The organism is Veillonella denticariosi JCM 15641 (genome assembly GCF_002959855.1).
Classification (GTDB): domain Bacteria; phylum Bacillota; class Negativicutes; order Veillonellales; family Veillonellaceae; genus Veillonella; species Veillonella denticariosi.
This window is the reverse complement of sequence record NZ_PPDB01000001.1, coordinates 230,687-288,357: the sequence shown is the minus strand read 5'-3', so window position 1 is coordinate 288,357 and position 57,671 is coordinate 230,687. Positions and strand designations below refer to the sequence as shown.

Here is a 57,671-nt window from a genome sequence, read left to right as displayed (position 1 = left end):
GCCAATGTCCCGTGTTTCAATTCGCCGCCTGCATAGGCTTCCGCATGAATATAAGAAATTTCTTTTAATTTCAAAGCCCCTTCCATAGCTACCGCATAATCGATGGCACGGCCCAGGAAGAACGCATCGGATTTAAAGCCGTAATGCTTAGCGAATGCTTTCATATCCTCATCCACTTCAAAAATTTCGTGAATCAAGTTCGGTAATTCTTTAATACCGCTTAAAATATCCATCCCTAACCGAGCATCCATTTTACCGTTTAATTGACCGAGATATACCGCAAATAAAAGTCCCGCTACAAGTTGTGTAGTATAGGCTTTTGTGGATGCCACGGAAATTTCAGGCCCCGCCCATGTGTAAACGGTGTTATCCGCTTCACGGGAAATGCTGGAACCCACCACATTTGTGATAGCCAACGATTTTGCACCAAGGCGTTTCGCTTCTTTCAACGCGGCCAATGTATCGGATGTTTCACCGGATTGACTGATTACGATACACAATGTTTTGTCGTCAGTCAACGGATTACTATAGCGGTACTCGGACGCGATTTCAACGCTTACGGGAATCCGCGCCAAGCTTTCAATATATTGTTTCGTCACAAGACCTGCATGGTATGCGGTGCCGCACGCAACGATGAGGATTTTGTTGAAAGACGCCACATCGTCCGCAGTCCAGTTAAGTTCATCAAATACCGCCGTTTTGCCATCCTCGGAAATATGAGTGCCGAACGTATCGCGCACGGCCTTAGGCTGATCGTGAATTTCCTTCAACATGAAGTGTTCATAACCGCCCTTTTCAGCTGCTTCAGCATTCCAGTTAACGTGGAATACCTCTTTGTCGACAGCGTTGCCCTCACGGTCAAATACGGCCACATTATCACGTGTAACGATAGCGAGTTCACCGTCATTCAAGATATATGTATCGCGTGTGTAGTTGATAATAGCCGGAATATCGGAAGCAACGAAATTTTCCCCTTTGCCGAGGCCGATAACCAAAGGATTTTCTTTCTTTGTACAAATGATTTTGTCCGGTTCATCGGCACAGATGATTTCGAGAGCATACGCACCGTCTACACGATTCAACATACGACGAACAGTACCGACAAAATCGCCATCGTACATGTCCTCCAATAAATGTGCAACCACCTCTGTATCCGTTTCAGATTTGAAATGATATCCTTTTGCGATGAGTTCCTCTTTTAAAGGCATATAATTTTCAATAATACCGTTATGTACAACGGCAAATTTACCATCTTCAGATGCATGAGGATGCGCGTTCATATCGGATGGACGACCATGTGTAGCCCAACGAGTATGTCCGATACCTACAGTGCCTTCATTAGGATCCGCTTTCACAATAGTCTCTAAATTGGAGAGACGGCCTACCTTTTTTTGAATTTTAATAACATTTTCAGGACCGATAACAGCGATACCGGCGGAATCATAACCGCGGTATTCCAATTTTGCCATACCGTCCAATAAAAAATCTGATGCTTGATTAAAGCCAATGTATCCAACGATACCGCACATATGTGTTTCCTCCTATAGGGCACAGAGCCCTTATGGTTCATAATTCATTCTGTTAAACATCTCTTTCAAGTAACCTTTGTTCAATCGTCACCGATTGGCTTTGCTTTACTTGTTACGACCTGAGAGGCCGGAAGAGCATCCGCTGATGATTCGATAACCCTTCACCTCGTCGACCCGAACGACTGCCTTCGTCGGGTACCTGCGCTATTCGCCTTTACGAATTACGGGACTCCTTTCTTTAGGATACGGCAGACCTATCGGTATAAATATATACCGAATTATATTATACGTGAAAGTAGGGATGAAGTTCAAGCATCGGTATCATTTCATCGCCCTTTCATCCTTCTCTAATATACTCCTATCATTCTTAATTTTATGCAATTATATTTTATTGCATTTCCTTGATTGAAGTTTGGTGACTACTAATTTATGTAAGTGGTCATATAAAGGAGTCTATTATGGTTAAGAATGCACAAAAAAATACAACAAAAAAGAATAAAGTATCCTATAAAAACAAGCGCAGTTATGCCAAACTGCGTCGCTGGGTGATTCCCGCCGTATTCGGTGCAGCATTATCCGCCTTGGCCTTTGCGCCGACCTTTGCGGAAACAGTTGAACAGAGTCCAACCGTTTCCAACATGGTCACACAACAACAGCAGATGCCAACGACTCAATCCAATGCAGAATCCATTCCGGCAAATACACCTCCAAACGGCAATCCGCCTCCGGGAAATCCACCGGAAGGTATGCCGAATGCACCGCAAGCCGAAGCGAATCCGAGTACTTTCACAGGTACATCCGTAATCACGGAAAATCAGACCGTGTCCCACGAATTCATAACAAGCACGACAGCGGATCAGAATGCCCTCATCGGTAAAAACGGTGCGACCATCAATGTTATAGGTAGCGAATTGGACAAAACCGGCAACACGACGAGCAATGACAACAGTAATTTCCGCGGTCAAAATGCGATTGTCCTAGGCATAGAGGGCAGTCAAATCAACATTAAGGACAGCAATATTACCTCCAATGCAAACGGCTCCAACGCCCTCTTCGCAACCGGCGAAGGCTCCATTATCAACGTGGAAAATGCAAATATCCACACAAAAGGCAATTCGTCACGCGGCCTTGATGCGACCTATAAAGGAACCGTAAACGGCAAAGACCTTACCATCACCACCGAAGGGGATCATTCCGCAACGCTGGCCACAGATCGCGGCGAAGGCACTATCAATGCGGATTCGGCGAAACTCACCACATCAGGCTCAGGCAGTCCTGTAATCTACTCAACAGGCAATATTACGGCGAACAATATAAACGGTGAAGCGAGAAATAGTGAAATCGGTGTCGTGGAAGGGAAAAATTCCATTACCCTCACAAACTCAACGGTAACAGGCTATAAGGATAACGGCTTTATGCTTTACCAAAGTTTCTCCGGTGATGCTGAAAGCGGCATTGCCCGACTCAAGGCGGAAAACAATACCCTTACCACCCTGTCCACCGGCGCATTTCTCTATGTAAACAACACCACTGCCGAAGCGGACTTGGCGAATAATGCGATCTCCATGCCGAATACGACGACCTTGGTGAAAGCCGCAGCCGACACTCGCTGGGGTAAGGCTGGCGAAAACGGCGGACATCTCAAACTCCGAACAAGCAACCAGGCTTTGAACGGTAATATCTTAGCGGATTCCATCAGTTCCGTCGCATTGGACATGACAAACGGATCAAGCCTCGTCGGCGCGATTAATCCCGACAATGCATCTAAAAACATAACCGTAAAACTCAGCAAAGATTCCAGTTGGGTACTCACGGGCGACAGCTATGTAACATCCATTGAAAATGAAGATACCACAGGGGCTAATATAAGCCTTAACGGATACAAACTAGTTGTAGCGGATAAACAGTAATATAAAAACAAAAAGCAACGTCATTTATAAATTGCACCTCCAAAATTGATCATAATCTTTGAAGGTACAGTTCATTTAGTACGTTGCTTTTATTTTTATGCCTTGTCAATAGAAATCAACGCCGCATTTTTTGCATGTATCAATGTAGTATCAAATAACGGTATATCCGTATCATCCTGTTTAACAAGCAGTCCAATTTCAGTACAGCCTAAAATAACACCTTGCACACCAGATTTTACCAAATCACCAATAATATTTAAGTATTGTTGTTTAGATTTATTAGAAATAACACCTAAACACAGTTCATTGTATATAATATCATTCACAAGTTCGACTTGCTCTTCGTTAGGAATAACAACATGAATACCCCTATTTTCTAAGATACATTTATAAAAATCTTGTTGCATCGTGTACTTAGTACCAAGTAGACCTACCTTTGTAATACCTGATTTTTCTAACTCTACTGCAGTCATTTCCGCAATATGAAGAAGAGGAATGTGAATATGTCTTTTTATTTCATCCGCCACTTTATGCATTGTATTCGTGCATATAACAATATAATCGGCACCGGCCTTTTCAAGAGACTGTGCCGCATCGGATAAAATTTCAGCACTTCTGTCCCAATCACCATTCGCCTGGCACTTTTCTATTTCTTCAAAATCAACGCTGTATAAAATACATTTTGCCGAATGTAACCCTCCCAAAACTTGCTTGATTGTTTCATTCAATACCTGGTAGTACGTAATCGTGCTTTCCCAGCTCATTCCTCCAATTAAACCGATTATTTTCATAATATCATCCTTTTAAATTAAAATATCCTAGGATAAAAAGATTATTCAAATTCAAACTTAAATATCAATCATCTATAAGCCCCCTATATATGTACCTGCAGCGACTTTACGCAGGGCGGAGCAAAGGTACATATATAGGGGGCATTCTAGTTTTATATGAAGTTTACGCTAACCCCTGTTCTCTACCGATGATATCGGCAATTTCCTGACATAGGGACTGTAATGCTTCCTGATCGGGGCCTTCCGCCATGACGCGAATCAACGGTTCCGTACCGGATGCGCGTACAAGCACGCGGCCTTCGTCGCCGAGTTCACCCTCAGCTGTTACGATAGCGGCTTTGATGAGATCATTATCTTCCCAGCCGGTCTTTGTGGCAACCCGTACGTTCACAAGTACCTGCGGATATTTCGTCATGATCCCCGCCAATTCGGAAAGCGGTTTTCCCTTTTCTTTCACAAGGGCCGCCACCTGTACCGCCGTCAACATGCCGTCACCGGTCGTATTATGGTCGAGGAAGATAACATGACCTGACTGTTCGCCGCCGATAGATAAATCATGTTCGCGCATATATTCAAGCACATAGCGGTCACCGACAGCAGTGGATACGGTTTTCATACCCAATTCCTCCGCCGCTTTATGAAAGCCGATATTACTCATTACCGTACCTACAACAGTATCATCTTTGAGTTTTCCCTCTTCTTTCAGTTTAAGGGCGCATAACAGCATAATTTGATCGCCGTCCAGCACTTGGCCCTTTTCATCCACCAAAAGGCAACGGTCCGCATCACCGTCATTAGCGATGCCTAAATCGGCGTGATGTTGCTGTACCGCCACCTGCAAACCCTCGATATGAGTGGATCCGCAGTGATGGTTGATATTAAGTCCGTCCGGATTAACATTGATATTGATAACCTTTGCACCGAGGCCCGCTAAAATTTCAGGCCCCACGCTGGATGCGGCGCCGTTCGCACCGTCATACACGATGGTCATACCATCTAAGGACGTATTGATGGTATGACGTACAAAATGAGCATAAAAATGCGCCAAATTGCTATTATGTTCAATGCGGCCTATACCATCACCGGTCGGACGGGGCAATTCATTGTTCGCACTTTGGTATACATAGGTTTCTAATTGATCTTCCACTTCATCAGGTAATTTAAACCCGCTGCCGTCAAAGAATTTGATACCGTTATCCGGATATGGATTGTGAGATGCGGAAATAACAGCCCCGGCGTCAAAGCCTTGTTGTTGCACGAGGTACGCCACGGCAGGAGTCGGTATAACACCGGCGATAACCACATTGCCGCCGACGGAACAAATGCCTGCAGCCAACGAACTTTCCAGCATAGAGCCGGAAATACGCGTATCGCGACCGATCAAAAATGTAGGATGTGCCTTTTCTTTACTGAAATAAGTGCCCGCTGCACGTCCCAAATGATATGCCAACTCAGGTGTCAAAAACTCGTTGACTACTCCGCGCACACCGTCTGTACCAAATAATCGAGCCATAATTTTCCTCCTCCAAGATTTTGTGAAAGCTTTCACAAAACCACCTATAATTGCTGTTGTGTATTATATCACAATATATCACATATAGAATAACTCTAAATCATTGTTTTCCTATGAATACACATTCATCAAGCCAGGTTAATAATTTACCTGCCATCCTAATTGTCAATTGACGGTCTGGCATATTTAGCCATACAGAGAATTGCCGTTTCGGCGCCGTCGAGGGCGGCGCTCATGATACCGCCTGCATAACCGGCGCCTTCCCCCATAGGGTAGAAGCCTCCCACCGTAGGCGATACACGCTCCTCATTGCGCCCTATGCGAAGCGGTGCGGACGTGCGGGTTTCCACCCCCGTCATGCACACCTTCGGATCGTCAAAGCCATGAATACGGCGCCCCCAATACGGCAAAGCCTTCTCAAGAACGGACGTCACATAGTCCGGCAGGCACTCGTGCAAATCGCAGTTCACTACACCTGGTTCATAACTGTATACGCTGTCCGCTACGGTCGGAGCCTGTGAAAGCCCTAAGAATTGCCCCACCGTCTGAGCCGGTGCATGAAAATTGGACCCGCCCAAGTTAAACGCTTTTCGCTCCCATTCACGCTGAAAGGCAACACCGTCAAGGGGATGTGTTCCGAAATCGTCTGGTCCCACATTCACGACGATGGCGCTGTTCGCTACACCGCTGTCGCGGGCGTATAAGCTCATACCATTCGTTACGACGCCGCCCTCTTCGGATGCGGAGGCCACCACCTGACCGCCGGGACACATACAGAAGCTGTATGCGGTGCGGCCTGATTCCTTATCGTGATACACCAGGGAATATTCCGCTGCACCAAGGCCCAAGCTGGCCGGCTCCACACCGTATTGCGACTGATCGATAATCGACTGATCATGCTCGATACGAACACCGATAGCAAAAGGCTTTGCAGTCATTTCAACATGACGTTTATGAAGCATTTCATAGGTATCGCGGGCACTATGTCCGACGCCGGACAGAACAACAGTCGTATCGATGCGTTGATTGTGATTGACTTCAACGCCTACAATACAATTATTTTCAATAAATAAATCCGTTATCTTCGCCCCGAAACGCACCTCACCGCCCCATTCGATGATGCGTTCGCGCATGGCTTTCACCATGGTCCGCAATTTATCGGTCCCTACGTGAGGTTTATGCTTGTACAAAATTTCCTCAGGAGCCCCGAATTCAACAAAATATTTGGAGATTTCATGGAGCCTAGGGTGAGTGATGCGCGTCGTCAACTTGCCATCCGAGAATGTACCGGCACCGCCTTCACCGAATTGCACATTGGATTCCGGTTTAAACAGCCCCTGTTTCCAGAATGTTTCCACGTCCATACTGCGCGTATCCACATCTTGCCCCCGTTCAAAAACGATGGGCCGATACCCTTCACGGGCAAGATAAAAAGCGGCCAGCATTCCTGCGGGCCCGAAGCCCATAACAACGGGACGATGAGCCAGAGGTACGGAACCGATCACAATCGGTTCCGGTTCTTCCGCATGAAACAGGGATACATCCTTCTGTTTCCCCAATTTTCTCATAACCTGCGCCTCGTGCTTCACCTCTATAAACAAAGTGTACACAAATACGATATTCGGTTTCTTACGAGCATCGACGGCACGGCGTACGACATGAATTGTTTGAATCGTACCGCGCAGCGCTGGATATTTCTTTTCTACAACATCTTTGATATCCGACTTGACCGTAACGGCCACGCGGAGATTTATTATTCTGATCATTTATGTACCTATCGTAAATAATCCATGAGAACAACGGTCCTCATGGATTATTTTTAAGTCCCTACATTACGTATTTTCTTTCTTCTGAACATCTATTTTAATACGCACCGTCGAGACATTACTGCTAATACCGTTCGGCAATACTAGATTATATGTGCCCTGTATCGGTGTATTCACACCGGATATATCAATCGGCTCCGTTTGAATTTCATTCACGCTATCCACAATTTCCTCACGTCCCGTAATCGTCAGCTGAGACGGAGATTGTGTAATAGATTTGACCTCATAGCCATCAGCTACGGTTCCCGTGGTCGGTACGTTTATCGGTACAGCCTTATCCTTGCGCAATAAATTCAATTCATATTGTGCCTGCCCCTGTGCCGGATTGACATGCACATCCAATACATTACCGCTGTTATCCCATGCTTCAAGAGCGCCTACGCTGCTGAAATTTTTAGTTTGTCCCGTAAGGTTTACCTTCATGACAACCTTTGCAGCCGCATTGACCTGCTGTTTGCGGCCCGATACGGTCACCTCTTTCGGAACAATCGTCACGGACTTCAACGCCACATCATCGGAGAATTTACCTAGCGGCACAATTTCAACAGGTAATTTTCGTTCCGCATATTCATCAACATTGATAGTGATATTATCCGGTTTAACCTCCACAAGCGTCATACCCGCCGGCGGGGTGAAAGTTATAGTCACATTATTCTGACCCGGCTTTACTCCGGAGGCGTCGATATAAGCCTTGAGAACATCGGCTTTCATCGTAATAATCGTATCTCGAGGTCCGCTCAAGACCACGCGAGCCGATGCCGGTGCATCCTCGATGATATAATTTGATTCTAAATTTTGAACTTGAATCGGCACATTATAGGTAACCTCCATCACAGGGTTTTGATCTCTCATGATGAAGAACCACATGACGATTGCAGCCAAAATGGACAGTAATTTCGCAACCCAGTTGCGTTTCAAATGAATCATCATTTTTTCGCCCTCCATTTCCACATGCTTGTAATGGTTTGACGAGGGCGTTCCATAAAGGTACGCAAAGCCTCTTTAATCTGGTCTTCCGGTAAATGACGATAAATATGTCCGCCATATGTGTACGAAATGGTCCCCGTTTCCTCACTGACGACGACAACGACCGCATCGGTCTGTTCGGATAAGCCGATTGCAGCGCGGTGACGAGTTCCCAGCTCCGTACTCAATGTGCGATCCTCAGTTAACGGCAACAGACATCCGGCCGCACGGATACGCCCGTCCCGAATAATCAAGGCACCATCATGAAGCGGTGTACTGGGAACGAATATATTTTTTATGAGCTCACGACTCAATACGGCGTCTATGAGAATCCCCGTATCGACGAAATCGTTCAAACCCACCTCGCGTTCAAATACGATGAGCGCCCCCGTATGTTCACGGGACATGACGCGAGCCGCCGCCATTACTTCATTGATGGCCATATCCATTTCCTCTTCGTTCACGTTTTGAGCCTTACTGAAAATTCGCCCCCGCCCCAACTGTTCAAGGGCACGACGCAATTCCGGCTGGAATACGACAGGCAACGCGAAGAGAAGTACCGTCATCCCTTGTTGTAAAATCCAGTTAATTACATACAGATTTAACAGATGACTCAATAAATTCAATACCGCCAAGATGACAAGGCCCTTCAGGAGAGATACGGCCCGTGTATCTTTAAGCAGTTTATACATATAGTAAATACCGATAGCAACCGTTAAAATATCGACGATATCAAGGAACCTAAAGGTATGTATAAGTGCGTCAAAATGCATATTCATAACTCCTTATACAAAATAATAAGGTACAGCCTTATCATATGACTGTACCTTATATTTTATCGTATTTTGAAAGCACTGTAAATTTAGAAACGTTCAAATTTAAATATTCTGAGTTTCAATCCATACATCCATCTCGCCGCCGCAGACCATGCCTTCCTTAACGGCCGCATCATCGTCAAGTCGAACTTCGATGCGACGATGAGTTTCCTTTTTCTTCAGGGAATCGACGGCACTGAGGCGAATTTCATTCTCCGCACGACCGCCGCCGATCGTACCGAAGATGGATCCGTCAGGGAATACCACCATCGACGTTCCCGCTTTACGTGGCGTAGAACCGCGAGTAAACAGGATCGTAGCCACCGCTAATGTTTCATTCTGACGAGCACTGAGATATTCAACAAACTCACGATTCATGGTTCACTCTACCTTTCCGCAATGAGCCGCCCTTTTTTCCACGTACTACTGCTAAATATTCACTGACGATGGACAGAGCGATTTCCTCGGGTGTTTGCGCACCTAAATCGAGACCGATAGGAGCGTAAATCATATCGAGTTCCTCCTGCGTCCAGCCCTGTTCCCGCAATACTTCAAACGCATAATGAATGCGTTTCTGACTGCCCATTACGCCCATATAGGCAGGAAGATAATCGCGCAATTGCTCAAGACAGATATTATCGTATTCATGGGCTCTCGTAACGATGATAAAGCCGTTGTATTCATCAAGAGGCAAATCATTCTTAAAATTTTCCAGCGGCAAACACTTACGGATGACGCGTTCATCGAAAAATTCAGGGACCACATATTCGGGACGATCGTCCACAACAGTAACGCGACATCCGATGAATAAAAGCAGGTCTGTAATAGCACGGCTCACATGCCCCGCCCCCAACACGAGAACGGACGGATCATTTTCCACAGGTTGCACGAAGCATTCCATCTCACCGACCATGCAAAGAGCATTCAGTTTTGCCTTGTCTACGGTAAAGCCTTCGATAGCCGTCCCGTAAAGAACACTGCCATCCTCCGCATAAATAGTTTTATCACCTTGTCGCGGTCCTGACAGAACCGTAACCATCAAGGTGGTTTCGGTCGCATGTAACCGATTTTTCATTACGTCATAAATCGTTTCCATCTTGATTCCTTTCATAGTCCCAGGCGGTTACAGCTTCCAGTACGCCTCCACCGACGGCAAGGGATTTATCCGAAATACTATAACAATGAGATTCTTCGCAACGGGCATCGACATCAGCCAACTTGAAATGATCCGATACGATGAGCCCGCTCTTTAAAATTCCCCGGAGAATACCTGTAATCTTTGCACGAACCGGTTCATCGTCAACATAACCGATCACTTCATTAGCCTGTACGGAGTCCCCTATATGACGCTTCGCCGTAAACAAACCAGCTTTCGGAGCATGAATTACCCGTTCATGGGTAAAGCCGCCTACATCGCCGGGAATACCCGTATTCGGCTGAGCCGGTCCGTCATAGATACAGCGTCCCAACCAGTGACCGCGCATCGTTTCAATAACCACATCCACATCATAACCGGCGGTAAATCCGGGACCCACACCGACCACGAGTTCCGCATCGGATTTGTTAGTGCCTAAATTTTTCTTGCTCAAAATAGCATCCACCACGATGGGAGGATGTAGTGTAGCCAGCAAGTCTTCATAAGGAGAGGTCACAACGGGAATCACATCATTCGCCAACATCTCCGGTATTTCCTCAATGGACACATGGCGCGCCACATATCGCTCCAGAATCATCTCACCGCGATGTACTGCATTACCGTAGCAGACCTCGCGACGAATCATCGTAGGAATAGCTATTTCATTAATGACAACGGGATAGCCGGCCCGTTTCAATCTATATACAGCGCCGGAAGCGATATCACCGCCTCCACGCATAAGCACTAATGGTTTCATAATGTCTCGCTTTCACGACCTTGCAAATGCTTAAAATCATCAGGTGTATCGATATCGACCCCGATATCATCACTAATCCAGACCTTCACCACATGATCCTTACCGATACCGCGAATAATGGTTTTTCCGCCTTGATCACCATCAATTTGCTGTAATGCCGAAAACCAATAAGATCCGAACAGTACGGGGTTTCCCGACCGGTATGCCGCCCCGTAATGAGGTACGACAATTGTTTTGGGATCAGCATACTCTTCGAACGCCTCTATAATCTGTCCTACGACAGGCCCCGTCAATAAAGGCTGATCCCCTACGGAACATAGGATGCCGTCAAGGGGTATCGGCGTCAAATCCAATAGATGACGTACCCCCATGGCAATGGATACCCCCTGCCCCTGTTCAGGACGAGTATTTTGAATCGCCTCAAAGCCATAGCGGCTTACGATAGGTGCCAGCTTGTCATGATCATCGCCGGTTATGGCCACAAAGGGCCGCTTGCAATCCGTCAGAGGCAATATATCAACCCCGTCCCAACCTGATCGGAGCGCCTCACAAACCGCATCAATAACGGTCTTATTTCGCCACGGTAGTAACAGCTTATTACATCCCATACGCTTTGATTGACCGCCCGCTAACAAGACAATACCTATATGCAGAGGTTCACGATCTATAGATTCCTTCACCGCTTTAAAAGCGGTCACGCAATCATCTTTCACAGCAGTCATAATTACCTACCGGCATTGAATAATACGACGGATTTCACAACTCGCCTTATATCCGTCGGCCAGGATGATGGCGGAAATATCACTGTCTACGATTTGATCGATAAAGTCGTCGATAATGCGATGTTGCACCGTATCGTAACCGGTACAGAACAAAACTTTCTTGCCTCGACTATACTGGAACAGCCCCTGCTTATGCAGCACGATGTCCGCAAGCATACGCGGCGTCACGATAGCGCCCATATCACGTTTTACGATATCCTGAACGAGCTCGATGTTATGAACATGTTCATCATCGAGACTTGTCCCCAACATCTGTAAATTAACGAGCCCTATGGTGGTCTTTGTCAATGACGGTATAACCGGTTCCGTCGTCTTCGGCGCTTTCAGCCATTTTTCCTTCGCACCGTCCGCCTCTACGACGATTTGCCAATTAGGATGTAACCGTGAAAGTCCATCGATAAAATCGCAATCTAAGGAGTCCACCTTGGTTCCCGTAATGCCCGAAAACCACGCACCGCAATAGCCGCGCAAAATACGTTCCGTACAATATTCATCGGCTTCATTAATATCCGTTGTATAAATCGGTTCATAATGAGCCACCTGTGATTCATAAAGACGCGTCGTGGTGGTAACCACCATCGGTTGACCTTTCAACCTGCCATATTCCACCAGCTTGGATAATACTGTCGTCTTACCGCCGGCCCCTACGAGGGCGACGATCCCCGGCTGTACCAAACGATTCCAATACGATGTTTGTTCATTCATAGAACCAGGCCTCCTTAGAAAGCGAACAGAAACAGCTATGCTTTATATTTCTCGTCCATTCCCATAAATACCTTCTCCGGTGTCATAGGCAATGTGCGTATATCGGCACCGACAGCATTTTTAATGGCATGTTGAATAGCAGGACATCCCGTGTTTATAACGACTTCGCCGATTGATTTTGCACCAAATCCGCCTGTCGGTTCATAGGACTCCACAAAGTCCGTATGAAGTTCCCCTATATCCTGGCGGGTCGGTATTTTATACGTCATGAGATTATTCGTTTCCAAACGACCGTTAGAAGAATACCGCACATCTTCATACAATGCCATGCCTATCGCCTGAACTACACCGCCTTCAACTTGAACGCGCGCCAATTTAGGATTGATAACGGTTCCGCAATCAATACAGGAGTAGAAGTGAAGAGGAATTACTTTACCTGTCTGTTTATCGACCTTCACTTCCGCAATGGATGCCATGAACGGAGGTGGTGATGTATGGCTGCCCCATGTAGCAGAACCGGATAACTGTTCCGCTTTAGGCCCCACCACTAACTTCGGCGCCAATTCATGAATATCCATCTTCTTGGAACCGTCCTTTGTGGTGGCTACAACACCGTCGAAGTCAATATTATCAACATCTGTTTCAAAGAACGTCGCAAACTTTTCAATAATCTTGTTGCGTAACTCTTCCGCTGCCATTTTTGTGGCCGTACCCGTTACATAGGTTGTACTGGATGCATAAGAGCCGGGATCGAACGGTACAATATCCGTATCGGATTCAATAACCGTCATATATTCCATAGGACAACCGATAACTTCACACGCCATCTGGCTCAATACGGTATTAGAACCCGTACCCATATCGGAAGAACCGGTATACAATATATAGTTCCCGTCATCGCCAAGACGAACTTCTACGGAAGCCACATCGATATTGGCAACACCGGATCCCTGTAAAGCTAAAGCCATACCGAGGCCGCCTCGATACCGTTCATCGATATCCCAGGAATGAGGCCGTTCATCCCATCGGGCCATTTCTTTTACTCGATTTACCGTATCCTGGAAAAGACCGGAATCAAGATATTCATCAGGTGCATATACTATGCTCTGTTCGCCTGCGGCAATCAGATTCTTTTGGCGTAATTCCGCCGGATCCATGCCCATTTTATCGGCCAACTGATTGACTGCACATTCCAAAGGCCACAATGCCTCTGTAGCACCATAACCACGGAACGCACCGCCCGGCGTATGGTTTGTGTACACACCTTCGGTACCATAGTGAACCGCCGTCGCTTTATTGTAAAGTGGAACGGATTTATGTTCCCCGGCCGTGGTCGTCGTGAAACAATGTGTCGCATGAGCGCCTGCAGCCGTGATGGAATCCATATCAATAACCTTGATAATACCGTCCTTCGTAGCTCCTACGCGAATCTTCCACTCACGAGCATGACGAGTCGTGGAACACGTCTGTGCCTCTGTACGGTCGTACAGGAGATAACAAGGTTTCTTTAGTTTCCATGTCACAAAGGCGGTCATCAATTCGGTACACGCCGTTTGCTTAGAACCGAAACCGCCGCCGATACGAGGCTTGATAACGCGCACCTTCGATGCAGGAATTCCGAGAGCATGTGCAATGTGACGACGCACATGGAATACAATCTGCGTAGATGATACGATGACAATACGTCCTAATGCGTCAATATAGCCAAAACTGTTAAACGTTTCCATCGACGTCTGACGTGTCGCCTGGTCAAAATAAGTTCCTTCCACCACATAATCGCATTTTACAAGTTCCGCCTCGATATCTCCGACACGTTTATGATAGGATACGCAAATATTGCGTTTATAATCCTGACCTACAGGAATATTATTGTGAATATCATCCTCCGGATGGACGATTGTTTCATGATCTATAGCCGTATGCATGTCGAGAACCGGTGTCTGCACATCATACTCCACCTTGATAAGAGGCATCGCCTTTAATGCTGTCGCTTCATCCTTAGCCACAATAAGGGCCACCTCATCACCGACGTAACGGACTACAGGATCCAAGATGAGTGCATCATATGCAGACGGTTCCGGATACGTCTGACCCGCCAATGTATATCTTGTATTCGGTACATCTTCATAGGTAAAGATGGCTTCCACGCCCGGAATCAGCTTAGCCTTTGATGTATCGATAGACTTTATACGCGCCTGCGCATGAGGGCTGCGAAGAGCCTTAATAATAAGTGCATCCTTCGGCACAAAATCGCGCGTATAGGACGGCTTGCCCGTCAAAATACCTTTTGCATCGACTTTATCGTAAGATTTACCAATGTGCTGCTTCATCATAGACCTCCTTCTAAGAATTTACGAACCCCTCGAAGTTGTGCTTCATAACCGGTACAGCGGCAAAGATTGCCGATGAGATATTCGCGAATTTCATCATCATTAGCCTTTGGATTTCTACGTTTCAAAGCAATCGCACTCATCATCATACCCGTCGTGCAGAAACCACATTGATCCGCCCCTTCACTGGCAAGACAGGATGCCAACAGTTCGGCCTCTTCCTGCAAACCTTCCAATGTGGTAATTTTATGTCCCGATGCACGGAATGTAGGATATGCACAGGACAAGGTGATTTCATCATCCACCCATACGGTACACAGTCCGCAATTCGTCGTATCACAGCCGCAACGTACGCTGAAATAACCTAGATTGCGCAATGTATCTAGCAACATTTCATCAGTCGCTACATTAACAGTAACGTTTTTATTATTGATATTTAGTAACAATTCCATTATTGCAGCACCTCCCCGGACAAACGCTGAACCATAGCTTTCACCATTTCCATACGATATTCCTTGGATGCATGTGAATTCTTCTGGTATACTAATTCTTCCGAGGCGAGCAATGCCGCTTCTTTTACGCCGGCTGCGCCTTTTTCTGAAAGCACCGCACTCGCTTTAGGTGCTAACTGAGGGACGCCCGGTCTCGTGCCGATATACAATTCAACGCCTTTATCATCACGGCGAATGGCTCCCGTCAAGATTGGAAAATCTCCGCGGGAAATACGCAATGCCTCGATGGCAACAGATACCTCTACCTTAGGAATACGAATTTCTACGAGAATATCTCGCTCCCTATAATTCATATAGTCCTGCATAGACATACGTCCACCTTTAAAGGTGACGATATCCGCATGAACCGCCAACAATGCGGGGATAATATCGGAAAATCCAAATTTACTTGCAACAGACCCGCCCATAGTGGCCATATTGCGAAACTGAATTCCAAGAATTTCCTTTACACCTTTTACTACAACACCGCCACAAAATTTTTGTAACGGTTCAAAACGCTCCACATCTCCTTGTGTAGCCATGGCACCGATAACAAATTCGTTATCTTCTTCTTTCACATAGCGTAGTAGGTCAAGACCTGCCATATCAATGACAGCAGGCCACGTACGACGACCTAAACGCAACCAGCAACCGCCCGCCAGCATAGGAGCAGTCTTGTTTTTTACGGCTAATTCATAAGCCTCTTCCACCGTCTTCGGTTGTAAAACCTTCATAAATGCTAACATAACCTGTCCTCTCAATGGTATACTAATACTAAAACTACAAGAAGCGACAGCCTAGCGAGCACGGCAGTCGCCAAACTCGAGGATGACCTATGGAATCATCTCGTCTATATATATTTATTCTATCAAGGATTCGCCACTAAATCTATGATTAACTCTATAAATTTACAAAAAATTTGCAAAGAATTACATATTCCAATCGTAGGAATCGCTCCGTGGCCGCTTCCAGCCGATGCCAAAAATATTCTCTATGAAAGCAATCCATGTCCTTTTACCGCAGCAGATGTTGCGGAGCGTACAAGGGGTCCCAAAGATTTTGAGCCCCATAGTGCCATCGTATGCTTATTCCCCTATTATGTAAACTATACAGGGCCTGCCAATGTATCACGTTATACATGGGCAAAAGACTATCACCTGGTCATAAACGACTATTTGACACGACTTGTCAACGAACTGAGCATATTAGAACCGTCCGCACAGTTTTCTATTCACTGCGATACGTCCCCCTTAGCGGACCGATACATGGCATATCTGGCGGGACTCGGCTTTTACGGCAGGAACAAATGCTTTATCAATCCCACCTGGGGATCCTATATCGTCATCGGCACGGTACTCACCACACTGAAACTGGAACCGGATATGCCCTCAACGGAGTCCTGCATCGGCTGTAATCGATGTATCACGTCCTGTCTTGGGCAATGTTTAGGAAATAATGGGTTCAGCTATGCCACATGTAAAAGCTACTTAACGCAAAAAAAGGGAGATCTTACCGATACAGAACGGGCTATTATCGGCAAAACGCCTCTCATATTCGGTTGTGATGTATGTCAAGAAGTATGTCCGCACAATAAGAATCTCCCCACCACACCGATCGTGGAATTCCAATCTATTGAACCTGTAGTCGATACATCGGAACTCAAATCTTTAACCAACAAGGAGTTCAAAGCAAAATTCGGCCATCGTGCATTCTCATGGCGCGGAAAGAAAATTCTTATTCGAAATCATGAAATCATCGATTCCAAAAAACATAAAGACCGTATCGGCCAATAAGTCCGATACGGTCTTTACTATATGGATACACCTTATTTAATTTCGTAATAATTCAGCTCATCCAACGACTTTCCTAATGCCGGCAGATAGAGTTCAAGAAACATATCGACTTCAGGCATATTTAGATTTTTTAGCTTTACAAGAATCGTATCATGAGCTTCCTTGAATTCATCATTTCCCGCTTTTAACTCGGTTACGCATTTCATATATGCCGAAATAATATCCGCTGCTTTCACAATAATCCATTCAGGGCTGGATTCGGCATCGACGATAATCGGACGATACACGGATTGTAATTGTTCCGGCAACGTGGTCAGCATTTTCTCCTGCGCCAATGTTTCAATTTCACCATACAGTGCACGCAGTTTGGGATCGAAATATTTAATCGGTGTCGGCATATCACCAGTGAAGATTTCACTCACTTCGTGATACATGGCGATAACAGCCACCTTGTTGATATCTAACTCGCCACCGAAGTATTCATTTTTTAAAGCCGCCAAATTATGAGCCACCATAGCCACTTCTAAGCTATGCTCCTGAATATTTTCCGTTTCCGTATTGCGCATGAGACTCCATCGATTGATGAAACGCATGCGTTTTAAAAATGCAAAAAACGAACTCATACATCCTCCTACATTATAGGATCTACTTTACATCTGCGACAATAAATCAGTAAAGACACAACTAGACATTAATAATTATAGGCCTACTAACTATATAAAAAATTACACGCCTATATAAATAATTATCCGGCTTTAATTACATCATTATATAACGCCGCGAAGTTTAAAGCCGTAATCCAAAAACTGCATCGCTTCGTTCCACCGGTTATCATCGTTGAGCATAACCACAATCATGGTATGTCCGTTACGCGTCGCCGAAGCGATTAGACATTCACCGGCCGCCTGCGTATATCCAGTCTTAATCCCGTTTGCACCGGGATATTTGTTACGAATAAAAATATTTGTCGTGCGAATCGTCTCAGGGTTGCGATTTTGATACGGCACCTTATAATAATCATTCGCAACCTTATCGCGGAACATCTGATACTTCATTCCGTATGCGGCGATACGTGCCAAATCAAGAGCCGTAGAGTGATGCCCCACCTGTGTTAATCCATGCGGATTCAGGAAGCGACTGTTCTTCGCGCCCGCCTTCACGGCGATGCGGTTCATATCAGCGGCAAACTTTTCCACAGAACCGCTCACATTTTCCGCGACCACAACGGCCGCATCATTGCCGCTGGCAACCATCATACCTTCAAGGACAGCCTCCAACGTAATCTGATCACCTACACGTACACCCAGGTTGGATTCCTCCATACTCGTCGCATAGTTGCTGATTGTCGCCAGTTCATCGAGATGAGTCCCCTTCAACTCAAGAGCGGTCAAAAGCGTCACCATCTTCGTGGTACTCGCCGGATGCATCCATTTATTAGGATTCTTCGCAAATAAAACCTCTTTCGTATCCGCATCAATGAGGACTACCGCCTCACCGATGGTCGACGGTGGTGAAATTGCTGCCGCAGCAGCCGTATTGCCTGTACCTGCAGTGACAGCTAAAAAAGCCCCTATGCAGATAGCTGTAAAAACCATTCGTTTTATAATCGTAAACATACTTCTCTCTTTCTACTCAAGTCATCGTTTCAGAACAGTTAATTATAAAACAATTCTATATCTGGAAATTGAACTAAATACTCTTGCAAAATCATCTTTACAATAAATCCGCTTTTATTTTCCCGAATCATCTGTTTTTTTTCATCGATTTGGTGTCTGAACCCTTCCCTACCATTTTAACGCTTTCACCGACAGATGAATCTACATGTTGCATATATACTACACGTTGCGGATATGGAATTTCGATACCATGTTCATCAAAAGCATCTTTAACATCGGACATAATATCATAAAATACATCAAGATAATTGCTGGTGTTAACACGAGCGAAAGCGGCTATACGAACGGAGTTGTTACCAAATTCCTTGATGCCGATTTCCATAGATTTGCTGTTAAGAATACGTTTATCTGCAGAAAAAATATCTTTTAAAAGTTGAATAGCATCATGATGATTATTGTTGTAGCTAATATCAAATACAAAAGGAATCATACGCTCACGCATATACGAAAAATTCGTTACCGGTTGCGATGTCATCTGGGAATTCGGAATATACACGCGTTTTTGATCCTTTGTAATGATGATGGTATTCATGAACTGAATAGCCTGTACATTCCCCTCAATATCTCCTACAGAAATGTAGTGTCCCGCACGAAACGGTTTGAACAGTAAAATCAGAAGCCCCGATGCTAAGTTTGCCAAGTTATTCTGCAACGCCAAGCCGATACCTAAACCGAAGGCACCGAAAGCGGCAATAAAGTTCGTCGTAGGAACGCCGAGTTGATTAATACAAATCAAAATGAGTCCCACCAATAACACATAATAAACCATCTGGCTGACAAAGCTCATCGCCGCCGGGTCATAATCGGCACGCGTCATAACACGCTCCGCCACGCGCTGGATCCAATGAATTATATAACGACCTACCAAAAATACAATAAGGGCTATCAGAATATTTCCGGCCTGATTAAAAAACCAGTCCTTTAGATGTAAAATCGTACTTTCATCATGAAACACCAATGATGATAATGTCATCCAAACGTCAGTCATACAAATCTCCTTAATCTATCGTTTAGTATACCAAACTTATTGTAAAAGTATGATATAATGCCACATATAATAAAATATTCATATAATCATAACTATTAATATACATATCCAAATAAATTATCTTTCATTTAACTTAAATATGTCTATTTAAAAATAATATCTACTTAATATATCATTTATAATACACAATTTCAAATGATTATGAAACTACAGGGAGCCCACCATGTTTACCAATCCATACGAAGCACCGGACAAACTCGCCACAGGTGGTCACATAACAAAAGAAATCAATTCAGTAACCGTTTTATTCGATGACATTCACTATTCCCTATCTAGCGGGCACTTAAACGGCGGTTTTCATCATACATTGGCCGTACGGAATCAGCAACTGACATACCAGATCGAAACAGAAAAGGATTTGCCCGGCGGATCCGTATCAAATTATTTAGCCCGTGAATTCGAACATATCGACACACCCGTCCATTTCAGTACCGCGCTGCTCACGTCGGCCGATATGATTTACCACGCGTATGCAAAAATAGAGGAACGCGACACCATCGTCGAAACAATCGTAACCGCCGGGTATGACAAAACGGCCCACCGCGCAGGCACAGGATATTGCTACGAAGAAAAAAACGGCGTATTCACAACGCCCGGAACAATTAATATCCTGATTTTTACAAACAAGGCGCTGACGGATAGCGCCATGGTAAAAGCGATCATGACCATCACCGAAGCCAAGACGGCAGCTATACAGGATTGGCGCATAGAAAGCGTACGTCGCCATCCATTTATCAACGAAGATATACCGGATGCCATTACGCAAGAACATTTTACCTCCGCTACAGGCACGTCAACAGACGGAATCATTCTCACCATCGATACAAACGGAGATATTTTAACCGATGCGGGATCCTTTTCGCTCTTTGGCGACACCTTGGCCAAAGCCGTCTACGTAGGCGTGCAACGAGCCTTACAGAACGGAACGGATTTAATTTCTACTAATTCCGATTAACGAATAACTGAAGATAGATTCATGAATAACTGAAGGTGAATTTATAAACAACTGCAGGCAATTCATGAATACATCAAACCAACTGAATATATACTAAGAAAAAACCGTACATCTAGGCGATTGAGATGTACGGTTTATTGCATATAAAACTGTCAGATATATTATGAATCTATAAAATGAATTTCAAATTAATATTCATGAAAATATTCTTGTAATGTTTTCAGGTGTTTTGTTTTCGTAAGACCTAACATCAATAAGATACGTGCCTTTTGTGGACTCAAAGTGTCACTCACCAAATAACCTGCCACTGCATCTTGCGGCACGGCGGATACCATTCCGCTGCCCGTCCTGGACGCACGCACAATCGGAAAGGACAGGTTTTGCGTAATCTGCCGCACATTTTGAGGAATCGTACCATGTCCGAGACCGACCAGAATGAGTCCGTCCGGATTAGTCGCAACCACGCTGAGCGGCACCATATCATCCATGCCGCCATAGCAAGTCAAGATAACCACGCGCGGCAATTCTTCACAATCGGTCACATCAAATATAGATTGATTCGTATGACGACGCGTAGACGTTCTATAATAATATGCCTTACCATCCTGAACTATGCCCAGATGCCCCACTAACGGACTGTCAAAGGTTGCTACATTGGTCGTATTCCGCTTTGACACGTCACGAGCACCGTCAATATATCCGTTGAGTACGACTAAAACACCTTTACCTATAGATTCCGACGTGCGTGCAACCTGAATGGCCTGCAACAGATTAATAGGTCCATCAGCACTGATAGCCCCTGCCGGTCGCATGGAACCGGTAATCACAACAGGTTTATCCGTATGTACAGTCAAATTGAGGAAATACGCCGTTTCCTCCATGCTGTCCGTACCATGTGTGATAACAACCCCGCTGATATCATCCCGGTTTACCAGACGCTGCACCACTTTTGCCAATTTAATCCAGTCTTTAACGGTAATATCCGAACTTTCAATATTGCTGAACTGCGTATATGCATAAGGGCCATACGGTTTTGTACCCGGTACAGAGGCAAGGATTTCATCAAGTCCTAAAACCCCCGGTGTATACCCTGTCAAATCCGTATCTGACGCTCCTTGACCGGCAATAGTACCTCCGGTAGCGATTAAGGCAATTTTAGTATCCATAATTCCTCCATGATTACCATCTATATAACTACTTTTCAAAGGGATTGAAAGCCGGCATCAATTCCAATTTATGTCGGTTAATACGGTTCAGATAATCAATACGTTCCTTTGTTTCTATATCATCGATATCACCGCTCCGAATATATCGATCTAAAACGGCATAGGTAAATCCCAGCTTATCCTCGTCGGATTGTCCGCTAAGGCCGTCACTCGGTATTTTATCCACCAAATACGCCGGAATATCCAGCAGACGCCCTATTTGACGGACCTCCTCCACTACCAGGTGAGCCAGCGGACTGAAATCCCCCGCGCTGTCCCCGAATTTTGTAGAGTATCCCACATAGTCCTCCGAACCGTTACAAGTATTGGCAATGCGCGCTCCATTCGGCAAATTCTGCCCTATGGCATACAACGTGGCCATGCGCAATCGGGGCGGCATATTAATCAAGGCATCCCTAGATAATTCCGTCCGTTTCGTAACAGAGCTGAAATGTTCGCCCTTAACAATCGCAGATGTCAATGCTTTATAGGACTCTCCGATATTCACCACTACATAGGGAATGTCCAAGTGCTTCACCACCGCTCTCGCATCGTCGATATCGGACTGCACGCCGTTCGGCATGAGAACCCCCACGACGCGATTCGCACCGAGGGCCTCTTTACAGAGCGCCGCCACAATCGTCGAGTCTTTCCCCCCTGAAATGCCTACTACGGCACTACACTGAGGTCCGTTCTGCTGAAAGTAATCTCTGATCCATTGAATCAGAGCCTTCTTCGTAGCCTCTGCATCTTTTAACATAAGACCTCCTATTTCTTACGGCCAATACGATTGAGTAAATCCATCTTCATATGATAGTAATCAGGACTCATATCTAGATAGTGACGATGCGGATTTTCAAAGCGCTGTTCTTCCTGCCAGATTTCATCATGCAGCTGTTTTTGAACATACGCGCGAATTTCCGTCAACGACGGTAAATCGATTAACAGCTTTCCGTCTTTAATAACGAGTTGCTGCATCTCTTTAAACGTACAATGCTCAAAGTACAACTCGCGCCACGGTTGCTCAGGATCGATATAGCGATACGGTTTTTCCGTATTCGGCACTTCCTCGGGCAACGTCAATAATTCCGCAATAGCACGGCCCTGCTCATTATATACGCGATACACCTTTTTTAGTCCCGGATTCGTAATCTTCTCAACGGACTCGGATACCTTGATACGAGGTTCCCAACGACCGTTTTTTTCAATGCCTACAATTTTATACACGGCGCCGAATACGGGATCACTCTTAGATGTGATAAGTCGTTCCCCTACACCGAACATATCGATAGGGCCGTCCTGACTCAACAACGATGTAATCGTATATTCGTCAAGGCTGTTGGATGCCACGATTTTACAGTCCGTAAGGCCCGCATCATCAAGAATTCGCCGCGCCTGTTTCGCCAGATACGCCAAATCCCCCGAATCGAGGCGAATGCCTTTCAACCGATGGCCCATAGGCTCTAACACGTCCTTTGCCACCCTGATGGCATTCGGTACACCGGAATTTAACACATCATACGTATCGACAAGGAATATCGCATTATCCGGATATAGTTCCGCGTAGGCTTTAAAGGCCTCATATTCAGAATCATAGTACATCACCCAGCTATGGGCCATGGTCCCGCTGACGGGAATACCGAATTGCTGTCCCGCGAGGACAGTTGCCGTAGAATGAACCCCTCCGATGTAAGCAGCCCGTGCACCGTATACGGCGGCATCCACATTATGAGCGCGCCGGGCTCCGAAATCCGAAACGATGCGCCTGTCCGCAGCACGGACAATACGGTTTGCTTTTGTCGCTATAAGCGACTCGTGATTCATCATCGCCAATACGGCAGTTTCTATAATCTGTGCATCGATGAGAGGTGCCACGACAGTTATAACCGGTTCATTAGGATAAATGATGGAGCCTTCAGGAAACGCATACACATCGCCGGTGAAAGAAAAATCTTTCAGATATGATAAAAATTCTTCACTGAATATGCCCTGTTCCCTAAAATAAGCAATGTCACATTCATCAAAATGCAAATTTAAAATATATTCAACAATCTGCTCCAATCCGCCAAAAATAGCAAAGCCGCCCTTATCCGGATTACGACGAAAGAACACATCGAAAGCGACCCGATCCGTATTCGCCTGTTTTCTATAATAACCATGAGCCATGGTCATTTCATAAAAATCCATAAACATACTGATATTACGACGTTCGTGCTGCATCAGTTCACCAACCTTCTGCTATGCAATAGATATAAGTACGCACCGATAATTCAAATCTCACGTATACGTTTATTATACATTATAATCGGCATATAACCAGTATAATTATGATTGGATGATTCATATTATGTTATATGCTTAATTTTTATGATATCCAATTCATGCATATGCAACCTGATTCACTTATTACGCTCATATATACCGCCATCATTATAAATCATTCATTCAATGGTAAACTATGCTAATAATCATTCTTATGATATAACTATATATATACAATATATACTATCGTATAAATCATTTCGGCTTTGTGAAAGTAAGTATAAAGTGCAGTATATTATCCACTGAAAAGATTTACTGTATCTTTCAATATAGCTCAGCCGTATACTGATGTTTATTCATACTGAAATAAGAATGAGAGGTACCACTATGGAAACAATCGTTCAAGCCAAACGAGTATTAGAAATTTTTAAAGACATGAGCCAAATTCCTCGTGAATCAGGCAACGAAAAGGCTATCAGCGATTATATTGTAAACTTTGCAAAAAACTTAGGTCTTGAAGTACAGCAAGACGACCTTTACAATGTAGTCATAAAAAAACCGGCTTCCCCGGGCTATGAAAATCGTCCATCCGTTATCTTACAAGGCCATATCGACATGGTCTGTGTAAAAGACCACGACTCAAGCCACGACTTTTCAAAAGATCCTATCGCTAACATCATCGAAGGCGAATGGATGCACGCCGACCACACCACGCTAGGTGCTGATAACGGCATCGGCGCGGCGATGATGCTCGCCGTTATCGAAGACGATGCACAGCAACACGGTCCTATGCAGTTACTATTTACCACAAATGAAGAAACAGGTATGGACGGCGCCTTCGCCATTAAAGAAGGACAGGTCACAGGCGATTATCTGCTCAACCTCGATACGGAAATAGAGCATGACTTCACCGTAAGTTGCGCGGGCGGTTGTCATATACATGTGAGCATTCCCCTCTTGCGGGAAAACAATCTGCAAGGATATGATGCGGGCTTATCCCTTGCCGTAACGGGACTTAAAGGCGGTCACTCGGGCATCGAAATCATTGAGCAGCGCGCTAATGCCAACCAGGTCTTAGCACGTGTCCTCTATGATTTACAAAAACAATATTCTATCAATTTAGCTTCTTTCACGGGCGGCGTAAAACATAATGCCATCCCGTCAAAAGCCGTAGCGGAATTCTCCGTCCGTTCCGAAGATGTGGAAGCCATCAAAACATTGTTGGAGTTCCAGGAAAAACAATATCAAAATGAGTACTCCGTACAGGATCCGGACCTCAAATTTTTCATTGAGGACATTCCTGCACCAAAGGTAGTCTATGCGGATGACACGTCGGAAGCCCTCCTCTCCTATGTATACCTCGCTGAAGACGGCGTTCATTCCATGAGCAAAACCATTCCGAACCTCGTGGAAACATCGGACAATATCGCCATCGTTCGCGAAAATACTCATACCATTGAGGTATTGATTTCCATCCGCAGTTCCAACGGTAACAGTCTCGATTATTTAGCGAAGAAAATGTTATTGTTAGCCAGCGCCCTCGGTGTATCCGCTACTCGCACCGGCGGGTATCCTGCATGGGAATACGATAAAGGATCAAAACTGGAAGAACAGGCTATCTCCTTATATAACGAAATGTCCGATACACCGGCGAATGTAAATGCGATTCATGCCGGACTCGAATGCGGTCTGTTAAAAGGTGTTTTACCAAAAACACAAATGATCAGTTTCGGCCCTACCATCGTTAGTCCACACACACCTCAAGAACGAGTATTTCTCCCATCTGTGGAACGTGTATTCATTTACCTCAAAGCATTATTGGCAAAATTGCAATAATTATATAATTAAATATTTATTCATACAGGCGTATGCATTCATATATACATGATGAGGCATACGCCTTTTTCTATACAAATATTTATGAAATCATTGAATATATACCAATATACTCATATAAAGCATATAATTATTATATTTTAGATAAACACTTTTACCATCATGTCATTCATAAGTATGCATATACCCATAGGAGTATTTTATATGTTATTCTATGGGTGTATACTGTGTTTACATTATTCAGGAGGTGCATATGATTCCCATTGTCATCATATCCGGTTTTCTCGGCTCCGGGAAAACAACATTTTTACAACATATCCTAAAAGAACACAAAACGACTGATAAAGTCCTTATTATAGAAAACGATTTCGGCGAAACCAGCCTCGATGCGGTCCACCTGGCACAAACGGGCGCCACCGTACAGGAAGTCACATCAGGTTGCATCTGTTGCAGCTTGCAGGGAAACTTTCGGGAAGCCCTCCTGCTCGACATCATCAAAGACGACTCTATCGATATCATATATATCGAACCATCCGGTGTAAGCAAACTCAGCGAAATTCTACAGACCTGTGAAGACGAGGATATCGCCGAAAAGGCATATGTCCATGCAGCCATAACTACGGTCGATGCCATGCAGGCACCGATGTTCATTAAAAACTTCGGGCTCTTCTTCAAGGATCAAATCACGCATAGTGATGCCATATTCCTGAGTCATACCGCAGACAGTCGACAAACGGACATAACAAAACACATGATTGACGAATTGGCACCACACACACCGATTCACGAAGAACCTTGGGATACATTGACATTACGGGACTATATCAATCGGCTCCACCACGGTCACAATGAGGAAACGCTGCATGATCATCATCACTTTATGAGCCATACATACAGGAATTTACGTAATCTCACCACGCTGCAGTGGAAAACCATCATGGAAGGAATGCCCGATACGGTATTGCGCGCCAAGGGCATTGTCCCGACGGCAGATGGGCCTCGTGAAATCCAGTACGGTACTCATTACTGTACGCTGAGCCCGACAGAGTCCACCGATTACAGTCTCGTCGTTATCGGTACCGATTTTAATGTACCCATGGTCCACAACGAAGTGTGTGAATCATGATTTCCGTTTATATTGTCATGGGCTTCATAGGGTCCGGTAAAAGTACGCTTATCAATGAACAGTTACAGCATCGTAAGAAGCTGGGCGGCACCGCCCTCATTTCTGCCGAGGAAGGCTCCACCAAACTTATCAAAGAGCCGCTCGTATTGGATCCCGACCGATTAAGTGCCATCAATCCGTTCCAACAGAAATCTTATATAGATATCAGTAAAACAATCGCAACCTACCTCGACAAGGTACAACCGAAAGAATTATGGATCGAATGGAACGGCATGCTCGGCTTTCACCAATTAGAAGCCCTGTTATACAGTAAAAATTTACGCGACAAGGTACGCATAGAAAAAGTACTGTACCTTTGTAGCGACGCATTTATATCCACGATGCTGCCCGCCTTAGGTGCCAATGCTGAAAGCCAGCTTTACAGCGCCGACATTATCATTACTGAGTCGGATCAACATGATGATATGCTGCATTCTTATAATCCGGATGCCCACATCATCATAAGGCCGACAGCAAAAGATGTGGAACGGCTATGCAGAAAAAACACATGGGGCCTGATTCCGAACCTGCTCATTATGGCCCTTACCGCTTATATCCTGATAGTCACCGTTTTCCGGCACGATGTCCCCTATTCCGTTCATCAATGTTTCGCCATAATAACAGGACTTATCATTGAAGCCATACCGTTTCTATTGTTAGGGACCATTGCAGCTACAGGCATACGTTTTTTCGTGCCTCAACGCATATTATTAAAACTTTTAGGCGGCCATTCATGGAAAAGCTACGGCACGGCCATGATGAGCGGACTCGTTTTACCCGTCTGCGACTGCGCTATAATACCTTTGTTCAAGGCGTTAATTGATCGGGGCGTACCTCTATCGGTAGCGATTTTATTCATGCTCGCCAGCCCTATCATCAATCCGATCACCATACTGTCCACATGGTATGCATTTCCGGATAATCCGATGATAACTGTATGGCGTATTTTGCTCGGCCTCGGCGTAGCACTCATCGTGGCGTTATCATTTCGATACCGCCCGCCCGCACTGTCAGAGCTAAAGGGTTCAAAACAGAACGGCCAGAACTTCATATACGAAGCCTTGAGTCTTTCTTTCGCCCCATCAGGTATTCAAGAAACCGTTCATAACGACAATACCGGCACTACAATAAAAAAACATTCTTTAACCAAAAGAATATTCAGGCAATCAGCTGTATCTCCCAAGATCCTATTACTTCATATGGAGCGCGAATTTACACAATTATTGTTATATTTTTCCATCGCTGCCGCTATCGTAGCCGTCTTTCAGGTTTACGGCAAACCGCTTCTACTCAGTGCAGGCATCACATTACCGGATATAGCGACTATTCCGGTACTATTATTGGCAGCATTTCTATTCTCCGTATGCTCCACATCGGACGCCATCATCGGGAAGACCTTAAGCGGACTCTTTCCACTGGGCGCCGTCATGGGCTTTCTCATCTTAGGCCCTATGATGGATATAAAAAATGTATACCTGCTACGACAATACGTTCCGGCCGCGTTCATATGGCGTCTCGCATTGACCCTCGTCATTACAACCGGTCTTACAGCACTGTTATTTCTAAAGTTAATTCAGTAATCTTTTATATCAGAAAATACCAATAAATTTTCTATATCAATAGTTATTATATAGTATCGGTTCTGCATCATTAAGGAGATGATTATATGTTTTCAGAACTATCAACCAGAGATCGCTTTTCCATCGTGAAAGGTCTGCTCTATGCCACGCTGGGTATTGCCTGTATCTATCTCATCGTGACAGGTCGTTATTTAAACTATGTGGCTCCGCGCTATGAGTTATTGCTCGCCCTCAGCGGAATCGCTCTTATCCTAGGGGGTATCGTCACCGTCGCATGGGCCCCTCAACGCCGGTACAAACACAATTGGCGTACTGTTGTACCTATCGTCATTCCTCTGATGCTGCTCATCGTGCCGCCTGTTCTCGTTCCTACCGCACAAGTTCAAGGCTCCGCTCGCATCAATGACGACACCAATAATTTTGATTTCAGCAGCGACGATATAGGTGAGGTCATTACGATTAATAATGAAAGTAAAGAGCCGGGAATTTCAAAAGATAAAAAAGAAATCGTTTTGAACTCGGATAATTTCTATCAGACGATTGTCAAAATGGGTTCTAACGCCGAACAGTATAAAGACTATACCGTATATATGACCGGCTATGTAAACCGCGATGACAATACGTTAAAAAATAATGAATTCACCCTATCCCGTATGGCGATGACCTGTTGTATCGCCGATATAGCACCGGTGGGAATGACAGTCCATAAAGAAAATGGAGACAGCTTCCAGAACGATCAATGGGTATCTATTGAAGGTAAAGTATCCACGCGGGACTTCCATGGACGACAACAACCGTATATAGAAATTCAAAAAGTGAAAGCAGCGGAACCGATTCTAGGTTACGTATATCCATAAAAAATAAACCACCTCTAAAGCAATCTGCCGGCACATTATCGGCCAGGCAGAGTCTTAGAGGCGGTTTATTTTAATGAACGGAATAATCGCGATCAGATTCTATCTAAAAGCCATAATTAAATTTTATCTCAGAACTGCAATTCTTTCACAATTCGTTTTCCAAGGGATGCGGCCACAGCACACAAGAATAAATCGGGGCCTACCGGGATCAAGAAACATGTAAGGATAACAGCTTCAACACCAATCGGTTTGCCGAGATAGAAGTTCATAATGAAGTATAAATAAATCATACCGAGACCATACACAATAAATAGATTAATAATGGCCCCTACCAACAACCGTTTAAAGGATAACACCTGCATGGATTCTGCAATACGGCCTACAGCATAGGCACCGATCATAAATCCTATCAGGTATCCGAATGTAGGTTGCAAAACATATCCGGGACCACCACCGGATGTAAAAACAGGCACCCCGATGAGTCCTAAAGCAATATAAATTCCTACGCTGATAGCACCTAAACGGCTACCGAGGACAATGCCGGCCAAGGTAGTAAACAGAATCTGCAATGTGAAAGGACAATTCGGCAACGGCACCCGTATAAAGGCCCCTACTGCAATCAACGCCACAAATAAGGCTGTCATGGTCAGCTGACGTGTACTGATTTTAGATGGTTTCGAAACGGTAGAACTCATGATATACCTCCATTAACGACTTCAGTGTAAAAAAATACAACCGATCCAGCGCACGTCTTCACTTGTCATCGATGTACATCATGAAAACTATGTGCTAAACAAACTACTAACTATTTGTATTAAATCACTTGTATTTTTAATTGTCAACTACACTTCTATCGATTTCGGTTGACTATAGTAATATTCAGTTATAAAATCGTTAATAACAGGACTTGTTATAATGTATTATTTATATATAGTATTCAATATATCATTATCAGGAAAATTAGGTATCAGTAATAACTAAAAGATATGGAGATATTTATACAAAATTTCCCGTTACTTCATCTTATTTTCATTCAACGCCATTAAATTATGTATCAGTAGATTGAACAAAATCTACTTTTACAAAACCGTAATATATTACCTTGATTTTTGGTATTCAGGAGGCATTACTATGAAAAATGTTAAGAAATTATCAAAGGTATTATGTGCATTAGGTGTTAGTACAGTATTATTGGCCGGTGCAGTTAGTGCCGCAAATCATGGCGCATACAATAACCGCAGCAATTGGGACGGTGTCGGCAGTGTAACTCCTTCCAACCAACAGAATTCCTCTGTTGATTACATGGGTGCCGTAACGACATTCCACCAATATTTCCCTAATGCTACAGTGAAATCGATTTCCTATGACGCAAAACACAACCCTTACTATGAAGTAGAAGGCTTCTCCGGCAACCGAGAAGTTGAATTAAAGGTTGATGAAGCGTCCGGCCAAGTCATTTCAAAAGAAGCTAAAAAATATGGCTCTTCCAAATCTAACAAAACTTTCAACGTTCAAAACATTATCATTCCGGAAGTAGCGGAAACTAAAGCTATCGAAAAAGTAGGTAGCGATTTCCAAACAATGGAATGGACTGTTGAACGCGAAGGCGGCAGAGTAGTATACGAATTCGACATGACTACTGGCGGCGGTAAAAACGCTGAAGTAAAAGTCGATGCTACTTCCGGCCAAGTATTGAGTGCAAAAGTAAAAAACACTAAATACTAATTCCAATTTAAAGTCTAGGGGAGCAATTCAGACCCTAACCACTCTCCTGGACAAACACTATATATAACACACATACTATACACACTGTATCCTTTGGATACACTCTCTCACACACTAACAACCTGTGACACACACCACAGGCTCTCTAAGTCTACGTACATGTAGACAAACATTTGACTTATGTCCACACACCGTAAGTCAAATAACACTATACTCCCTTTCAAAAAGAACCTTGGATCATTGATCCAAGGTTCTTTTATTACATTCAATTATACTTTATCCAAAGCTTGTGCCAAATCTTCGATGATATCATCAATATTTTCAAGGCCTACGGATAAACGAATCATATCAGGTGTAACACCGGCAGATTTCTGTTGCTCTTCGTTAAGCTGAGCATGTGTAGTAGATGCCGGATGAATAACAAGAGATTTCGCATCCGCCACATTTGCCAGGTTGGAGAAAATATCCAATGCATCAACAAATTTGATGCCCGCTTCCTTGCCGCCTTTTACGCCGAATGTAAAGACAGCACCGATTCCTTTAGGGAAGTATTTATCCGCCAAGGCTTTATATTTACTGTCCTTTAACTCAGGATAATTGATCCAGGATACTTTAGGATGTTTACTCAAGAATTCTACGACTTTACGAGTGTTTTCCACATGACGTTCCACGCGCAAGGATAATGTTTCAATGCCTTGTAGGATTTGCCAGGATGCCAACGGGGTAATGCAGGCGCCTGTATCACGCAATAACTGAGTGCGGACTTTCACGGTGAAAGGAATCGGCAAATCACCGTACACTAAACCGTTATAATGTTCATCCCCTTCCACAAAGCCAGGATAGCGCCCGGATGCTTTATAATCAAATTTACCGGACTCTACGATAATACCCGCCAAGGTCGTACCGTGACCACCAAGGTATTTAGTCGCCGAATGAATAACTACGTCTGCACCGTGTTCAAGCGGACGGAACAAGTATGGAGATGCAAATGTATTATCTACGATTAAGATTACGCCGTGTTTGTGAGCGATATCCGCTACCGCCTGCACGTCAATCAAATTGATACCGGGGTTACCGATTGTTTCAATATATACGGCCTTTGTATTATCATCGATAGCCGCATCAAATTCATCTAAATTATCCGAATTAACAAACTTTGTAGTGATACCGAAGCGAGGTAATGTTGCAGTAAACAGATTATATGTACCGCCGTACAATGTGGAGGCAGCCACAATATTATCACCTGTGCCCGCTACGTTTTGAATAGCATAAGTAGCCGCTGCGGAACCGGATGCTACCGCAATACCGCCTGCACCACCTTCGAGTTGTGCCACGCGAGCATCCAGCACATCCGTCGTAGGATTGCCGAGACGACTGTAAATTGCGCCCGGATTTGTTAACGCAAATCGGCCTGCCGCTTCCTCCGCATCCTTAAACACGAAAGATGTAGTCTGATAAATCGGCACCGCCCGAGAACCTGTAGGATCTACCGTATGACCCGCATGTAATTGTAAAGTTTCAAATCTGTATTGTTTGCTCATCGTAACAACTCCTTTATATGTGATAACTATCTCATCTGTTTTTATACCCAGTATAGTACTATGCTTTAAAAATTATGTCTACTATTTTTTACAGCACCTTCTCCATAACTTAAAACTATGGGGCACTCCCTGACACCCTCTTATACCTCTGAGAATTTTAGGTACCTATAGTTAAAAGACACAAAATTAAAACCAATGGCTTCTCAAAAACGACTTTCCGATTCCCCAATCGATAATATGTAGGCGTCTATTTTATTCCTAAAATAAAAAAGCCCCTGAACGGGTTTCAAAACGACTTGGCGGCCTCGCGTAGCGAGGTGGATGGCCTTGGAGGCTTTGAAGCCCGTTCAGGGACTCCTAACATTCTATAAGATTAAATATAGGCGCCTAAATTTTTATCGCGCTCAAACTTCATTTTCTGTATTTGTTCAATAATATACGGTGTTTCCTGATATACATAGTAATTGAGCCAATTCGTAAACAGCAATGTGCTCACCGAACGCCAACGCACAACAGGCCGCTGTTTTGGATCATCATCGGGAAAATAATTTTCCGGTACATCAATTTTCAAACCTTTTTTGATATCCCGCACATATTCCCGATTAAGGGTATCCCAATCATACTCGGCATGACCGAACACAAAAATATGTTTATTATCAAGACTACGGACTATAGCGGCACCGGTCGGTTCAGATCCGGCCAATAATTCCAATTCACGATTATCCTTAATCTGCTGCAACGATACCGTCGTATGACGGGAATGAGGCATCCAGAATTTTTCATCAAATCCGCGCATTAATACAGGTTGATCATTATAAATATCATGCTCATACACACCGAACAGCTTTTCATCCATGACGAATTTATTGATACCGAAATGATGATAAAGACCGGCCTGTGCCCCCCAGCAAATATAAAAGGTGGAATAAACGTGTTCTTCACCCCAGTCCATAATTTCTACGAGTTCAGACCAATAATCCACCTCTTCAAAAGGCATCAGTTCTACAGGGGCGCCAGTAATAATCATACCGTCAAAAAACTCATCCTTCACTTCATCAAAGGTTCGATAAAATGTTTCCAAATATTCTTCATCCGTATTTTTAGATTTCCTCGATGCCGTATGTAGCAATGTCAGATTTACCTGCAACGGGCTGTTACTGAGAGCACGCAAGATCTGCGTTTCCGTAATTTCCTTAGTAGGCATCAAATTGACAAGCAGAATATGAAGAGGACGAATCTGTTGATTTTCCGCTCGCTCCGTATCCATAACGAAAATATTTTCCTGAGCTAACTTCGTAATAGCCGGCAAATTTTTTATCACTTTAATAGGCATAATATCACCCCTAGGCTTTATACAATTTAAAAACCTTTTTTCTCATAAGCTCTTCGCAATACATCGAGGCCTTGTTCCAAGGTCTTTCTCGGACAGGCTACATTAATCCGCTCAAAGTTCTCGCCGTCAACCCCGAACATGGATCCTGTATCAAACCACAGTTTTGCATCATTCACGATCCATTCGTCCCGTTCTGCAGGGCTAAGTGGCAGTTGAGAACAATCGAACCACATGAGATAGGTCCCTTCGGGTCTATACATGTGAATCTTAGGCATATAGCTTTCAAAATAATCGATAGTAAATTGAATATTCCCTTGAATATATTCCTTCAATTCATCAAGCCAAGGGGCCCCAACCTTATACGCTCCTTCACAGGCAACAATGCCCATCGTATTTAACTGACTGTAACCGACACGATCGATTTCCTTGATAAAACGTCGGCGCAACGAATCATTCGGAATAAAAATATTGCTCACCTGCAAGCCTGCAATGTTAAAGGTTTTACTCGGCGCCGTACATACAATACAATGCTCCGCATACACTTCACCCAGTCCGGCAAATACGCGATGTGTATGACCGTTCCACACAAAATCAGCGTGAATTTCATCACTCACAATAATCACATTATATCTGATACAGATATCGCCAAGACGTCTTAATTCCTCTTTAGTCCATACGCGTCCCACCGGATTGTGAGGATTACACAAGAGGAATAACGTAACATGTTCCTCAACGATAGCGCGCTCAATACCCTCAAAATCGATGGTATATTTTTCATCACCTTTTATAAGAGGTACATTGATGAGCCGTCGATCATTATCATCAATAACCATACTGAAAGGATAATACACCGGTTGATTGATGAGGACACCGTCCCCTTCCTTTGTGAAAGCGCGAACTGCCATTGCCAAGGCGAACACGATTCCCGGCGTCTTCACAAGCCATTTAGCTTGAGGAGTCCAGTTAAAACGAGATGTAAACCAGTGCTCCAACACATTCCAATATGAATCATCCGTATCCGTATATCCAAATACGCCATGATTTACACGGTCCAACAAAATTTGTTTCAACTCTGAAGGTATCTCAAAGTCCATATCCGCCACCCAAAACGGTAGGATATCCGCCGGTTTTCCCCGCTGCACAGCGAAATCGTACTTTAGCGACTTCGTATGAGTTCTATCCAAGATTTGATCAAAATTATATCGTCCCATCTAAACTCCTTTTACTTTTTAAAAGCTTGCGCTAAATCAGCAATCAGATCATCCGTATCTTCAATCCCCACAGACAACCGCAACAATCGACGTGTAATGCCTTTACGCTCCGCATCCTCCGGCTTTAAATCCGGATGTGTCTGCGTTACTGGATATGTCAACAGAGATTCCGTCCCGCCGAGACTTTCAGCAAATTGAATCAACTCGATACCTTCTAAGACGGTCTTCGCCGTTTCTTCACTATCTACCTCGAAGGACAACATACCGCCAAAACCTGTTGTCTGTGATTTATTGATTTCATACCCCGGATGTTCAGGAAGCCCCGGGAACAATACCTTGGTCACCTTCGGTTCGTTTTTAAGCCATTGTGCAATGGCAATGGCATTTTTCTGATGCTGTTCCATACGAAGCGCCAATGTTTTTACACCGCGAATAACGAGCCAGCTGTCCATAGCGGATAAGCAGGCGCCTACCGTTTTATAAATCAGCCGCAACTTTGCCGCGATTTCATCATCTTTCACAATCGTAAATCCCGAAATAACATCATGATGACCGCCGATGAATTTTGTTCCGCTATGAATCACGATATCCGCACCCAAGGTCAACGGCTTCTGGAAATAAGGGCTCAAAAATGTATTGTCGATGATAACCAGTGCATTTCGTTCATGTGCCATCGCACACAATGCGCGAATATCGGTGATTTCCATCATCGGATTTGTCGGCGTTTCAATATATACCGCCTTCGTATTCGGTTTGAAAGCTGCTTTCACAGCATCAAGATCGGACGTCCCCACATAGGTAAATTCAATGCCGTTCTGTTCATAAATATTTGTAAACATGCGGATGGAGCCGCCATACAGGTCATCCCCTAATATGATGTGGTCTCCGAAAGAGAATAAATGGAATACAGCGTCCACCGCCGCCATCCCCGAGGAAAACGCCAATGCATCCGTACCTTCCTCAAGACCGGCGATCAATTGTTCCAATCGATTCCGTGTGGGATTCGACTCACGCGTATATTGATATCCTGTTGTATCCCCTAATCCGGGATGGGAAAATGTACTGGACATATAAATTGCAGGGGAAATCGCACCCGTACTATCCGGTTTGCCGCCGCCATGAACGCATTTCGTATTAAACTTCATTCCAATCAACTCCTCATATTCGTATACAATATGTTAATTATAAAAGTAGACTGCGAGTAAGGTCAACAAAAATGGGCGTTCATCGGTGATGAGCGCCCTTAAAAGTCATATCTATTTTGAATGGGTTGTCATAACTAGAAACTAAGACGAGCTCGTTTCATAACAATCAAAGCCAGTATAATTCCCAATGACGCTGTGACAAGCTGAGGCCAACTAGCTACGAACAACATGGTGTTAACGCTCTTTTCAGGGAATGAGAATAACGAAAAGAACATCGAGTATCCGCCAAAGAGTACCCCCGCTTTCACAATGGCACCTACGACGACAAGTAATATCTTGGGTTTATGCTGTAACCAGTAAACGGCAAATACATAGGCCGACGTGCCAAGCCCCGTGATCAGGATAAACGGCGGAAACGGTAACATACCTTGCAAGTAAGCCACCACCGGTGCAATCCAGGCTATAACGAGGCCGTTTTTCCAACCGTAACGCCATGTCGCCAATACAAATGTAGCCGACGTAATCGTTCCGATGAGGAACATGCTCACCGTATTAGGAATAAACGGGAAAATAAGACGCAAGCTTTGCGCCAGTAAAGCAACGGCCAATAATAAACCTGTGCCGGTTATAGACTTTGTGGACATAAAAAAACACCTCCAACAGAAAGTACAGTTTGGATACTTACCATTACACTATCAATATATTGATTTTATTAGATTTGTCAAGTCTTACCATTTTAGATAAAAATAAGCCGGCATATGTCTATCTAGCGACTTACGTAGGATAGAGCGCATATCTCAAAGCATAATAGTTATTAACAGATACTAAACTGTGAGTAATTATATATCTCTAGCTAATTTAAATTTTATGCAATATAATAAAAGGTACTCTTTTAAACTGCATTATGTCGAAAGGCTCTATATGAAACCATTTTTCCATTATATAAAACCCTTACGGGTCCCCATAATTACAATATCGATATTATCTTTACTCAATGTGGCAGGCACATTATATATACCGACATTAACAGCATCTATCATCAATGACGGCGTACTCCGCGGCGACCTGGAAATGATTACAAGCTCCAGCATGAATATGCTCATCGTCGCGCTCTTAACAGTATTATCTGCAATTCTAAGCGTAGCAATGAGTGCTCATATTTCTGCCGCTATAGGTAAGGACATACGCAATGATTTGGTAACAGCCTTACAATACTTTTCACTACGAAACTTCACACATTTTGGCACCGGTACCATACTCATGCGAACAAGCCGAGACGTAGAAAAGATTCAATCCGTCCTGGGAGAAGGATTAAATATGATTCTCCCAATGCCGCTCATGATTTGTGTCGGTCTCGGTCTTACATTCTATAAAAGCTGGCAACTGGGCCTCGTCATCCTCGTCGTTATGGCTTGCATGATACTCACCATTATCTTTATTGAAAGCCGAGCTTTACCGCTCATCAAAGCGATACAGATAAAATTAGATGATATTACAGACATGGTACGCGATCATATTGTGGGCATGCCTGTCATACGAGCTTTCAACAGACGGACCTATGAGAACGATAAAGAAATCTGTATTTTTACAGAAACAGCACAACTCAACAAACGATTGCGCCAAACCTTTGCCATAGGTTTACCTACCATATTGATCCTGTTTAATATGAGTACCGTAGCCATCCTATGGCTCGGAGGCTACAACGTAAGCATGGGCTCCCTGCAGGTAGGTGATATCATGGCCGTTATCGAATACGCCAACCTCATTTTATTGAGTATGCTCATGGCTATTTTCGTAACCATCGATATTCCTGAAGCTATCGTATGCTATACCCGTATTCGAGAGTTGTTAGAACACGAAAATTCGAATACATTTCCAGAGCCCTATCACACTGATGATGAAAAATCTAATACCTCAAAATCGATGCAACATACGCGACAAAGTTATGAGACACCCCCATCAACCGCAACCGCAACCGCAACCGCAACCGCAACCGCAACCGCAACCGCAACCGCAACCCAGGATACACCATTGCTCGAGTTCCGCAATGTTACGTTCCGCTACGATAATGCGGAATCACCTGCGCTAGAAAATATTTCCTTTACCGTTCATCACGGTGAAACATTAGCCATCATGGGCGATATCGGTTCAGGTAAAAGTACGATTACAAATCTCATTCCTCGCCTATTCTCCATTGAATCCGGAGATATTCTCTTCAAAGGTAAATCCATCTACCAGTGGAATGTAGACGACTTGCGTGCACGTATCGGTTATGTGCCGCAAACAGCCTACTTATTTACAGGCACTATCGATATGAATGTACGTTACGGTGCCGCACCAGACCAAGATATTTCAATTCAAGATATAGAAAATGCATGCCGATTATCTAAGGCGGACGAATTTATCAGTCGCCTTGAAGGTGGTTACCAGTATATAGTGTCACAAGGCGATACAAATCTATCCGGTGGCCAACGCCAGCGTCTTGCTATGGCCAGAGCCCTTGTCCGCAAGCCAGATCTGTTTATTTTCGATGATAGTTTCTCCGCCCTCGATGACACTACGGAGCGCGCTGTTCGAACAGCATTACATGAAGAGTTACAAAAGGACAATCATCCCGCACTTATCTCAGTAGAACAAAAGGTAAGCGCTGCCAAAAAAGCGGACCACATCTTAATCATCAACCGAGGTCAAGTTGCAGGCTATGGCACACATGATGAACTAGCAGGTACATCTACTGTATATCAACAGATTTTAGCATCTCAGGAGGTGACAGCATGAATCCATTGCGTCGCTTCCTGATCGATTCTAAGAGCCAATGGGGCTGGCTATCTCTACTCGTCTTAGCGCTTATCGCTGCAGCCATGTTTGAAGTCTCCGCTCCGGTTTTACTCGGTAAAATTGTAGATGCTATCGTCAGCGGTTTGAAAACGGATCAAGATATTAATACAATTATATCTTCGATAGATACCATCATTCTCCGGCTCATCGCCATCTACAGCGGTCATGCATTATTTACATACTGCGGCGAATATATGATGGCCTCCATCGGTTCCAAAACAGTATTAGCATTACGTACACGTATGAGTACTCATTTATATTCATTGCCAATTGAATACTTTCACGATCACCGACGAGGAGACCTATTAAGCCGCCTCACATCTGATTTAGATACCGTTGCGGAAACAATAGGTGAAGGTGTGCCGGGCCTCATATCCGCCATTATCGGTATCATCGGCGCCACGGCTATGATGCTCTGGATCAGCCCTATTTTAGGAGCATCCATCATCGTCATTATATGTATCGGTATCGTATGTTTAACGTGGCTATCTAAACGAGCCCGCCGCATCTATCTTAGAAATCAGAATGCATTGGGAGCTTTCAACAGCGGCATTGAAGAAATTGTTATAGGCAAACCGATTATTCAGACCTTTGGTCTAGAAGAGACTACAACGGGTCAGATAAATGAATTGAACAACAACCTATTCAAAAGTATGCGAAACGCTGCCTTTACCAGTCAGCTTGTAGAACCGCTCGTAAAATTTCTAAATCAATTCACCTATTGCCTCGTCGCCATTCAAGGTGGACTCATGGTGTTACGCGGTTCTATTTCAATCGGTGACATTCAGGCATTCTTCCTTTATGTAGGCCAGGTATCCGATCCTCTGTCCCGTAGTTCCTATATTATGACGAAATTTCAAGAAACCGCTGCGGCCTTAGGCCGTATTTACGAAGTCATTGATACACCGTCTGAGATTGACGATGGAGAACTGACATTATTCGATAACGTCTCCAGAACTGATACAGAAACGGTTACCAGCAACTCACCTATGATGTCTCCAAAACCGGGTAATCAGACTCATACAGGCACAATCGATTTTGAACATGTCGATTTCGGCTATTCACCGTCCAATGTGTTTATGAAGGATATTAACATCCACATCCCTGGCGGTTCCATGGTGGCTATCGTAGGGCCAACCGGGGCCGGTAAATCCACCTTGGTTAACCTTATCATGCGCTTCTACGACATTATGAATGGCCGCATCACCATCGATGGCGTGGATATTCGCGATGTATCTCGTGAAAGCTTACATAATACGGTGGGCATGGTATTACAAGATGCCTGGATATTCACAGGCACTATCGCCGATAATATTGGTTACGGCAAGCCAAATGCTACGCGAGAAGAAATCGAATATGTAGCAAAACTTGCCATGGCGGATCACTTTATCCGTACCTTGCCAAACGGATATGATACGGTGCTCAACCGAGGTGGCGATGATCTATCTCAAGGCCAACGCCAGTTGATTACAATCGCCCGTGCCTTCTTGGCAGACCCCGGTATACTCATCCTTGATGAGGCAACGGCTAACGTAGATACCCGTACCGAGATAGAGGTTCAAAAAGCGATGAACACCCTCCTCAAAGGTCGAACCAGTATCGTTATCGCCCATCGCTTATCCACAATAAAAAATGCCGATTCTCTACTAGTCGTAGAGAACGGCACCATTGTAGAACAAGGCACACATGATGAACTCATGGCGCTTAACGGATACTATAAAAAACTTTATGAAAACTATGCTGCAGGAATGTCCATGTGATTAACGCAACTATTCACTTAACTTGACTATCGTAAGTTCACTATTGATTCCATTAATTTCAATTTGATTTTCTGATTCAGACACGGAAAAAGCGTCTACAAGATTTGCACGTTCTTCAAAGAGCAATTTAGTGCGAATACCTTTTTTCACCGCTTTGAAAGCATAATCATGAGGGACATACAGACGAGATTTCGCCGATATCTGATTCACATCAATTCGCCCCGTATAATCCGATACATATATTTCCATTGGAGAGTTATTATCCAGCTCTATATGACTGTTACCGCCGGCAATATAAATTTCTTTAGCCGCTCCGTCCAGCTCAAACTTTTCACTAATAATATCAAACAGCTCCAGTTTTTCACAATGGGTCGCCAGCTCCGTATCTCCCATATATTTTTCAGGCAAATTTATAAAAATCGACAGATGTTCTTTTACAATCTCCTCAGATAAGGATTTGGAACGATTTACATCCACATCGATACGCCTTTTGATATCATCGATTTTTACTTTCACCAGTTCCGTCAAATCTTCAATAGTATCACTGACCAGTTGAACCTTTATCTTCTCACCCTCTCCAGCTCTCATTTTTACGTGATTAACAGATCCCAGTTTAATATCGAAATGCTTTATCTCATCGATATCATATTCTACGATGCTTTCATAAGGATATCGAGGTTTAACCGCTTCTTCTGAAAGCAATTCATCCACAGAGACATTGAATACAGCTGAAAGGGCCTTTAAATTTGAAATATCCGGCATTCCATTGCCCGATTCCCACTTTGTTATGGCCTGTCTCGACACATTAAGTGTTTCTGCTAATTTCCCCTGAGATAATCCAGATTGTTTTCTATACTCCCGTAATTTTTCATTAAAATCCATAATGTGACCTCCTATTTTAGGCAATATCAGTTACTCTTCAACAAGAGCTGCTCAGAGTATAGTATATGATGTCAGTGAAGAAAAGAAACGCTTGTTTTCCTGGCTGGCAACGTTCCGTAGCATTCCAATATGCGTGCATTTATAAAGACTTACAGGCTGATTCTGTACAAGATATAAAGTGCCGCCTGAATAGTACACAAATAAAAACTATCCGACCATACTATTAAAAAATCCTTATTCAGCCTCTATAATCAAATTATCAACCCTCTTAATAATATTGATACGCAATTTCATATTATCATATATACATTAAATGAGATCGCACAAAGCAAAATCTCATACGAACAGCTATATATAAGCAAAATTAAACACTTCAGATTATGAAACTTTATAAGATACTTCACAAAATTGCATAGTATGTATTGAAAATCTATATCATCTATTCATTGTGGAATTGTTACAAACATTGTACACTATAGGCATAGAAATCTATACTTATATCCATTTATGGAGGTGCAAGATGCAACATACTGCATGGAAAGATTTTAACACAGGTGTGTGGGATAAAGCCATTGACGTACGTGACTTTATTCAGAGAAATTATATCCCCTATGAAGGGGACGACTCCTTTCTTGCCGGTCCTACAGAACGAACCACAAAATTGTGGAACCAGGTACTGAAGCTTTACGAAGAAGAACGCGAAAAAGGCGGCATGCTTGATGCCGACACTTCCGTGGCAACCCACATCACTGCGCACGCGCCAGGATATATCGACAAGGATCTTGAAACCATCGTCGGTTTACAAACGGACAAACCTTTAAAACGCGCTATGTTCCCATATGGTGGTTTGCGTACGGCAAAATCCGCCATCGAAGAATACGGTTTTAAAATGGATCCGCAAACGGAAGCCTTCTTCAAAACACATCGCAAGACTCACAATGACGGTGTATTCGACGTATATACACCGGAAATGCGTGCAGCTCGTACGGCACATATCGTAACAGGCCTACCTGATGCGTATAGCCGTGGGCGTATCATCGGCGACTATCGCCGTATCGCTCTTTACGGCGTAGATTACCTCATCGAAGAAAAAAATCAAGAATTTGCTATCACCATGGGTGATATGCTGGAGGATGTCATCCGCGATCGCGAAGAAATCAAGGATCAGATCCGTTCTCTGAAAGAATTAAAAGAGATGGCGGCCTCCTACGGCTACGACATTTCCGAACCGGCGAAGGATGTACGCGAAGCGATGCAATGGATTTACTTCGGCTACCTCGGTGCCGTTAAGGAACAAAACGGTGCGGCTATGTCCATCGGACGTAACTCCACATTCCTCGATATCTATGCGGAACGCGACCTTCGCAACGGCACATATACAGAGGAACAAATCCAGGAATTCGTAGACCATTTCATCATGAAATTGCGCATGGTACGTTTCGCACGTATCCATGAATACAATAACTTGTTTACCGGTGATCCTGTATGGACTACTGAATCCATCGGCGGTATGGGTACCGACGGTCGTACGTTGGTTTCCAAGATGTCCTTCCGTTACTTACATACATTGCAAAACCTGGGACCTGCACCGGAACCGAATCTCACCGTACTGTGGTCCCCTCGCATGCCGATCGGCTTCCGCCGTTTCTGCGCGAAGTTGTCCATCGCCACATCTTCTATTCAATATGAAAATGACGAATTGATGCGTCCTAACTCCGGCGATGACTACGCCATCGCATGTTGCGTATCTCCAATGCGCATCGGTAAGGAGATGCAGTTCTTCGGAGCTCGTTCCAACCTTGCAAAATGCTTACTGTACGCTATCAACGGCGGCGTAGACGAAAAGCTTAAAAAGCAGATTGGGCCTAAATATCGCCCTATCACATCGGAATACCTCGACTTTGACGAAGTGTGGGAAAAATTCGACGACATGATGGAATGGCTTGCTGGCGTATATGTAAACGCTTTGAACATCATCCATTATATGCATGATAAATACGCCTATGAAAAATTGGAAATGGCGTTACATGACCGCAAGGTAACACGTTGGTTCGCTACCGGTATTGCCGGACTTTCAGTCGTGGCCGATTCCCTGTCCGCTATTAAATATGCTAAAGTAAAACCTATTCGAGATGAAAACGGCATCGCCGTCGATTTTGAAACGGAAGGCGACTTCCCTAAATACGGTAACGATGATGACCGTGTAGATAGTTTAGCGGCTATGGTTGTTTCCACATTCATGAACAAGATCCGCAAACATCCTACCTATCGTCAATCCGTTCCTACTATGAGCTTGTTAACAATTACCTCCAACGTCGTATACGGTACCGCAACAGGTTCGACTCCGGACGGTCGTAAAGCAGGTGAAGCTTTCGCTCCGGGTGCTAACCCTATGCACGGTCGTGACTCTCACGGCGCCGTATCCTCGTTGGCATCCGTAGCTAAAATGCCATGGCGTGATTGCTCTGACGGTATCTCCAATACTTTCTCCATCATTCCGGACGCATTAGGTAAATCTGGTGAAACATTTGTTTCCCTGAGCGATTTCGATATTGAGTTAGACCCTTCTCAACTGCCTAACGCCAATACAAATTTCGCATGCAGTGAGCCAAATGTTACTATAGAGGAAGATAAATAATATCTTCCACGGTATCGAACTGCTTTCACCGGCATCGATACGAGTGTTAGTCTTGGTTGAAAGGAGGTTATACCCATGAGCAACCAACAAGTTGATAACTTGGTAGAGTTATTGGATGGTTATTCCCAAAAGGGCGGCCATCATTTGAACGTCAACGTGTTTACTCGCGAAACATTGTTAGACGCCCAAAAACATCCTGAGTTGTATCCTCAATTGACGATCCGTGTATCCGGTTATGCGGTGCACTTTAACAAATTGACAAAACAACAACAGGACGAAGTTATTTCCCGTACCTTCCACCAACGTATTTAATCGAGGTTTTCTATGACAGGACGTATTCATTCGGTTGAAACGATGGGTACGGTTGACGGTCCGGGCATGCGCATGGTGGTTTTCCTGCAAGGATGTCCCATGCGCTGTGCTTATTGTCATAATCCTGACACATGGAATGAGGACAGCGCGGACGCTAAATTCATGACCGTTCAGGAATTATGGGATCAGTTCGAACGTAACCGCCAATTTTATACTAATGGGGGTATCACCGTCACCGGTGGGGAAGCTCTCATGCAAATTGATTTTGTTATCGAGCTTTTCACATATTTCCGTGAAAGAGACGTCCATACCTGTTTAGATACAAGTGGAATCTGTTTTGATCCCCACCAGGAGGTGGCCTACCGTAAATTGCTCAGTGTCACCAGTCTCGTCATCCTAGATCTGAAAGAAATCGATCCAGCCAAGCATCTATGGTTAACGGGTAAACCGTTGGAGCCCATACTCGGGTTTGCCAGATTGACGGCTGACGTGGAAGTTCCGATTTGGGTTCGCCACGTAGTGGTTCCGACCATTACGGATAATGCCGATCGACACTATCGGCTAGGATTTTATCTAGGGTCCCTGAAGAATTTACAAGCTGTTGACTGTCTCCCCTACCACGTTATGGGAGTTGCCAAATACAAGGAACTAGGTATTGACTATCGTCTTGAAGGCATACCCGCCGCAACAAAGGATATGGCTGCACAGGCATCAAAAACAGTATTGGAAGGCATCAAGGCCTATCGTCGCCATTGGTGGAATCCCATCAAAACACAACAACAATCATAATCAAGTTTGAGGATAACTACCTCCCTTGATATATATACACATATATACTAGGACTTGATCTATGATATTGCCCTACCTAATCAATAGAGCCGCCCCCATACAACCGGGGACGGCTCTTATTGCGTTTATTTAGATACTACATTAATCGGTTCGCCTTTGAAGAAAGCCTGTACATTATCTCGGATGATACCCACGAGACGCTGACGAGTTTCAAGGCCCTTCCAGCCCATATGTGGCGTAATAATCACATTATCTAACGTATATAACGGACTATCCTCTGCAGGCGGCTCCACCTCCTGCACATCAAGGCCGGCACCGCCAATGCGTTTAGCCGCTAATGCTTCACAGAGGTCCGCTTCATTTATAAGGGGACCTCGACCAGTATTCACAATGACCGCATTAGGCTTCATCTTAGAGATTGTTTCTTTATTAATAAGATATTTAGTCTGGTCATTCAATGGGCAGTGTAATGTAATATAATCACTATTAGCCAGTAATTCATCAAGACTCACATAACGAATACCGTCGCCATCAGCCTTGGGTGTGCGTGTATGAATAAGAATATTCATACCTAGAGCTTTCGCCACTTTTACCACTTCCATACCGATGTGACCGGCACCGATAACACCTAACGTTTTACCATTAACTTCTGTATGGCTCACCTGTAGATATTTTGTAAAATTGCTGCGGTCCCCCTTCGCAAGCATCGCAATCTGCTGCTGCATGGTGGATGCAAAATTAAGAATCATCATAATCACCGTATGTGCGACGCGTTCCGTGCTATAGGCCGGAATATTACATACGGTGATGCCCTTTTCTTTCGCCGCGTTAAGGTCGATATTATTATAGCCTGTTCCCGCTTCTACAATGAGTTTCACAGTGTCAGGGAACTTTGAAAGCAAATCAGCATCTACTGGTATTTCTTTTGTAACAACGACACGAGCACCTTGAATCCGTTCAATAAGTTCAGCATTTGTACTATTATCATAAACCTGTACATCATTGGATAATATGGAAAAATCTAATGCCTTATCGTAATTCATTTTACTGGCATTTACCACTACCACGCGTTCGTTCATGAGAGCCTCCTCAAATTCTTATACAATTATAGAAAACTTGTAATATCATATATATTAATTATACTACATAGAAATTATAAATTTCTTTCATAAAAGTATTGTGTAATTCCTTAAAAGTTATACAATAAAAGTAATGTTACATAGAATTGAGGAAGACCATGAGACCTACCTATTTAACCATCAATACAAGTCTCGTTCGCGAGAACTTGCGTAAAATTAAAGACAGCTTACCGGAGTGGAGTACCTCTACGGCGGTCATCAAAGCCAACGGCTACGGCCACGGCAGCGTTATGATGGGCCGTATCGCCGTCGAAGAAGGCTACGAGTCCTTAGCGGTGGCCATTCCGGAAGAGGCCATTCCGTTGCGCCATGCGGGTATCATGGTCCCAATTTATCTATTAGGGCTCACAAGGCCGCAATCCTTTGAAGTCATCGCAGATACAAATTCCATCCCCGCCGTATGCGAATCCACCGATTTAGCGGCACTTAATCAGGTGGCGGACAATCACGATATGATTATCAACGTCGCTGTCGCCGTCGACACAGGCATGCATCGCATCGGTATCCGTCCCGAAAATGCCGTCGATTTCATCAAAGAGGTGGAACAATATCCAAATCTGGCTGTTGATGGATTCTTTTCACATATGAGCAACGCCGATGCGGCGGATCAGACACATGCACACAGTCAGACGGAAAAATTTCACAAGATGGTCGATGAAATTCGTGTATTCCGTCCTGATGCGGAATATCGTTTTTCCCTCGCCAACAGCGCGGGCCTCTTGTCTGTAAAGGACAGTCTATTTACGGATGCACGCCCCGGTATCATCCAGTACGGCATCATGCCGTCCCTTGATGTACCGAATCGTTTAGGACTAAAACCGGTTCTCTCCTTTCACAGCGAGGTCGTACACGTACAGCACCTCGATGCGGGCGAAGGTATCGGCTACGGCTCCACGTATGTAACGCCGGAACCGATGACGATTGCAACTATCCCCGTCGGTTATGCGGATGGCTATCCGCGCAGTCTTTCAAACCGAGGCACCGTTCTCATTCACGGCACCCGTTGCCCTGTAGTGGGACGTATCTGTATGGACCAGTTCATGGTATCCGTACCGAATACGATTACCGTTAAACCGGGGGATAAGGTGGTTTTGCTCGGCTCACAGGGTCACGAAAGCATCTCCGCCCTTGAAATTGCGGCCCTCGCATCGACAATCCCGTACGAAATCTTCTGCGGATTCTCGGAACGAGTACCTCGGCAATATATATAACAGAAAAGATAAACTACAGAAAAAGGCCCGTCCGTTATGGACGAGCCTTTTTCTGCTGTTCCCTATACGTGTTTTACCGTGAAGTAAGTTACGTTCTTATTGTGAGAGAGTATTATATAGTGTATAACTTATGAATGGAAAGGAATCGAATTCATAAGGGGGCCCCCTGAACAATAGACGGCATAGGAGAGAGTCAATGTTTGTCTATCCTATCCAGGGGGCGCATGTGTGTGTTGTGTATTATGTGTGTGTCTTGTGTGTATAGTGTTTTTTCTGTGTGTCTCAGAGTTCTTCACAACAGCATAGGGACAGCCCCAGGAAAGCTTATTTCACAGCTTTCCCTGTTTTCGCATCCAATGTGATATTTACAGGTTTATTCTGTGCATCATGGAATTGGATATTATACAAAGGAGTTCCGTTCTTATTAGCTACGGACCAGGAATCGATGCCGGTCGCTACATTGCCTGTTTGTTCATAAGCGGCATTGATAGCTACATGCGGAGGTAAAATGGTACCCGGATCGATAGCAGCTGTATCCATGGATTTGTCATAAGCCTTTGCAGGGCCTTCTGTAACATTACCTGTAGCTACATCTAATTTCATGGAATGTGCACCACTTGTATTGAAACCTTCTACTTCATAGACAGCTGTTTTGTTTTCTGCTTTGAAAGATACATTGGTAATCTTGGAGTTACCGTATTTAGTTTCAAATTGATCTAATAGCTGGTTAGCACCTACTACGAATACGCTGTTTTCATCAACTACACCGGACGGTTGAGCCGGAGATTTCACATTCTTCGTCGTCACTTGTTTACCATCTTTTTTAGCGACATTTTTTTCACCTTTAATAGGATCGGCTTTTTCAGGTTTTACGGACTTTTTCGCATCTATCGGTTTGATTGCTTTATCGCCCTTATCACCTTTAATCGCTTTGTCACCTTTGTCGGCTTTCATCACTTTATCAGCCTTGTCAGCTTTTGTTACCTTCTCAGCTTTTAATCCTGTTGTATCGGCATCAACAGCGTCAACTGTTCTGTTGGATGCACGAACTACCTTCGTTTGGCCAGGAGCTTTCGCCGCTGTTGCAGTATCTATCGCAGGTACAGGAGCTGCAGGAGTTGCGGCACTAGCGGCAGCAACGGTTCCCTTCGTTGCAGTCGGTACCGGAGTCGGGTCCATAGGAGCAACAGATGTGGTTTCCTCTTGTTGTTGAGTTACCGGTACCGGTGTTACGTCTGCCGCAGTCACCGCTACGGTAGCACCGAATACACCTGCTACTGCTAAGGCTATACTATTTCTTAAAATAGACTTCTTCATGATATCCTCCTTCTGTTTCGTCGTTCTCTTTCGTTGAACTGGTACCCATGTTACAGAGGGTCTATGAACTCAAAATGTAGAAGGGTTCAAATTTCGCTCCATATCGGTGAAAGCAAAATGAATTTATCGATAATTTTCAGAAAACTTCAGTATTTTCCGTTTCCATTTAAGTCCTATATGAACACTGTACAAAAGGCCTCTGTTCCCTTATTTACGGGGCAGAGACCTTGATAGCATCATTCTCATCACAGCAGGTTATATCATTCATGAGTAAATGTTCACAAAAATGTCGTAAAAATTTCTGACAACAAAAAACAGCAGCTTCCAAATACATCCGACATTGGAGCTGCTGTACAATTACATATTAATCATCAAATTTAACGGATAACAATTTACCGGTCATAGCATCTATGCGCACCGCTACCTCATGAGAATCATCGGTTCCGAATACAACCTTGTAAACCGGTTTACGGTGTTCGTTATGTACGGACCAGCTGTTAAGGCTTACAGCGCGACCTTTAGTCTGGGCAAACGCGAAATTCACGACCGCTGCAGGCGGTAGGATCTGGCGAGGATTAAAGGCCTTCTTATTTAGCGACTTGCGATAATCCCCGTCTCGTTTTTCAAAGATCTGATTGGTCGCATAAATATATATGAGCTCATATTTTCCGCTTTCATTGAAGCCATCCACTTCGTACTTGATCTGTCCCCCATCGGCATCAAAGGAGATTTCCGTGATGGCCGCATCAGGATGATTCTGAATAAATGCATTCAACAAACCGTTGGCCCCTACAATGGCCGCATGACTTTCATCAACGACCTGTACGGTCGGCTGAACCGGCACCAATTTCGCCGATACCACATTCGGCATGCCGAACGCAGCGGCTAACGCTAAAACTAAACTACCTTTTACAAATAAAGATTTCATAAGTTCCTCCATACATAAAGCACATGTATCTATACACTATATATTACAATTATACACTATATTCATCAGTTTCAAACATAATAATTTTCGATGCGTAAAATTATCGCCCGTGATACAATGCATATAGTATTATTATCTCTTTACAAGTGAGCATTTATGATTTCTATTTATCCAACCATTTACCATACATTTCAATGCAAGGCCGACGAATGCGAAAATACATGCTGCCAACTGTGGACTATCGACATCGATGAGGCCACCGCCCGGCGTTATCAGGCGATGCCCGGGCCTCTTGGTGAAAGCTTGCGTAGCGCCATAACCGTCGACGATGACGGCAGCCACTTTGTCTTTACCGATAAAGAACCATATTGTCCGTTACTAAACGAACAAGGTTTATGCAGAGTCGTCTTAGAACTCGGCGAAGAAGGCCTCTGCGAAACATGTCACATGCATCCGAGATTCTATAAATATATCGAGGACTTGGAGCTTTGCGGCGTAGGTCTTGCCTGTGAGGCCTCCGTCAAACTGTTGGAGCGAGACGCCTTACAATTTACCATCGAGGACGACGACAACGAATTCGATACGGATGAGACAATAACGTTATTAAATGTGTTTCAGCTGCTCGGACTTGACTTAGAGCCTGAACTTTTACAATATACACCGACACCGAGCGCAGACTATTATGCGAGCCTGTTGAGTCTCTACAAAACGACAGAACCGATCGATGCAAAATGGACAGTCCAGTTAAACGACCTTTCTGCCCATATATCAACCTTAGTTGATACGGTTACGAACTATGTAAAAGCTGACGGTAAAACACAATATGATGCGACATTTTTCAATAAAGTCTATCAATATATTCTGTATCGCCAAATCGATATGCTCGCCGACCATTCCTTGGAAGCTTTGCTCGATTATGCAAAAGACGGCACGGAGTATATCCTGATGACCGGTGCCATCAACGGTAAGCCGCTGCAACAAGTCGCCAGATGGTCCCAACAAATCGAATACGACGAAGATAATGTAGAACTGCTGCTGCAAAACTACGACGCGTAAAATATAACCAAGCCACAGTTTAGCCTCGAGATTATTTATTCCTAGGCTTATAGAACAGAATGTATATTTTTAATACCGATGCGCACTATGCCATCGATGTAAAAAAATAACCGCAAGGACAAATGGCCTTGCTGTTATTTTAGTTTGGAGCTGATAATAGATATATCTTAAGTTTTACTATAAAATCAGTACTTATTTATATGTAAATGCTGATAAAGGGGCAAAAAAGTGGCTATTTAATTTCAGCCTCTTTTTAACTTCCATGATTATATAACTTAAAACAAAAATCATAAGCAATAATATATAAGACATTACAGTATTTATCCTTAATACCACAAAGTCGACAAGTATTAGAATTAAATCGAAATGTGTAAATGCCAGTGTCTTTAGTAATATCTAAATTCTTAATCTGAATCGGTGTCATTTGTTCAAATGGGATTAGTTCAAATCCACCTATCTCAGATTTACTTAGATTACTAGCCTCAGCCCACGTCAGAGATGTTATCTTTTCTAATAGTTCATCTAAAGCTTCTCTTGTATTTAGATTTTTTCTGATGTCTTTTTTAAAATATCCAAAATTATATTTTTTATTACTCGTTACACACCCAAAAGAAAGCATAATTTTTGAATTAGGAACTCTACACTTTTCAGCTATCTCTTCAGAGAATTTAGGTGTTATTTGTGTTTTCCCTTTAAGCTTCAATGTAGTTCTCACTAAAATAATTAAAAATCAAATCATCTTCAATAACATTAGAGCGTGGAGTCTCTTTCCACGGAGTTTCTTCATGAGTCATATTTCTTAATGCCCATGCCGTGTACTTACCAAATTCACTATATACAAATTCCAATACATCTATGATTTTTTGATCAAACTCTACTAATCTAGTATCAATATTTGTAATAGAATTTGCACCATTGCTTTTATAATCTTCGTAAACTTGAGCTACTACAGGTCCATGTTGCCATGCCAACAAATAGTCATGGAATAAACGTTCCCCATATAGCGCTAAAAAACAACCATATGCATAATACAATAGCTTCTGTAATTTTAAATTAGAAATACCTTCCACATCTAAATTATTTTTTCTGTCATATGCATTTCTTTGTAAAAACCATGTAGCAATTTCTGTTGCTGTTCTATCTGTATCTACAAAGCGTTGTGTATCTCCTACCATAGCACTCACCTTCTTGTTATACCCTACCGATTTTATACAGCCGCGTATATCTAATAAAATTATCTTAATCATACATGAAAAAATCATGAATTTCAACTCGTAAACAAAATATATACAGACTAACAGCCAATACAAAATAAAGGGCTATCAAAGTAGAATGACTCTACAATGATAGCCCCTTTAAATATTGACTTCTAATTGATGATTAATGATTGCTTACCATGCAATCCGTAGATATTGGATCACCTCGCTATCTGCGTATCGCAATTCCGATTATTGCTCCGCCCCCTATCATCTGTGATAGGTTGCGTTGCATCCGTAGACGTTTGATTGTTTTCTTGTCGTTCTCTATTTGACCTTTCAATTCGGTCAAAGAGTTCTGCATTACGTTCAAGGTAACCTCTTGCTTCACTAAGTCCGCTTTTGCCTTGCTCAATTCGGTCGTTAATTTGTCGATTGTATTCTTGGCTTCGTTCAATTCTTGTCGCTGCTTCACGACTAAGGTCTGTGCTTCGTTCAATGGAACGTTGGATACTTCGATTAAGTTCAAGGCTTTCTCGTTGTTGCTTTTCAATTCGTTCCACTGACTCACGGGCACGCTGATAGTCGGTTCCGTTTGGTTGATAGAAGATGTATCCGAGGCAAAGGCAGGCGAGGATCCCAATACCACAGACAATAATATAGCGGTAAATAGGGTGATTAAGTAATACTTTGATTTTGTCATACATCATACCCCTCCTGCGTAATCCGTGATGCCCCTTGCAATTGCACGAACGATGGTATCTAAATCATTATTTAGCATGGCAATGTCATCATCATTATCAATGAATGCCATTTCAACTAACACGGCTGTTGCATCCGTGCCATTTAGTACCCATAAATCTTGACGTTCCTTAACGCCGCGATCCACGGTATCAATGCTACGGATGATTTGCGATTGGATGTCGTTCGCCAGTTGCTGACCGTTGAACGATTTGAACAATGTCTCGGTACCGCGTGCCATGTGGCTCTCGCAAGCATTACAATGGAGCGATACGAATATATCCGCTCCCCATTCATTGGATTCGGCGCACACAAAGCCTAAATCGTCATTTTGCAGAGTTCGAACGTCGCATCCTGCTGCTTGTAGATATCCTGCTAATAATTTACCCGCATCACGAGCCACGTCGCATTCACGACGTCCAGTATTAGGATTTACTGCGCCGCTATCTAAGTCGATATCATGCCCTGGATTAATAAATACTTTCATCGTTTATCCTCCTGTTCTAATTTATCTGGGATACCATTATTATCCCTATCAACGCTAAGCCATAATAATCCTGTGAGTGATACAATCACGCCTGGAGCACCAAACATATGGTCAATTAAGAATGCTCCCATTGTTATGATCTTATCGTTTGCGCTAGATATTTCTCCTAAATAAAATGAAATGGCATAAGTCATGGTTGCCAATATAATTGGTGTTAGCATGACAAGAATAATTACTCTTGCCCCCCATACTAAAGTAGGGTGAATATTAGCGATTCGGATTGAACTATATATAGTTTTAACTTTATTAATTACTTTCATCTTATCCAAGGCTTTCACCTCCGTCATTCGGGATGGTGATACTCCTCTTAATTGGGATGTTATTGAGTAATTGAATATGCATTAACTCCGCATTTAGCGTTTGCGTTGTCGTCTCCAATGCATCCAGGCGGTGAAATATGGCATCATCTCGTTCCTCCAACTTCACTAATTGCCTTAGAATATCCTGATTGCTTTCCGTTAATTTACCGATGCTATTAATAGCATCGGTCATGCGGTCATCATAATATTCCCTTTGCTTAGATAACTTACGGCCGACATGATCATCAAGTTGACGTTTAACCTCTGCTATCGATGTGTGTTCAAGGAACCACACCATCGCCCGGAATGACCCTCTAAGGGCGGCCCAGATGACCCCCAAGAGGGTCACCCAAAAGCCTATATCCGCAAAGTAAGGAGGAATGCCTGCATCCATCAGAAGTATTCTGATTTCATCCATTCGCTACCTCCTTATTGAACCGGTACCCAAGTTTTGGTTTTAGGATCAAACTTCTTAGTCCCGTCGCCGTTATATATTTTTAAATAATAATTTTGTTTATTCCAAAGAGAATATAGTGCGTTCACATCAGACTTTTCAGAGATATATAATTCTGCGCCAATTCTGAAGCCTATTAACTCGAGAACGGGAGAATCTTGGTCAAGCACGTACAACGGGATTCGCATTAAGTTAAGCGGCAAATTTTCATCAAATGCATTCTTTCCTATTCTTGTAACCTTAGGCAATATGATTGTGGACACTTCTTTTAAATTAGATAACGACTCAGCCTCTACTGTCGTTACCTCTGGGAAGTTAATTTCTGTTGTATTTAAATCAGTTACATCGCCTTTAGATAGCGTTGTTTTATCGCCACTGTATCCGGATATTCTGTAAGTTCCCACTATGCTGCCCAACATATTGAAATATTCGAGTTCGATGTCATCGGACGCGAAAGGCTTATCCAGGTCTAATCGACCTCTACCATCATCACCAATATTAACACCAAATGCAGCTCCCTTACCGAGTATCGCCGCTTTAAAATGTGGTGTTCCATATACGTTGATATATGTTTGTCCCCTTTCAGGTCGGTCAAATTCGAGTGGTTTGAACGGCTTTTTAATCACATCACCCAAGCCACGAATAAGACCTTTTAGGACTTCATCCAACGTTGCATTCTCGCAATACACGTTCATCCCCATCAACATTTCATATGCACCTTGTGCAGAGGCATCTTTACCTGGTAATCCATTGTTACCGTCGCGGCCATCTTGACCTTTTAAGGAATTGATAAAGTCCTCGCGTGTTCCGGAATGGCCTGATTCCAACCACAATTCATAGGCGCTTTTCCCATTTTGACCTAATATATTAATAGCGGGCACAGTAAATGTCCCCTCTACCTTGAGTGGAGGTAAGTTAATACCTGTTACATTAATGTTTAATTCTTCTGCCATGATAATAATCCCCTTTCATTAATGACGTGCAATATCTTGAATGATATTAACTTCGCCGAAACCCAATTTTATACTATGTTCATCGTTATAAATGAACGCGTCGTACTGATGAACGTCCTTAGCATCCACCTTATTAACTGTGTCATTGCCGTTGATGCGGAATGTGATGCGGTTACCCTCTATCACCCCATCAACGGTAAGTATGGCTACCGTGTCAGGCTTTCGCCTAATCTTCATAATAGCGGTGCAGCCGTCATATGGGCCGCCGCCTTCAATGACATAGGTCAATCCGTAGTCTTGGCCTATATGTAAATTAAAATCGTATTCTTTCATGTACGCACCTCCCTTTATTGTCTAGCGATTACTAATACATATATCCACCCTGTTTTTAAATTTCGCGAGACGTCATTTGAGAATGTCCTGGCGACATATGCCCTACGAGCGCCCATTAACCCTACCTTACTGTCATCAGAAGTGTATATTGGGAAACTAGGCGAATACCGTGTATAATAATCAATATTTGGGCCCTCTCGCATCGCTGGTCTACCATTACTAATCTTGTACGATATTGGTACAAATACACATTGTTCCTCGCTGTATCCGTCGGGGATCGGCGTATAATCTCCATGAGCAACTTCATATGTTCGCACATCGAGACTCTTAACCTTGTAGCCGGCATTGTATATAGATTGACCCTCTATGTTAACACCTCGGATTGTTGCACCGGTAATTAATCCACCGTTGATATGGGAGCCTGTAATGTTACCGTTGTTGTCAACTCTAAAAGTGCCGCTTTCGTTCTCGATTTCTGTGCCGACTAACTTGCCGCCTCTGAGAGTGCCACCGATATATGCTGAGATAGTGGATAAACTATCAACTCTTAACTTGGTGGCGTCAATCGAGTTTGCCTGTAGCATTTTGTTCGTGATGATATTGTCATCAAATAACGATTGACCTGTTACGTGTAGTAGCTTACCGTCAATACGGGTGCCACCCTTGTATTGAGTTATGGCGCTCATGACCTTATCGCCGTCGATGACTTGCGATTTAATCGCATTATCGAGTTGAGTAATGCGAGTACTCATCTTGTTATCAAGGTTATTAACCCTTAAATCAATAGCTCCTTGCAGTTGAGTGATTGAGGTCTTGATATTAGCGACGCTGTCATCATATCCGTCTACAGCATATACTTCGAGTTTGTAAATCCATGCGATAAAGTTTGGACTGTTGTTTTTGCCGTTATCACTTTTAAAATACACATATCCGCAGTCACGCCCATCTGTATTTTGCGGATTCCACTCATTCCCATATTTCCAAAAGAATATATACTCTTGCGGTTTGTCTGAGCCTTTGTTGGAGGTCAGGAATCCAGTCGGCGTATCACCACGACCAAGATGATTGTTATTCAAATATAAAGAAATATCAGATTTAACTTTTGCCACCATGCGGACAATATAAGTATTATTTAATTGCCCCTCTAGTGGTTTCCCACCAGGTGTGATTTTGAACCCTCCGTATCCGATAGCTGTATATTTTGTGTCTCCTGTTAATATGCCGCACATCCTGCCGCCTGTATTAATATCACCCCATTTGGGCGATGGAGCCGCAAATTTTTGTATTACTTGTTGTCCATCCTTGGCATACGTTACCAATTCAGCCTTAGTCTTAAATGTAGGGTCTTCCATTAATTGCGGTGACCGTGACATCAAGGCAACGGCTTTTGCATAAT

54 protein-coding genes (2 of these 54 running past the window's edge) are annotated in these 57,671 nt (G+C 43.8%); 15 read left to right on the top strand and 39 right to left on the bottom strand.

The features are described 5' to 3' along the window. Nucleotides 1-1,529, bottom strand: partial view of a glutamine--fructose-6-phosphate transaminase (isomerizing) gene (gene glmS / locus VEHSUH05_RS01385; protein ID WP_105090517.1) — the 5' portion only. 304 nt of this gene lie to the left of the window's left edge; the window shows 1,529 of its 1,833 coding nt (coding positions 1-1,529); it begins with the start codon at nt 1,527-1,529; its stop codon lies off the left edge, out of view. A 458-nt stretch (nt 1,530-1,987) separates the two neighbouring features. Between glmS and VEHSUH05_RS01380 the strand changes: the two genes are divergently transcribed. Beyond that, nucleotides 1,988-3,439 carry a hypothetical protein gene (locus tag VEHSUH05_RS01380; protein WP_105090516.1) on the top strand — a complete coding sequence of 484 codons (1,452 nt, stop codon included), beginning with the start codon at nt 1,988-1,990 and terminating at the stop codon, nt 3,437-3,439. Nucleotides 3,440-3,534: 95 nt separating this feature from the next. Here the strand turns inward: VEHSUH05_RS01380 and VEHSUH05_RS01375 are convergent, their stop codons facing one another. The 13 genes from VEHSUH05_RS01375 to VEHSUH05_RS01315 form a co-directional block, all read right to left on the bottom strand. Next, on the bottom strand, nt 3,535-4,230 hold the full coding sequence (locus VEHSUH05_RS01375; RefSeq protein WP_105090515.1) for an aspartate/glutamate racemase family protein: 696 nt from the start codon (nt 4,228-4,230) through the stop codon (nt 3,535-3,537). A 163-nt stretch (nt 4,231-4,393) separates the two neighbouring features. Further along, entirely contained in the window at nt 4,394-5,743 is a 1,350-nt protein-coding gene (gene glmM / locus VEHSUH05_RS01370; RefSeq protein WP_105090514.1) for a phosphoglucosamine mutase, read from the bottom strand. A 158-nt stretch (nt 5,744-5,901) separates the two neighbouring features. After that, entirely contained in the window at nt 5,902-7,509 is a 1,608-nt protein-coding gene (locus tag VEHSUH05_RS01365; protein WP_105090513.1) for an NAD(P)/FAD-dependent oxidoreductase, read from the bottom strand. Nucleotides 7,510-7,575: 66 nt separating this feature from the next. Continuing rightward, the gene (locus VEHSUH05_RS01360) at nt 7,576-8,499 is read right to left on the bottom strand and encodes a CdaR family protein (RefSeq protein WP_105090512.1); all 924 of its coding nucleotides are present in this window, start codon (nt 8,497-8,499) and stop codon (nt 7,576-7,578) included. Then, nucleotides 8,496-9,308 (bottom strand): diadenylate cyclase CdaA, encoded by an 813-nt coding sequence (gene cdaA, locus VEHSUH05_RS01355; RefSeq protein WP_105090511.1) that lies wholly within the window; start codon nt 9,306-9,308, stop codon nt 8,496-8,498. The genes VEHSUH05_RS01360 and cdaA overlap by 4 nt, the downstream gene beginning before the upstream one ends. Before the next feature lie 105 nt (nt 9,309-9,413). Next, complete coding sequence (locus VEHSUH05_RS01350) at nt 9,414-9,728, bottom strand: XdhC family protein (protein ID WP_054673922.1); 315 nt, start codon at nt 9,726-9,728, stop codon at nt 9,414-9,416. Next, complete coding sequence (locus VEHSUH05_RS01345) at nt 9,718-10,446, bottom strand: XdhC family protein (RefSeq protein ID WP_054674181.1); 729 nt, start codon at nt 10,444-10,446, stop codon at nt 9,718-9,720. The genes VEHSUH05_RS01350 and VEHSUH05_RS01345 overlap by 11 nt, the downstream gene beginning before the upstream one ends. Beyond that, nucleotides 10,430-11,242, bottom strand: coding sequence for a selenium-dependent molybdenum cofactor biosynthesis protein YqeB (gene yqeB / locus VEHSUH05_RS01340; RefSeq protein WP_105090510.1), 813 nt, complete (start codon nt 11,240-11,242; stop codon nt 10,430-10,432). Before yqeB ends, VEHSUH05_RS01345 begins: the two co-directional genes overlap by 17 nt. Next, nucleotides 11,239-11,964, bottom strand: coding sequence for a nucleotidyltransferase family protein (locus VEHSUH05_RS01335; protein ID WP_105090509.1), 726 nt, complete (start codon nt 11,962-11,964; stop codon nt 11,239-11,241). The genes yqeB and VEHSUH05_RS01335 overlap by 4 nt, the downstream gene beginning before the upstream one ends. Nucleotides 11,965-11,970: 6 nt before the next feature. Beyond that, nucleotides 11,971-12,729, bottom strand: a complete 759-nt coding sequence (gene yqeC / locus VEHSUH05_RS01330; protein WP_038118235.1) for a selenium cofactor biosynthesis protein YqeC — start codon at nt 12,727-12,729, stop codon at nt 11,971-11,973. Between the two features lie 35 nt (nt 12,730-12,764). Next, on the bottom strand, nt 12,765-15,062 hold the full coding sequence (locus tag VEHSUH05_RS01325) for a xanthine dehydrogenase family protein molybdopterin-binding subunit (protein ID WP_105090508.1): 2,298 nt from the start codon (nt 15,060-15,062) through the stop codon (nt 12,765-12,767). Then, nucleotides 15,059-15,511 carry a (2Fe-2S)-binding protein gene (locus tag VEHSUH05_RS01320; RefSeq protein WP_105090507.1) on the bottom strand — a complete coding sequence of 151 codons (453 nt, stop codon included), beginning with the start codon at nt 15,509-15,511 and terminating at the stop codon, nt 15,059-15,061. The genes VEHSUH05_RS01325 and VEHSUH05_RS01320 overlap by 4 nt, the downstream gene beginning before the upstream one ends. Further along, nucleotides 15,511-16,296, bottom strand: coding sequence for an FAD binding domain-containing protein (locus VEHSUH05_RS01315; protein ID WP_105090506.1), 786 nt, complete (start codon nt 16,294-16,296; stop codon nt 15,511-15,513). Before VEHSUH05_RS01315 ends, VEHSUH05_RS01320 begins: the two co-directional genes overlap by 1 nt. A gap of 144 nt (nt 16,297-16,440) precedes the next feature. Here VEHSUH05_RS01315 and VEHSUH05_RS01310 point away from each other — a divergent pair, with 144 nt between their 5' ends. Then, nucleotides 16,441-17,343, top strand: coding sequence for an epoxyqueuosine reductase (locus VEHSUH05_RS01310; protein WP_105090505.1), 903 nt, complete (start codon nt 16,441-16,443; stop codon nt 17,341-17,343). Between the two features lie 32 nt (nt 17,344-17,375). Here the strand turns inward: VEHSUH05_RS01310 and yfbR are convergent, their stop codons facing one another. From yfbR to VEHSUH05_RS01295, 3 genes are all read right to left on the bottom strand, one after another. Next, the gene (yfbR, locus tag VEHSUH05_RS01305; RefSeq protein ID WP_105090504.1) at nt 17,376-17,966 is read right to left on the bottom strand and encodes a 5'-deoxynucleotidase; all 591 of its coding nucleotides are present in this window, start codon (nt 17,964-17,966) and stop codon (nt 17,376-17,378) included. A 144-nt stretch (nt 17,967-18,110) separates the two neighbouring features. Further along, nucleotides 18,111-18,938, bottom strand: a complete 828-nt coding sequence (locus VEHSUH05_RS01300; RefSeq protein ID WP_425445593.1) for a D-alanyl-D-alanine carboxypeptidase family protein — start codon at nt 18,936-18,938, stop codon at nt 18,111-18,113. A gap of 148 nt (nt 18,939-19,086) precedes the next feature. Continuing rightward, entirely contained in the window at nt 19,087-19,992 is a 906-nt protein-coding gene (locus VEHSUH05_RS01295) for a mechanosensitive ion channel family protein (protein WP_425445592.1), read from the bottom strand. 238 nt (nt 19,993-20,230) lie between these two features. Here VEHSUH05_RS01295 and VEHSUH05_RS01290 point away from each other — a divergent pair, with 238 nt between their 5' ends. Further along, the gene (locus VEHSUH05_RS01290) at nt 20,231-21,022 is read left to right on the top strand and encodes an adenosylcobinamide amidohydrolase (RefSeq protein ID WP_105090501.1); all 792 of its coding nucleotides are present in this window, start codon (nt 20,231-20,233) and stop codon (nt 21,020-21,022) included. A 188-nt stretch (nt 21,023-21,210) separates the two neighbouring features. Here VEHSUH05_RS01290 and VEHSUH05_RS01285 read toward each other — a convergent pair whose 3' ends face one another. Genes VEHSUH05_RS01285 through VEHSUH05_RS01275 form a run of 3 tightly spaced genes read right to left on the bottom strand, consistent with a single transcriptional unit; the run spans nt 21,211 to nt 24,447 of the window. Next, nucleotides 21,211-22,188, bottom strand: coding sequence for an asparaginase (locus VEHSUH05_RS01285; RefSeq protein WP_038118260.1), 978 nt, complete (start codon nt 22,186-22,188; stop codon nt 21,211-21,213). Between the two features lie 28 nt (nt 22,189-22,216). Further along, nucleotides 22,217-22,987 (bottom strand): NAD(+) synthase, encoded by a 771-nt coding sequence (gene nadE, locus VEHSUH05_RS01280; protein ID WP_105090500.1) that lies wholly within the window; start codon nt 22,985-22,987, stop codon nt 22,217-22,219. Between the two features lie 8 nt (nt 22,988-22,995). Beyond that, nucleotides 22,996-24,447 (bottom strand): nicotinate phosphoribosyltransferase, encoded by a 1,452-nt coding sequence (locus VEHSUH05_RS01275; protein ID WP_105090499.1) that lies wholly within the window; start codon nt 24,445-24,447, stop codon nt 22,996-22,998. Between the two features lie 429 nt (nt 24,448-24,876). On the opposite strand from VEHSUH05_RS01275, the gene VEHSUH05_RS01270 reads away from it, so the two are divergent. From VEHSUH05_RS01270 to VEHSUH05_RS01255, 4 genes are all read left to right on the top strand, one after another. Continuing rightward, nucleotides 24,877-26,325: an aminoacyl-histidine dipeptidase gene (locus VEHSUH05_RS01270; RefSeq protein WP_105090498.1), complete on the top strand. Its 1,449-nt coding sequence runs from the start codon at nt 24,877-24,879 to the stop codon at nt 26,323-26,325. A gap of 253 nt (nt 26,326-26,578) precedes the next feature. Further along, nucleotides 26,579-27,451, top strand: a complete 873-nt coding sequence (locus VEHSUH05_RS01265; RefSeq protein WP_054673936.1) for a CobW family GTP-binding protein — start codon at nt 26,579-26,581, stop codon at nt 27,449-27,451. Continuing rightward, nucleotides 27,448-29,070, top strand: coding sequence for a permease (locus tag VEHSUH05_RS01260; RefSeq protein ID WP_105090497.1), 1,623 nt, complete (start codon nt 27,448-27,450; stop codon nt 29,068-29,070). Before VEHSUH05_RS01265 ends, VEHSUH05_RS01260 begins: the two co-directional genes overlap by 4 nt. Nucleotides 29,071-29,156: 86 nt before the next feature. Beyond that, nucleotides 29,157-29,927 carry a TIGR03943 family putative permease subunit gene (locus VEHSUH05_RS01255; RefSeq protein ID WP_038118275.1) on the top strand — a complete coding sequence of 257 codons (771 nt, stop codon included), beginning with the start codon at nt 29,157-29,159 and terminating at the stop codon, nt 29,925-29,927. A 128-nt stretch (nt 29,928-30,055) separates the two neighbouring features. On the opposite strand, the gene VEHSUH05_RS01250 is transcribed toward VEHSUH05_RS01255, so the two are convergent. Continuing rightward, nucleotides 30,056-30,622, bottom strand: coding sequence for a biotin transporter BioY (locus VEHSUH05_RS01250; RefSeq protein ID WP_038118278.1), 567 nt, complete (start codon nt 30,620-30,622; stop codon nt 30,056-30,058). Nucleotides 30,623-31,058: 436 nt separating this feature from the next. Here VEHSUH05_RS01250 and VEHSUH05_RS01245 point away from each other — a divergent pair, with 436 nt between their 5' ends. Then, nucleotides 31,059-31,652: a PepSY domain-containing protein gene (locus VEHSUH05_RS01245; protein ID WP_054673938.1), complete on the top strand. Its 594-nt coding sequence runs from the start codon at nt 31,059-31,061 to the stop codon at nt 31,650-31,652. 269 nt (nt 31,653-31,921) lie between these two features. Here VEHSUH05_RS01245 and VEHSUH05_RS01240 read toward each other — a convergent pair whose 3' ends face one another. The 5 genes from VEHSUH05_RS01240 to VEHSUH05_RS01220 form a co-directional block, all read right to left on the bottom strand. Further along, on the bottom strand, nt 31,922-33,193 hold the full coding sequence (locus VEHSUH05_RS01240; RefSeq protein WP_105090496.1) for an O-acetylhomoserine aminocarboxypropyltransferase/cysteine synthase family protein: 1,272 nt from the start codon (nt 33,191-33,193) through the stop codon (nt 31,922-31,924). Between the two features lie 373 nt (nt 33,194-33,566). After that, on the bottom strand, nt 33,567-34,526 hold the full coding sequence (gene metA / locus VEHSUH05_RS01235) for a homoserine O-acetyltransferase MetA (RefSeq protein ID WP_105090495.1): 960 nt from the start codon (nt 34,524-34,526) through the stop codon (nt 33,567-33,569). A 26-nt stretch (nt 34,527-34,552) separates the two neighbouring features. Continuing rightward, the gene (locus tag VEHSUH05_RS01230; RefSeq protein WP_105090494.1) at nt 34,553-35,737 is read right to left on the bottom strand and encodes a MalY/PatB family protein; all 1,185 of its coding nucleotides are present in this window, start codon (nt 35,735-35,737) and stop codon (nt 34,553-34,555) included. An 11-nt stretch (nt 35,738-35,748) separates the two neighbouring features. Further along, nucleotides 35,749-36,882, bottom strand: a complete 1,134-nt coding sequence (locus VEHSUH05_RS01225) for a trans-sulfuration enzyme family protein (protein WP_105090493.1) — start codon at nt 36,880-36,882, stop codon at nt 35,749-35,751. A 134-nt stretch (nt 36,883-37,016) separates the two neighbouring features. Then, complete coding sequence (locus tag VEHSUH05_RS01220) at nt 37,017-37,526, bottom strand: ECF transporter S component (RefSeq protein WP_105090492.1); 510 nt, start codon at nt 37,524-37,526, stop codon at nt 37,017-37,019. 277 nt (nt 37,527-37,803) lie between these two features. Here VEHSUH05_RS01220 and VEHSUH05_RS01215 point away from each other — a divergent pair, with 277 nt between their 5' ends. Further along, nucleotides 37,804-39,660, top strand: a complete 1,857-nt coding sequence (locus VEHSUH05_RS01215) for an ABC transporter ATP-binding protein (protein WP_105090491.1) — start codon at nt 37,804-37,806, stop codon at nt 39,658-39,660. Beyond that, nucleotides 39,657-41,480 (top strand): ABC transporter ATP-binding protein, encoded by a 1,824-nt coding sequence (locus VEHSUH05_RS01210; protein ID WP_105090490.1) that lies wholly within the window; start codon nt 39,657-39,659, stop codon nt 41,478-41,480. Before VEHSUH05_RS01215 ends, VEHSUH05_RS01210 begins: the two co-directional genes overlap by 4 nt. Nucleotides 41,481-41,489: 9 nt before the next feature. Here VEHSUH05_RS01210 and VEHSUH05_RS01205 read toward each other — a convergent pair whose 3' ends face one another. After that, nucleotides 41,490-42,362, bottom strand: coding sequence for a helix-turn-helix domain-containing protein (locus tag VEHSUH05_RS01205; protein WP_038116228.1), 873 nt, complete (start codon nt 42,360-42,362; stop codon nt 41,490-41,492). A gap of 520 nt (nt 42,363-42,882) precedes the next feature. Between VEHSUH05_RS01205 and pflB the strand changes: the two genes are divergently transcribed. The 3 genes from pflB (at nt 42,883) to pflA (ending at nt 46,101) form a co-directional block, all read left to right on the top strand. Then, the gene (pflB, locus tag VEHSUH05_RS01200) at nt 42,883-45,000 is read left to right on the top strand and encodes a formate C-acetyltransferase (protein ID WP_105090489.1); all 2,118 of its coding nucleotides are present in this window, start codon (nt 42,883-42,885) and stop codon (nt 44,998-45,000) included. Nucleotides 45,001-45,075: 75 nt separating this feature from the next. Beyond that, the gene (gene grcA3 / locus VEHSUH05_RS01195) at nt 45,076-45,312 is read left to right on the top strand and encodes an autonomous glycyl radical cofactor GrcA3 (RefSeq protein WP_004693956.1); all 237 of its coding nucleotides are present in this window, start codon (nt 45,076-45,078) and stop codon (nt 45,310-45,312) included. 12 nt (nt 45,313-45,324) lie between these two features. Further along, nucleotides 45,325-46,101 carry a pyruvate formate-lyase-activating protein gene (gene pflA, locus VEHSUH05_RS01190; protein WP_105090488.1) on the top strand — a complete coding sequence of 259 codons (777 nt, stop codon included), beginning with the start codon at nt 45,325-45,327 and terminating at the stop codon, nt 46,099-46,101. A 125-nt stretch (nt 46,102-46,226) separates the two neighbouring features. Here the strand turns inward: pflA and VEHSUH05_RS01185 are convergent, their stop codons facing one another. After that, nucleotides 46,227-47,180 (bottom strand): 2-hydroxyacid dehydrogenase, encoded by a 954-nt coding sequence (locus VEHSUH05_RS01185; protein WP_105090487.1) that lies wholly within the window; start codon nt 47,178-47,180, stop codon nt 46,227-46,229. A 158-nt stretch (nt 47,181-47,338) separates the two neighbouring features. Here VEHSUH05_RS01185 and alr point away from each other — a divergent pair, with 158 nt between their 5' ends. Further along, nucleotides 47,339-48,451, top strand: a complete 1,113-nt coding sequence (gene alr / locus VEHSUH05_RS01180) for an alanine racemase (protein WP_105090486.1) — start codon at nt 47,339-47,341, stop codon at nt 48,449-48,451. Between the two features lie 324 nt (nt 48,452-48,775). Here the strand turns inward: alr and VEHSUH05_RS09310 are convergent, their stop codons facing one another. Both VEHSUH05_RS09310 and VEHSUH05_RS01165 read right to left on the bottom strand, forming a co-directional pair. Next, entirely contained in the window at nt 48,776-49,768 is a 993-nt protein-coding gene (locus VEHSUH05_RS09310) for a PepSY domain-containing protein (protein WP_174678703.1), read from the bottom strand. A 364-nt stretch (nt 49,769-50,132) separates the two neighbouring features. Beyond that, the gene (locus VEHSUH05_RS01165) at nt 50,133-50,696 is read right to left on the bottom strand and encodes a PepSY domain-containing protein (protein ID WP_105090485.1); all 564 of its coding nucleotides are present in this window, start codon (nt 50,694-50,696) and stop codon (nt 50,133-50,135) included. 156 nt (nt 50,697-50,852) lie between these two features. Between VEHSUH05_RS01165 and fliB the strand changes: the two genes are divergently transcribed. Further along, nucleotides 50,853-51,752, top strand: a complete 900-nt coding sequence (gene fliB, locus VEHSUH05_RS01160) for a flagellin lysine-N-methylase (RefSeq protein ID WP_105090484.1) — start codon at nt 50,853-50,855, stop codon at nt 51,750-51,752. A gap of 253 nt (nt 51,753-52,005) precedes the next feature. Here the strand turns inward: fliB and VEHSUH05_RS01155 are convergent, their stop codons facing one another. The 9 genes from VEHSUH05_RS01155 to VEHSUH05_RS01115 form a co-directional block, all read right to left on the bottom strand. Then, nucleotides 52,006-52,455: a hypothetical protein gene (locus tag VEHSUH05_RS01155; RefSeq protein ID WP_054673950.1), complete on the bottom strand. Its 450-nt coding sequence runs from the start codon at nt 52,453-52,455 to the stop codon at nt 52,006-52,008. Then, nucleotides 52,445-52,927 (bottom strand): Panacea domain-containing protein, encoded by a 483-nt coding sequence (locus tag VEHSUH05_RS01150; protein ID WP_054673952.1) that lies wholly within the window; start codon nt 52,925-52,927, stop codon nt 52,445-52,447. Before VEHSUH05_RS01150 ends, VEHSUH05_RS01155 begins: the two co-directional genes overlap by 11 nt. 250 nt (nt 52,928-53,177) lie before the next feature. After that, nucleotides 53,178-53,651 carry a coiled-coil domain-containing protein gene (locus VEHSUH05_RS01145; RefSeq protein ID WP_105090482.1) on the bottom strand — a complete coding sequence of 158 codons (474 nt, stop codon included), beginning with the start codon at nt 53,649-53,651 and terminating at the stop codon, nt 53,178-53,180. A gap of 3 nt (nt 53,652-53,654) precedes the next feature. Next, complete coding sequence (locus VEHSUH05_RS01140; protein WP_105090481.1) at nt 53,655-54,176, bottom strand: N-acetylmuramoyl-L-alanine amidase family protein; 522 nt, start codon at nt 54,174-54,176, stop codon at nt 53,655-53,657. After that, a complete protein-coding gene (locus VEHSUH05_RS01135) occupies nt 54,173-54,505 on the bottom strand; it encodes a hypothetical protein (protein WP_146104584.1) in 333 nt (110 codons plus the stop codon). The genes VEHSUH05_RS01140 and VEHSUH05_RS01135 overlap by 4 nt, the downstream gene beginning before the upstream one ends. Continuing rightward, nucleotides 54,498-54,953 (bottom strand): hypothetical protein, encoded by a 456-nt coding sequence (locus VEHSUH05_RS01130; RefSeq protein ID WP_054673960.1) that lies wholly within the window; start codon nt 54,951-54,953, stop codon nt 54,498-54,500. The genes VEHSUH05_RS01135 and VEHSUH05_RS01130 overlap by 8 nt, the downstream gene beginning before the upstream one ends. A gap of 11 nt (nt 54,954-54,964) precedes the next feature. After that, nucleotides 54,965-55,942 (bottom strand): hypothetical protein, encoded by a 978-nt coding sequence (locus VEHSUH05_RS01125; protein ID WP_105090479.1) that lies wholly within the window; start codon nt 55,940-55,942, stop codon nt 54,965-54,967. Between the two features lie 18 nt (nt 55,943-55,960). Beyond that, nucleotides 55,961-56,275, bottom strand: coding sequence for an LtfC-like domain-containing protein (locus VEHSUH05_RS01120; RefSeq protein ID WP_054673964.1), 315 nt, complete (start codon nt 56,273-56,275; stop codon nt 55,961-55,963). Nucleotides 56,276-56,289: 14 nt separating this feature from the next. Then, nucleotides 56,290-57,671 carry the end of a host specificity factor TipJ family phage tail protein gene (locus VEHSUH05_RS01115; RefSeq protein WP_105090478.1) on the bottom strand. Its footprint extends 3,808 nt past the window's final position, so 1,382 of the gene's 5,190 nt are visible here — the last part of the coding sequence; its start codon lies beyond the right edge, outside the window; it ends in the stop codon at nt 56,290-56,292.

Bases quoted from the DNA above. Each gene is read 5' to 3' on its own strand.
- VEHSUH05_RS01250 (WP_038118278.1), bottom strand. From the start codon at position 30,622: ATGAGTTCTACCGTTTCGAAACCATCTAAAATCAGTACACGTCAGCTG.
- VEHSUH05_RS01120 (WP_054673964.1), bottom strand. From the start codon at position 56,275: ATGAAAGAATACGATTTTAATTTACATATAGGCCAAGACTACGGATTG.
- VEHSUH05_RS01350 (WP_054673922.1), bottom strand. From the start codon at position 9,728: ATGAATCGTGAGTTTGTTGAATATCTCAGTGCTCGTCAGAATGAAACA.
- cdaA (WP_105090511.1), bottom strand. From the start codon at position 9,308: ATGCATTTTGACGCACTTATACATACCTTTAGGTTCCTTGATATCGTC.
- VEHSUH05_RS01255 (WP_038118275.1), top strand. From the start codon at position 29,157: ATGTTTTCAGAACTATCAACCAGAGATCGCTTTTCCATCGTGAAAGGT.
- VEHSUH05_RS01365 (WP_105090513.1), bottom strand. From the start codon at position 7,509: ATGATCAGAATAATAAATCTCCGCGTGGCCGTTACGGTCAAGTCGGAT.
- VEHSUH05_RS01230 (WP_105090494.1), bottom strand. From the start codon at position 35,737: ATGGGACGATATAATTTTGATCAAATCTTGGATAGAACTCATACGAAG.
- VEHSUH05_RS01215 (WP_105090491.1), top strand. From the start codon at position 37,804: ATGAAACCATTTTTCCATTATATAAAACCCTTACGGGTCCCCATAATT.
- VEHSUH05_RS09310 (WP_174678703.1), bottom strand. From the start codon at position 49,768: ATGAAGAAGTCTATTTTAAGAAATAGTATAGCCTTAGCAGTAGCAGGT.
- VEHSUH05_RS01140 (WP_105090481.1), bottom strand. From the start codon at position 54,176: ATGAAAGTATTTATTAATCCAGGGCATGATATCGACTTAGATAGCGGC.
- nadE (WP_105090500.1), bottom strand. From the start codon at position 22,987: ATGTTAAAAGATGCAGAGGCTACGAAGAAGGCTCTGATTCAATGGATC.
- VEHSUH05_RS01125 (WP_105090479.1), bottom strand. From the start codon at position 55,942: ATGGCAGAAGAATTAAACATTAATGTAACAGGTATTAACTTACCTCCA.
- yqeC (WP_038118235.1), bottom strand. From the start codon at position 12,729: ATGAATGAACAAACATCGTATTGGAATCGTTTGGTACAGCCGGGGATC.
- VEHSUH05_RS01145 (WP_105090482.1), bottom strand. From the start codon at position 53,651: ATGACAAAATCAAAGTATTACTTAATCACCCTATTTACCGCTATATTA.
- VEHSUH05_RS01185 (WP_105090487.1), bottom strand. From the start codon at position 47,180: ATGAACGAACGCGTGGTAGTGGTAAATGCCAGTAAAATGAATTACGAT.
- VEHSUH05_RS01375 (WP_105090515.1), bottom strand. From the start codon at position 4,230: ATGAAAATAATCGGTTTAATTGGAGGAATGAGCTGGGAAAGCACGATT.
- VEHSUH05_RS01130 (WP_054673960.1), bottom strand. From the start codon at position 54,953: ATGGATGAAATCAGAATACTTCTGATGGATGCAGGCATTCCTCCTTAC.
- VEHSUH05_RS01285 (WP_038118260.1), bottom strand. From the start codon at position 22,188: ATGGATACTAAAATTGCCTTAATCGCTACCGGAGGTACTATTGCCGGT.
- VEHSUH05_RS01275 (WP_105090499.1), bottom strand. From the start codon at position 24,447: ATGCAGCACGAACGTCGTAATATCAGTATGTTTATGGATTTTTATGAA.
- fliB (WP_105090484.1), top strand. From the start codon at position 50,853: ATGATTTCTATTTATCCAACCATTTACCATACATTTCAATGCAAGGCC.
- VEHSUH05_RS01380 (WP_105090516.1), top strand. From the start codon at position 1,988: ATGGTTAAGAATGCACAAAAAAATACAACAAAAAAGAATAAAGTATCC.
- VEHSUH05_RS01295 (WP_425445592.1), bottom strand. From the start codon at position 19,992: ATGACATTATCATCATTGGTGTTTCATGATGAAAGTACGATTTTACAT.
- VEHSUH05_RS01320 (WP_105090507.1), bottom strand. From the start codon at position 15,511: ATGGAATTGTTACTAAATATCAATAATAAAAACGTTACTGTTAATGTA.
- VEHSUH05_RS01335 (WP_105090509.1), bottom strand. From the start codon at position 11,964: ATGACTGCTGTGAAAGATGATTGCGTGACCGCTTTTAAAGCGGTGAAG.
- VEHSUH05_RS01245 (WP_054673938.1), top strand. From the start codon at position 31,059: ATGAAAAATGTTAAGAAATTATCAAAGGTATTATGTGCATTAGGTGTT.
- VEHSUH05_RS01165 (WP_105090485.1), bottom strand. From the start codon at position 50,696: ATGAAATCTTTATTTGTAAAAGGTAGTTTAGTTTTAGCGTTAGCCGCT.
- VEHSUH05_RS01360 (WP_105090512.1), bottom strand. From the start codon at position 8,499: ATGATGATTCATTTGAAACGCAACTGGGTTGCGAAATTACTGTCCATT.
- VEHSUH05_RS01345 (WP_054674181.1), bottom strand. From the start codon at position 10,446: ATGGAAACGATTTATGACGTAATGAAAAATCGGTTACATGCGACCGAA.
- VEHSUH05_RS01270 (WP_105090498.1), top strand. From the start codon at position 24,877: ATGGAAACAATCGTTCAAGCCAAACGAGTATTAGAAATTTTTAAAGAC.
- VEHSUH05_RS01240 (WP_105090496.1), bottom strand. From the start codon at position 33,193: ATGAGCAAACAATACAGATTTGAAACTTTACAATTACATGCGGGTCAT.
- VEHSUH05_RS01325 (WP_105090508.1), bottom strand. From the start codon at position 15,062: ATGATGAAGCAGCACATTGGTAAATCTTACGATAAAGTCGATGCAAAA.
- VEHSUH05_RS01205 (WP_038116228.1), bottom strand. From the start codon at position 42,362: ATGGATTTTAATGAAAAATTACGGGAGTATAGAAAACAATCTGGATTA.
- pflA (WP_105090488.1), top strand. From the start codon at position 45,325: ATGACAGGACGTATTCATTCGGTTGAAACGATGGGTACGGTTGACGGT.
- VEHSUH05_RS01210 (WP_105090490.1), top strand. From the start codon at position 39,657: ATGAATCCATTGCGTCGCTTCCTGATCGATTCTAAGAGCCAATGGGGC.
- VEHSUH05_RS01315 (WP_105090506.1), bottom strand. From the start codon at position 16,296: ATGTTAGCATTTATGAAGGTTTTACAACCGAAGACGGTGGAAGAGGCT.
- VEHSUH05_RS01225 (WP_105090493.1), bottom strand. From the start codon at position 36,882: ATGAAGTTTAATACGAAATGCGTTCATGGCGGCGGCAAACCGGATAGT.
- grcA3 (WP_004693956.1), top strand. From the start codon at position 45,076: ATGAGCAACCAACAAGTTGATAACTTGGTAGAGTTATTGGATGGTTAT.
- VEHSUH05_RS01290 (WP_105090501.1), top strand. From the start codon at position 20,231: ATGTTTACCAATCCATACGAAGCACCGGACAAACTCGCCACAGGTGGT.
- yfbR (WP_105090504.1), bottom strand. From the start codon at position 17,966: ATGAGTTCGTTTTTTGCATTTTTAAAACGCATGCGTTTCATCAATCGA.
- glmM (WP_105090514.1), bottom strand. From the start codon at position 5,743: ATGGCTCGATTATTTGGTACAGACGGTGTGCGCGGAGTAGTCAACGAG.
- VEHSUH05_RS01265 (WP_054673936.1), top strand. From the start codon at position 26,579: ATGATTCCCATTGTCATCATATCCGGTTTTCTCGGCTCCGGGAAAACA.
- VEHSUH05_RS01220 (WP_105090492.1), bottom strand. From the start codon at position 37,526: ATGTCCACAAAGTCTATAACCGGCACAGGTTTATTATTGGCCGTTGCT.
- VEHSUH05_RS01310 (WP_105090505.1), top strand. From the start codon at position 16,441: ATGATTAACTCTATAAATTTACAAAAAATTTGCAAAGAATTACATATT.
- metA (WP_105090495.1), bottom strand. From the start codon at position 34,526: ATGCCTATTAAAGTGATAAAAAATTTGCCGGCTATTACGAAGTTAGCT.
- VEHSUH05_RS01260 (WP_105090497.1), top strand. From the start codon at position 27,448: ATGATTTCCGTTTATATTGTCATGGGCTTCATAGGGTCCGGTAAAAGT.
- VEHSUH05_RS01150 (WP_054673952.1), bottom strand. From the start codon at position 52,927: ATGGTAGGAGATACACAACGCTTTGTAGATACAGATAGAACAGCAACA.
- yqeB (WP_105090510.1), bottom strand. From the start codon at position 11,242: ATGAAACCATTAGTGCTTATGCGTGGAGGCGGTGATATCGCTTCCGGC.
- alr (WP_105090486.1), top strand. From the start codon at position 47,339: ATGAGACCTACCTATTTAACCATCAATACAAGTCTCGTTCGCGAGAAC.
- VEHSUH05_RS01300 (WP_425445593.1), bottom strand. From the start codon at position 18,938: ATGGTTTTTACAGCTATCTGCATAGGGGCTTTTTTAGCTGTCACTGCA.
- pflB (WP_105090489.1), top strand. From the start codon at position 42,883: ATGCAACATACTGCATGGAAAGATTTTAACACAGGTGTGTGGGATAAA.